Raw genomic sequence first — 57485 nt, 5'->3', positions numbered from 1 at the left:
GCGTCGCCAAGAAGATCGCGGCGCTCCATGCGGCGAACCCGAACGTGCGGTTCGACCTGATCGACACCAGCGTCGTCAACACGATCGGCAACTACCACTCGGCCATGATGGGCCTGATCGAGGGCGCAGCCCTCGCGGTCGTGGTGGTGCTGCTGTTCCTGCGGGACTGGCGGGCGACGCTGATCGCCGCCGTGGCGCTGCCGCTCTCGGTGCTGCCGACCTTCTGGGTGATGAGCGCACTCGGCTTCTCGCTCAACGCCGTGAGCCTGCTGGCGATCACCCTGGTCACCGGCATCCTGGTGGACGACGCGATCGTGGAGATCGAGAACATCGTCCGGCACATGCGGATGGGGAAGTCGCCCTACCGCGCGTCTCTCGAGGCCGCCGACGAGATCGGGCTGGCGGTCATCGCCATCACGGCGACGATCATCGCGATCTTCTCGCCGGTCTCCTTCATGGGCGGCATCGCCGGCCAGTATTTCAAGCAGTTCGGCCTGACCATCGCGGCGGCGGTGTTCATGTCGCTGCTCGTGGCGCGGCTGATCACGCCGCTGCTCGCCGCCTACTTCCTGCGCGACCACGGGCCGGACCACGAGCGGGACGGCTTCGTGATGCGCGGCTACACCCGCCTCGTCGCCTGGTCGGTCCGGCACAAGTTCATCACGCTGGTGCTCGGCATCGCGTGCTTCGCCGCCTCGATCGCCTCCACGGGCCTGCTGCCCGCGGGCTTCCTGCCGGCGGAGGACCAGGCCCGCACCCTGTTCGTGGTCGAGCTGCCGCCGGGCGCCCGGCTCCCGGACACGGTCCGGGTCACCGACCGCATCGAGGAGAAGATCCGCGCGCTGCCCGAGGTGAAGAGCGTGTTCGTGGACGGCGGCCGCCAGCTGCCGGCCAAGAAGGAGGTGCGGCTCGCGAGCCTGACCATCAACCTCACCCCGAAGAACGCCCGCCACAAGACCCAGAAGCAGGTCGACGCCGAGGTCGCGGCGATCCTGCGGGAGGAGCCGGACCTGCGGTTCTGGGCCCTGCGCGAGGGCGGCCAGCGCGATCTCGCGCTGATCATCGCCGGCCCCGACAAGGCCGTGGTGGCGGAGGTCGCCGCCAAGCTCCAGCGCGAGGCCCAGCGGGTCCCCCACCTCGTCAACGTCATGTCGACGGCGCCGCTCGACCGGACCGAGGTGCGGATCCGGCCGAAGCCCGCGGTGGCGGCCGACCTCGGCGTCAGCACGGACACCATCGCCGAGACGGTGCGGGTCGGCACGATCGGCGACATCGGCATGAACCTCGCCAAGTTCAACGCCACCGACCGGCAGGTGCCGATCCGCGTGCAGCTGCCCGAGCGCCTGCGCGGCCGGCTCTCCGATCTCGAGACCCTGAAGGTGCCGGTCAAGGGCGGGGCCGCCGTGCCGCTCGCCACCGTCGCCGATATCAGCCTCGGCCAGGGCCCGACCGGCATCGACCGCTACGACCGCGCCGTGCGCGTCGCCCTCGAGGGCGACATGCAGGGCACCGATGCGCTCGCCGAGCTGATCACCCAGGTGATGAACCTGCCGACGGCCAAGAACCTGCCGCCCGGGGTGACGATCAGCCAGACCGGCGACGCAGAAGTCATGGGCGAGGTGTTCGAGGGCTTCGCGCTCGCCATGGGCGCCGGCCTGATGATGGTCTTCGGCGTGCTGATCCTGCTGTTCGGCAACTTCCTGCAGCCGCTGACCATCCTGTTCTCGCTGCCGCTCTCCATCGGCGGCGCGATCCTGGCCCTGCTGATCTGCCACATGCCGATCTCGATGCCGGTGGTGATCGGCATCCTGATGCTGATGGGCGTCGTGACCAAGAACGCCATCATGCTGGTGGATTTCGCCGTGGAGCAGATCCGCGCCGGCGTCGACCGGAACGTCGCCATCGTGGATGCGGGCCGCAAGCGCGCCCGACCGATCGTGATGACCACCATCGCCATGGCGGCCGGCATGGTGCCGTCGGCGATGGCCTACGGGATCGGCGGCGAGTTCCGCTCGCCCATGGCGGTGGCGGTGATCGGCGGCCTGATCGTCTCGACGGTGCTGTCCCTGGTCTTCGTGCCGGCGATCTTCGTCCTGATGGACGACCTGTCGCGCCTGCTGAAGCGCCTGTTCGGCCGCTTCGTGGGCGAGCGCGACGACCCGGAGGATGCCACGACCTTCGACCCGGCCCATCCGGCCAACGACGGGCATCCGCTGCCGCCGCGAATCGCCGCGGAATAGGACCCACGCGACGCGGTGCATTGCGTCCCGCGCCGCGATGGGCTGTGACTCCCCCCATCGAATCAACGGAGACGCGCTAAACGATGTCGGGTGGTCACGGGGCGATCGAAGGGTCGAACAAGCGCGTGGCGCTGCTGATCTCGGTGCTGGCGCTGTTCCTCGCCTTCAGCGAGACCCTGGGCAAGGCGTCCCAGACGGAGTCGATCGGGGCCAATGTCGAGGCCGCAAACCAATGGGCCTATTTTCAGGCCCGCACCATCCGCTCCACGGTGCTGAAGACCGCCGACGAGGCCCTGGCCCTGCTTCCGCCGGGACCGAACCAGGACGCGATCGCCGCCAAGCGTGCCGAGTGGGCCAAGACCCTGACGCGCTGGGAATCAGAGCCCGCCACCGGCGAGGGGCGCAAGGAGCTGACCGCCAAGGCCCGCGCTTCGGAAGGCCGGCGCGACCTCGCGCTGCTGCGTTACCACCATTACGAATTGGCCTCGGCGGCCTTCCAGATCGGCATCGTGCTGGCATCGGCCGAGGTCATCACCGGCATCACCCTCTTGGTCTTCGCCGGCGGTTTCCTGGGTCTCGCCGGAGCCGCACTCCTCGGCTTCGGCTATCTCGCGCCGCATGCCCTGCCGTTCTTCCACTGAGGAATCGCCCCGCGAGTCAGCGGCGTAACGCCACCCTCGCGTCCGATTGATCGGCCGCGCCCGTCCATGGGCTGGACGCGCGCGCCGGAAGCTGATCGTTTCGGCACATTCCAGGGGGGAATGATGTCAGCTCATTCGGAAGACCAGGGCCGCCTGACGCGGCTCGCCAGCGCGATCTTCCTGCACACCGAGCACGCGATCTACGCGGCGCTCGGTCTTCTGCTCGCCCTCACCGCCATTGTCGCGCTGGTCGATGCCGCGGGGCTCACCTGGGAGGCCATGCGGGCGCTCGGCGGCGCCCAGCAGATCCTGGAGGTGATCGACCGGCTGCTGTTCCTGCTCATGCTGATCGAGATCCTGCACACGGTGCGGGTCTCGATGCGGTCGGGCACCCTGACCTGCGAGCCGTTCCTGATCGTCGGGCTGATCGCCTCGATCCGGCGCGTCCTGGTGATCACGCTGCAATCCTCCGAGATCATGCACGCCAAGGACTGGTCGCCCGAGAAGCAGGCGCTGTTCCAGGCATCGATGATCGAACTCGGCGTGCTGGCGGGGCTGATCCTCACGATGGTCTTCGCGATCTTCCTGCTCCACCGCGCCCGCGACGACGGGCGGCCGGCCGGCGAGGAGAAGCCCGCCGGCGAATCCTGACGCGGCTCACCCGCTCCGGGTCGCTTCGCTCCGTCCGCGATGACGGAGCGAAGGCCGCATGCGCGCTCAGTTCATCCGCAGGATCGCCGCGTTGAGGAGCGTCGCGAAGCCCACCCAGGCGGCGTAGGGCACGAGGAGCCACGCGGCGATCCGGTCGAACCGCCAGGACAGCCGGATGGTCCAGAGCACCATCACGAGCAGCATCGCGACGACAATGAGCCCCGCGCCGATCGCGTGGGCGGTGAAGAAGACGGGCGTCCAGGCGGCGTTGAGCACCAGTTGCACCAGGAAGGCCGCCAGGGCGAGCCACCAGCCCGTGCGGCTCGGTCCGGTGCGCGGCATGGTGCCGAGCAGCCGCCAGAGTGCGATCGCGATCATCGTGTAGAGGATCGTCCACGCGACCGGGAACACCCAATTCGGCGGGTTGAAGACCGGCTTGTTCAGGCCGGCATACCATCCCGGGATCTCGGCCTGGGTCGCCATCGAGCCGACCACCGCGGTGGCCGCCACCGGCAGGATCGCGGCGGCGAGCCGTAGCCAGCGCGACAGAGGCGCCCCCTGGGGGACGTGTATGGCGGCCGTCATGATCGTTCGTCTCCACCGGGCAGGGCTTGCGGGCGTGGCTTGCAGGCGCGGGTTGCGGGCGTGGCTTGCCGGGGCCCACGCGCCGTGGCACGCGGCCGTCTCCATCCGCCGAGAATCGCCAGATGTCACTGCCTAACGCGCCGCAGGGTCCGTCGGATAGCCGCAGCGACGCTGCGCCGGGATTCACGCCCCGAACCCTCGCGGCCCAGGCCATGGGCCGGATCGAGCCCGGGACGCGGGCGGTGGTCATGCCGCTGCACGTCTCGACCACCTTCATCCGCGATCCCGACAACGGCTACAGTTCCGGCTACAGCTACGCGCGGCCCGACAACGCCACGGTGCGCGAGGCCGAATCCGTCCTGGCGATGCTGGAGGGTGCGGAGGCCGGCGCGCTGCTGTTCGGCTCCGGGATGGCAGCGGCGACCGCGGTGTTCGGCGCCCTGGAGCCCGGCGACCACGTGGTCGCCGGCACGGTCATGTACTGGGCGCTGAAGCGCTGGCTGCGCGAGGAGGCGCCCCGGCGCGGCCTGACGCTCACCTTCGTGGACACGGCCGATCTGGATGCCCTGCGCGCCGCGGTCGCGCCCGGCCGGACCCGGCTCGTCTGGATCGAGACCCCCGGCAACCCGCTCTGGACGGTGACCGACATCGCCGCCGCCGCCGAGATCGCCCACGCGGCGGGGGCACGGCTCGCCGTCGATTCCACGGCCGCCTCGCCGGTGCACACGCGTCCCCTGGAACGCGGCGCCGACATCGTGATGCACTCGGCCACGAAGATCCTGAACGGCCATTCGGACGTCGTGGCGGGCGTGCTGGCGGGCGCGCGGGCCGACGCGTTCTGGGATCGGATCCGGGGGATCCGGGCCGGCAGCGGCGGCATCCTCGGGCCCTTCGAGGCCTACCTGCTGATGCGCTCGCTGCGGACCCTGCACCTGCGGGCCGCGGCACAATCGGCGGGTGCCCTGCGGCTCGCCGAGCGCCTGAGCGGGCACCCGCTCGTGACCCACGTCCTCTATCCGGGACTGCCGGACGATCCCGGGCACGCGATCGCCCGCCGTCAGATGCGGGACGGCTTCGGCTTCATGCTGTCGATCCGGGTGGCCGGCGGCGAGGCCGGCGCCATCGCCACGGCGGCGCGGGTGCGGCTCTGGAAGCGGGCGACCTCCCTCGGCGGCGTCGAGAGTCTCATCGAACACCGCGCCTCGGTGGAGGGCCCGGGCAGCCCCTGCCCGCCGGATCTCCTGCGCCTGTCCACGGGCATCGAGGACACGGAGGACCTGTACGGCGATCTCGACCAGGCTCTGCGCAGCGCCCACGGGGGGTGATTGTCGAGGGTGGTTGGTGCCGAACGGGTTCCTGGCGCGTTGTGCCGGCAGTTCCGACGGCGCACGCCGCCACAGATCGCGAGTCCGACGACATGACGACCCGTTTCCGCGCGACGGTCCCCGGCACCCTCGCGCTGCTCACCCTGGCGCTCGCCTCGCTCCCGGCGCGCGCCGACGCCGTCCCGACTCTCGATGTCGAGCGGACCTGCCAGTCGGCGCAGGTCACCAACACGTCCATCAGCGACAAGGCGAATTACGACGGCTGCCTCCGCTCCGAGCGCGAAGCCCGGAAGGAGGCCGAGCGGCACTGGAGCAGCTACACCCCCGCCGCCAAGCGCCAGTGCGAGGATCAGTTCAAGGCAGGCGGCTATCCGTCCTACGTCGAGATGGTGACCTGCCTGGAACTCGCCTCCGGTACCGTGCCGACGCAGAGCGACGAGGGTGGCCGCGCGGTGGGCGGTCCGGGCTCGCCGCGGGACGTGAAGGTGCAGCGCGAAGGCGCCGCCAGCCTCACCAAGGAGCCGCCCGCGAGCCAGCGCACGGATCCCATGAAGGTGCTGGAGAACAAATAGGCCCGCGCGCCGGAGACCGTCCCGGCCGCGGCGGGCGCCGACGAGCCATTCTCCCGGCGCCGAGGCATAGGACCGAGGCGGCGTGCTAAGGGCGGTCATCCCCGCCTTCCCGCACGTCGCCCGGATCCGTGAACGCCCTCGCCATCATCGCCCCGATCTTCGGGATCGTCCTGATCGGCTGGGCGGCAGCCCTCGCGGGCCTTCTCTCCGACAAGGTGAGCGACGGTCTGTCGGAATACGTCTTCGCCGTCGCCGTCCCGGCCCTGATCATCGCCACGCTGACCAAGCCCGGCATGAGCGGGACCGTCACATGGTCCTACTGGGTCGCGTATTTCGGCGGCGCCGCGATCTCGTGGTTCGTCGGCACGCTGATCGCCCGGCGGCGCGCCGGGATCGAGCGGCGGGGCGCCATCCTGCACGGCTTCGCGGCGAGCCAGTCGAACACGGTGTTCGTCGGCGTGCCGATGATCCTCCAGGCCTATGGCGAGGAGGGCGCCTTCCCGCTGTTCATGCTGCTCGCCGTCCACCTGCCGCTGATGATGGGCAGCGCCACCTTCCTGATCGAATCCGATTCCGGCCTGCCGGTCCTGGCGCGGATCCGGGGGCTCGCCCTGGTGCTGCTGCGCAACCCGATCTTCGTGGCGCTCCTGATCGGCATGGCGATGAAGGGGCTCGGTCTCGCGCCGGTGGGCATCGCCCGATCGCTCATCGACGCCTTCGCGGGCACCGCCTCCACCTGTGCGCTGGTGGCGCTCGGAGCCGGCCTGAAGCGCTACCGGGTGCTGTTCGACCTCAAGGGCGCCCTGGTCATCGCTCTCCTGAAGAACCTCCTGCACCCGCTGGCGGTCTGGATCCTGGCCTTCCACGTCTTCGCGATGCCGGCCGCCTATGCGGGCGTCGCGACCCTGTTCGCCGCCATGCCGGTGGGGATCAACGCCTACCTGCTGGCGGCGCGCTACAAGACCGAGACCGGGATGGTGGCGGCCTCCGTGCTGGTCTCGACCCTGCTGGCGCCGCTCACCACTCTGGCGTGGCTGATGCTCCTCGGCCGGGCGTGACGGCGGCGCCCCGGCGTCACCGCGCGCGTTGGACGGGGCGTTTTCCGGGTCTAGGGTAGGCGCAAGCGCGGGTCCGCGAGGCCCGGCGCATCCCTGCAGGCGAGGAATTTCGATGAACGCTCCGATGCGCCCTCCGGGCAGCGCCTCCCCGTCGGCCCCGGCCTCGCCCCGCTTCGTCTGGGACGATCCCTTCCTGCTGGAGGATCAGCTCACCGAGGATGAGCGGGCGATCCGCGACGTCGCCCAGAGCTTCGCGCAGGAGCAGCTCCTGCCCGGGATCGTCGAGGCCTACGCGAACGAGACGACCGATCCGGGCCTGTTCCGGAAGATGGGCGAACTGGGCCTCCTCGGCGTCACCCTGCCGGAGGAGTATGGATGCGCCGGCGCGTCCTACGTCGCCTACGGGCTGGTGGCGCGCGCCGTCGAGGCGGTGGATTCCGGCTACCGCTCCATGATGAGCGTGCAATCCTCCCTCGTAATGTACCCGATCCACGCCTACGGCTCGGAGGAGCAGCGCCAGAAGTTCCTGCCGAAGCTCGCCTCGGGGGAATGGATCGGCTGCTTCGGCCTCACGGAGCCCGATGCCGGCTCGGATCCGGCCGGCATGAAGACCAAGGCCGAGAAGATCGACGGCGGCTACCGGCTCACCGGCGCCAAGATGTGGATCTCGAACGCGCCCTTCGCGGACGTGTTCGTGGTCTGGGCGAAGTCCGACGCGCACGAGGGCGCGATCCGCGGTTTCGTCCTCGAGAAGGGCATGAAGGGCCTCTCGGCTCCGACGCTCAAGGGCAAGCTGTCCCTGCGGGCCTCCACCACCGGCGAGATCGTCATGGAGGGCGTCGAGGTCGGCGAGGACGCGCTGCTGCCGAACGTCTCGGGGCTGAAGGGGCCGTTCGGCTGCCTCAACCGGGCGCGCTACGGCATCTCCTGGGGCGCGATGGGCGCCGCCGAGGATTGCTGGCACCGCGCCCGCACCTACACGCTGGAGCGCAAGCAATTCGGTCGCCCCCTGGCGCAGACCCAGCTCGTCCAGAAGAAGCTCGCCGACATGCAGACCGAGATCGCGCTGGGCCTCCAGGCCTCGCTGCGGGTCGGGCGGCTGATGGACGAGGGCAAGATGGCGCCGGAGATGATCTCGCTGGTCAAGCGCAACAATTGCGGCAAGGCGCTGGACATCGCCCGCACCGCTCGGGACATGCACGGCGGCAACGGCATCATGGGCGAGTACCACGTGATGCGCCATGCCCAGAACCTCGAGACGGTGAACACCTACGAGGGCACCCACGACGTCCACGCCCTGATCCTGGGCCGGGCGCAGACGGGGCTGCAGGCGTTCTTCTGAGCCCCGGGGGACGCGCCTGCCAGCCGATCCCCGCATCCTGAGGTGCAGCGGAACCGCCTCGAAAGCGGAGCCCAGGGATCGCGGCGCCGTGCGGACTCCGCCTTCGAGGCGTTAGCGGCGCTCCGGCGTCTCAGGATGCGGGCGCGGGCGGGATGAGTTCGGCCCGATGGGACGGCGTCACTCCCCGCCCTCCTCCCCGCCCAGCGACCATTCCAGCACCCGGGCGAGGTGATCGTAGGCGCCGTACTTGCTGGCGTATTGCGGATAGGGGCGCGCCGTATAGGCGGCCTCACCGGTCATGAACCGGGCGACCAGACCCCGCAGCCGCTCGGCGTGCTCGGCCACGATCGCCGCGACGGCGCGCTCCTCGCCTCTCGGCGGCTTCACCGGCACCGGCACGAAGGGCTTACGCCCGCCCGAGGCGTGGACGTAGAACAGGTCCGGCGTGACCGTCACGGCCGGCAGATCCGCGAAGGCGCCGTGCATGAGCATCGCGGCCTCCAGGGTGAGCTGCGGCGAGAAGCCGGAGAAGATCTGCTTGGCAGAGGGCGGCGTGCCGGTCTTGTAGTCGACGATGCAGGCAGTGCCGTCCGGGCGCAGCTCGATCCGGTCGGCCCGGGCGCGCAGCGTGAAGGTCTCCCGGCCCATCGGGATCACCCAGCGCCCGGAAACCTCGGGGTGGATCCGGCTCAGCCCGGGCCGGCGCTGCGTCTCCCAGTCGAGATAGGCCGCGGCCATGCGCTCGTAGCGCGGCCACCACTCGGCGTAGAGGTTCGGGTACTCCGCCTCGATCTCCGCGAAGGCGTTCACCGCGAGGTTCAGGAGGCGCTCTGCCGGATCCGGGGGCAGATCCTGCGGATGCCGGCGGGCGAACTCGGCGAAAACCTCGTGCACCAGGGAGCCGCGGGTCGCGACGCTCGGCGCCGCCGCCAGCGGATCGAGAGGGTCGAGCCCGAGCACGTGGCGGGCGAAGATGCTGTAGGGATCGCGCACAAGCGTCTCGATCTCGGTGACGCTGAGGGAGCGCGGAAACAGCGCCGGGTCCGGCTTGGGCGCGGGGCGCTTCAGCCGCGGCTCCGGCGGGGCGGCGTCGAGCCGGGCCGCGAGGCCGTTGAACCGGCGCCCGGCGTCCAGGACCGTCTCCCAGGTTGCGTCGCCCGAGAGCGCGCGCAGGCGCTGGATCAGCCGCGACGGCACGGTCGGCGCGCCTTCGCGCTTCAGGGCCCGGGTGATCACCGCGTCCCGGCAGCCCAGCGCCTGCACGAAATCGTGGGCCATCTGCCCGATCCGCCGCTCGGGCGGGTTGAGGCCGACCCGCTCGCGCATCGGCCGGTTGAGGAACGAATCGGTCAGCGTGCGCACCGGCCAGACGCCCTCGTCGAGCCCGCCGAGCACCACCCGGTCGACAGAGAGCAGGCGCGCCTCCAGCAGGCCGAGGATGCGCAGTCGCGGATGCGGCGCCTCGCCCGAGCAGGCGACGGTGCGTTCCCGGGCAAGCGACGTGAAGAAGGTGGCGTAATCGTCGAACCGACCCGGCATCAGGTCGGGCTCGGCCATCTCCAGATCGTCGAACAGGGCGTCGAGGCAGGACAGGGATCCGTCCGGCTCCTCCTCGGGGGCGTCCTCCGGCCCGGCGATCAGCCGGTCGCAGGCCTCCCGATGGCGTGCAGCCGTCGCCACGAGGTCGCACGCCCCCGTCCCGTCCGGGCCCGGGAAATCCCGGAACACCAGATCCAGCCGGTCGAGCAGGTCCGCGGCCAAGTCCCAGTCGATATCCTTCAGGCGGCGTTTGGCCCGGGGTCGGCGCTCGGGCGGTCCGGCGCGCTCGGCGGCGAGGGCATGGCGCAGGCCGTCGAAACCCGGGGCCGGAACCGGGCCACGCAGCAGCCCGATCTCCAGGGCCGCGGCACCCCGGACCACCTCCGCGCGTGGCAGACCAAGATGGACCATCGGGTGCGAGAGCAGCGCGATCAGCCGGGCCGGGATCGTGTCCGCCTGGCTGCGGGCGAGATCGGCGGCGAGTTCCGCGGCGAGCCGGGCGAGCCGCCCGGCCGGGCTTCCGGCCAGGGACAGGCCGGCGGAATCCTCGGCGACGATGCCCCAGCGCAGGAGTTCGACGGCGACCCGGCCGGCGAGCCCCCGGTCGGGCGTGATGAGGGCCACGGTGGCGCCGGGGGTCTGGAGGGTCTCGCGCAGCGCCAACGCCGCGACCAGCGCCTCCTCGCGCTCGTCGGCGGCCTCGGCCAGCGCCAGTCCTTCGAGGCCGCGCCGGGCGACGGTGTCGCGCTCGGCCGGGTCGAGGGCGGCCCAGGCGTCGGTCGTGTCGGCCGGCCGCAGAGCCTGCGACAGGAGCGCGGCCCGCGCAGCCTGGCCGGCGTCGGGCGCGCCGAGGGCGACGATCTCCGCGCGGTCCAGGTTGAGGTTCTCAGGCCCGAGCAGCCGGTGCAGCACCGCCTGCGGGTGGCCGTGCGCGATGACGCGGGAAAAGCCCTCGCCGGTGTCGATGCCGTCCCAGCCGGCTGCGTCGAGGTCGAGGTCGAGCCCGGGCAGCACCACCGCGCCCCGCGGCAGCTTCGCTACGGCGGCGATGAGGCGGGCGGTGGCGGGGACCGAGCCGAGCGAGCCGGCGACGATCACGGGGTCCGGCGTCGCATTGCGCGACAGACGCCGCTCCTCGGCGAGCACGAGGCCGCGGGCGCGGGCGACGGGATCGGCGAGGCCCCGCTCGGACAGAAGCTTCGGCCAGTTCTCGGCGGCGATCTTCACGAAGTCGAGGGTCAGGCCGAAGTAGCGGGAATATTCGGCCTCGACGGCGGCGCCGATCTCCGACCAGGGCAGGCCCTCGACGGTGAGGGCGTCCATCAGCCGTTCGAGATCACCGGCGAGGCCGACCGCGTCGGCCGGGGAGGACGGCACGAGGAACGGCACCTCGGCGTCCAGCGGCAGCAGGGTCCGGTCGACGGTCTTGGCCCAGGCCTGGACGAGGCGGGCGAGGATCAGCCGGCGCTCCAGCGGAGGCATCGGCGCGCTCAGGGGATCGGCGTTGGCCTCCAGCAGCGGCTCGGCGGCGAGGTCGAGTTCCGCCTCGTCGGCCTCCCCGAGGGGAATCATCCGCGGCAGCAGGGTGGCCCGACCGGGCGCGTCCCGGCCAAGCCTCTCGGCCAGGATCGCGCCGAGCGCCCGGGCGGCGCGGCGGGTCGGCAGGTAGATCGTGACGGCGGCGAGCGCCAGCGGATCGTCCGCGACCGGCCCGACGAGCCGGCCGGAGAGCAGCGCCTCGGCGAGCGTCGGAAGGAACGGGACGCCGCGGGAGATGGTGAAGACGGCGTGTCGGGCGGGCATGGGCGGGCTTCTACGCCCGCCGAGGCGGCTCGGACAGGGGGCGCGGGGTCGAGATGCGGGGATCGGACGGGTCTCCCACGCGCCCTCCCCCCTCTGCGGGCGACCGGATTCACACCTCAGTCTGGCAGCGCGGGCACAGGAGGACGCGCGGGTCCCCTCCCCCACGCGGGAAAGGGGCGCGCGTCGGGCCCGGTCCGGGCCGATGGGCAAGCACCCTAGCCCCCACGGAAGACGGAGCCTGTCGCGCTCGGCCGAGGGTCCTCAGCCCCGCGCCCCCGCGGCGGCGCCGTAGCCGGCGCGGCGGCCGAACACGACGCCGGAGGTCAGCCCCGAGCCGCCGGGATAGCCGTTGAAGAACACGCCGCCCACCATCTCGCCGCAGGCGTAGAGGCCAGGGATCGCACGGCCGTCCTCGCGCTTCACGCCGCCATCGTCGCCGACCTCGACGCCGCCATAGGTGAAGGTGATGCCGCCGGTGACCGGGTAGGCTTTGAACGGCCCGGTCTCGATCGTTTGGGCCCAGTTCGACTTCGGCAGGGCGAGACCCTTCGTGCCGCGCCCGTCCTTGACGGTCGGGTCGAACGGCACGGTCCCGTCCACGGCGGCGTTGAAATCCGCGATGGTCCTCTTCGCGGCTGCGCGGTCGATGCCGTCGAGCCTGTCGAGGAGCCCGTCCAGGGTATCCGCCTCGACGAAATGCGCGTCGTGGAACCGGTACTCGCTGTAGAGCAGGTGATCGACCTTGGCGTCGAAGATCTGCCAGGCCACGTGGCCGGGCTGCTCCATGATCGCGCGGCCGAACTGGGCATAGGTGTAGTTGCGGAAATCCTTGCCCTCGTCGACGAACCGCTCGCCGTTCGCGTTGAGCATCAGCCCCAGGAAGTAGCAGATCTTCCGGTAGTGCTTGCGCTCGCCGTGCGGCAGGTCGAGGTTGCCGTAATCGGGCGTGTGCAGGTCCATCGGCGTGGCGTGGCAGCCGCCGTAGAAGCCGTGGGCCTTCGCGCCGAGGTCCAGGGCCATCTGGAGCCCGTCGCCCTGGTTGTGCGGCGTGCCGCGCACCCGGGCCTTGTCCCAGCCCTCGCCGATGAAGCGCGTCCGCAGGGCGGCGTTCGACTCGAAGCCGCCGCAGGCGAGCACCACGGCCTTGGCGCGGAAGGCTCCCTGCGGCGTCTCCACGCCGACGACGCGTCCGTCCTCGACGGTCAGCCCGGTGGCCGGGCAGCCGTAGCGGATCGTACCGCCGGCCTCGGTGAAGGCCTCGAACTCGGTCCGGGCGAGGCCGAAGCCCTCGTCGTGGGTGGCGAGCGTCAGGCCGCCCCAGAACACGAAGCGCCCCTCCTTCTCGAAGGATTGCCGAGAGTAGATCGGCTCGAACTTCACGCCCTGCGTCGCCAGCCAGCGCAGGGCCGCGCCGCTCTCGTCGATCAGGATGCGCTGCTCGCGCGACAGCGGCCGCCCGTCGTTGAAGCCGAGCAAGTCCTTCTCGAACGTCTGCGCCGTATAGGCGCCGAAATCGGTGCGCGGCAGGCGCGGATCCTCGGGGTCGGCCAGCAGCGGGATCAGGTCGTCGTTGCCCGCGTAGACGAAGCGCATGGCGCCGGCCGTGTAGGCGGTGTTGCCGCCGGCCAGATCCCGCTCGGCCTTCTCGATTATCAGCACCGAGGCGCCGCGCTCCAGGGCGGCGAGCCCGGCGCTCATGGCGGCGTTTCCCGACCCGACCACCACCACGTCCCACTGCGCGTCGCCCGGGCGCTGCATGCCAACCTCCTCTTCGCCGTTCGGCCTCGCGTTATTGTATACGAGTGCATGCAATATGCCGCAAGCGTTTCGGCGGCGTCGGTTTCGGGCTATGGCCAAGCCGAGGAGAGCCGGGAATGAAGGCGAGCGAATCGGAGCGCTCCAGCGGCGCCGGCGCCTATGAGCGGCTGCTGCGGGCGATCGAGGAGGGCGAACTCGCGCCCGGCAGCCGCCTGCGCGAGGCGGAGCTGGCCGAGCGGTTTCAGATCAGCCGCACGCCGGTGCGCGAGGCGCTGGGCCGGCTGGAGGCGCAGGGCCTCGTCGCCCACGAACCGCACCGGGGCGCCAGCGTGGCGCAGCTCGATTACGGGCAGGTGAGCGAACTCTACGATCTGCGCGAGGTGCTGGAGGGGACGGCCGCCCGCCTCGCGGCGATCCATGCGAGCGCGGTCGAGACCGAGATCCTGGAGGAGATGGTCGCCCGGGACCGGACGCTGCTGGGGGACGCGCCGGCGCTCGCGCGGACCAACCGCCTGTTCCACCGGCAGATCCACGGAGCGGCGCGCAACCGCTTCCTGCAGAGCACGCTGGAGACGATGCGCCTGTCCCTGGTGCTGCTGCCGGGCGCCACCACGCTGGCGGCCCCCGACCGCGCCGCGGAGTCGCTCACCGAACATGCCGCCATCGTGGCGGCGATCCGGGCGCACGATGCAGACGGCGCAGAAGCGGCGGCCCGGGCGCATATCCGGGCCGCGTTCAAGGCCCGGATCCGGATCTGGCAGGAGAGCTGAGCGGCGATCGCCCTCAGGCGTGGGCGGGTACGCGCCCCAGTCTCGGCCGGCCCCGGAACAGCGCGAGCGTCGCGACGATGCCGCAGGCGGCCGCCGCCATGAGCCAGTAGCTCGGCGCCGCCCGGTCGCCGGTCTTCTCGATCAGGAAGGTGGAGACCATCGGCGTGGCCGTGCCGAACAGCGCGGTGGCGAGGCTGTAGGCCAGCGAGAAGCCGCTGGCGCGGACATGGGCCGGCACCACCTCGGAGAGGGAGACCACCATCGCGCCGTTGTAGACGCCGAAGAAGAACGAGAACCACAGCTCGACGGCGAGCATCTTGCCGAAAGTCGGATCGGCCACGAGCCAGTGCAGCGCCGGGTAGGTCGTCAGCAGCGACAGGGTCGAGATCGTCAGCAGCACCGGCTTGCGCCCGATCGCGTCCGACAGGGCTCCGCCCACCGGGAGCCAGATGAAGTTGGTGATCGCCACGAACAGCGTCACGATCAGGCTGTCGGTCTCGGTGAGCTTGAGGACGTTCCTGCCGAAGGTCGGGGTGTAGACGGTGATCATGTAGAAGGTCACCGTGGTCATCGTGGTCAGCATCATGCCGAGCAGCACGATCCGCCAGTTGGCGGCCACCGTGGTGAGGATCTCGCGGGTGGTCGGGTGGCGGGTCCGCTTGGCGAATTCCTGCGTCTCCTGGAGCGAGCGCCGGATGAAGAAGATGAACGGCACGATCAGGCAGCCGATCAGGAACGGGATGCGCCAGCCGAAATCGCCGATCTGCTGCTTGGTCAGGAAGGCGTTCAGCCCGTAGCCGATCAAGGCGGCGAACATGATCGCCACCTGCTGGCTCGCCGACTGGAACGAGGTGTAGAAGCCGCGCCGCCCGGGCGTGGCGATCTCGAACAGGTAGATCGAGACGCCGCCGATCTCGACGCCCGCCGAGAAGCCCTGGAGCAGGCGCCCGGCGAGCACGATCAGCGGGGCCGCGACGCCGATCGTGTCGTAGCTCGGGCAGAAGGCGATGAGCACCGTGCCGCTCGCCATGATCGCGAGCGTGATGATCAGGCCCTTCCGGCGGCCGATCCGGTCGATATAGGCGCCCAGCACGATCGCCCCGAGCGGCCGCATCAGCGCCCCGAGCCAGAACGTGCCGAAGGTCAGGAGCAGCTCGGTGGTCTCGTTGCCCGCCGGGAAGAACGCCCGCGCGATATAGGTGGCGTAGAAGCCGAACAGGAAGAAGTCGAACATCTCCAGGAAGTTGCCGCTGGTCGAGCGGAGGATCGCTCCGATCCTGGACTTGAGGGTGGCCTCGACGGCCCCGGGATCACCGGCCATGACGACGTCCTTTCCGGGTGCCCGTCAGGCACCGATCCACTTCATGGCGATGATGGTGCCGGTCACGGTCAGCGCGCCGCCGATCCGGGTGGCGATCTGCGCGAAGGGCATCAGCGCCATGCGGTTGGCCGCCGTGAGGATCGCCACGTCGCCGGTGCCGCCCTGGCCGCTGTGGCAGGCGTTCACGATGGCGGTCTCGATCGGGTACATCCCGAGCCAGCGCCCGACGACGAAGCCCACGGTCATCAGCGTCGCCACGGTCGACACGATGGTGATCAGGTTCACCAGCGTGAAGGCGGCCATCAACTCGTGCCAGGGCGTCATCGCCACGCCGATGGCGAAGAGCAGCGGGTAGGTCATCGAGACCTGCACGAACTTGTAGACCACGAAGCCGCCCGCCTGGAGATGGGGCGACACCGCGCTGGCGAGCTTGGCGAACACGGCCAGGAACAGCATCGCCACAGGGGCCGGCAGGCCGACGAGGTGGTGGGCCATGACGCCGAGCAGGTAGAGGGTGATCGCCGTCAGCCCGGCCGCGCCGATCGTGGCGGGGTCGATCTGACCGCGTGCGGCCTCGGACTTGGCCTGCGCATCGCTGGATTTCATCTCGTCCGAATCGGGCTGGAGCCGCCCCTCGCCGGTGAGGTGCGGGTAGCGCTTGCCGACGGAATTGAGCGTGCCCGACAGGATGATCGCCGTGAGCGAGCCCAGCATCACCGGCGGCAGAACCTGAGCGAAGACGACGCCCTGCTGCACGCCCAGGATCGCCGCGTAGCCGATGGAGAGCGGGATCGCCCCCTCGCCGACACCGCCGGCCATGATCGGCACGACGATGAAGAAGAACGTCTTGTAGGGGCCGAGGCCGAGGAGCGTGCCGACCAGCGTGCCGACCAGGGCCGCCGCCACCGAGCCGAGGGCGAGCGGCGCGAAGATCTTGAGGAAGCCCTTGATCAGGACCTCGCGGTCCATCCCGAGGATGGAGCCGACGATGATCGTGGCGATGTAGATGTAGAGGAAGTTGGTGAACTTGGTGAAATCGGTGATCGCCTTCACCATCTGCGGCGGCACCAGGGCGTAGTAGACCAGCGCCGAGGGGATGAAGGTCGCGAAGATCGCGCCGGCCCCGATGTTCTTCAGGATCGGGATCCGCTTGCCGATCTCCGCGCAGGTGAAGCCGCCCATCACCAGGACGGCGATCATGGTCGGCCCGTCAGGCTTGATCTCGCCCTCCTGGACCAGAACGGTGAGGAGGATCGCCAGCACGACGAAGATCGGCAGCGGTATGATGCCGATCTTGAGGTCGATGAGGCGCCACCACACGTCCGGCCAGAACCGGGTCGCGCGCCCGTCTCGGGTACGGCCTTTCGACGGTGATGGGATCGGGCTCGTCGAAGCGGTGCTGGTCATGGCGTCCCCCCGGATATCTCGCCGCCTGCGGGCCGTTTCGCCTTTCGCCGCGCCGTCGCGGCCGCGTGATGGGACGCGGTCCGTCGAGTCCCGCACGGTCGGCGGAGATAAAGTGACATTCGGCGTATCAGCGTCGAGAATGGGCGGCAACGCGACCCGCGGAACAAAGGGCGCCACCTGTCCCGTAAGCCGGGATTAAAGACCACTCTCCATCGTTGTGCGCATGACAATGGCCCGGCTGGGTGCCGGGCTTCGAAGTCGGCGGGCACGGCGGCAAGCGGCGGGACAGCGCGCCGCCACCGGCTTTGCCGATCAGAAGTCGCGCTGGACGCGGAAGCGGACCTGCGAGACCGAATCCTGCGTCACGGTGCGCGGGACGAACGTGCCGGCGTTGATGCCGGCGACGTTGGCGTAGGCGGTGGGGCTCTTGTCCAAGTCGATCACGCGGCCGCTTTTCACGCCGACCTGGGTGTAGAAGCCCTCGACGCCGATATCGAGATCGCGGACCGGTGACCAGATGAGGCTGGCGCCCGCCACGACCTGGTAGGTGTCGCGCAGGGCCTCGCTGAGCGCGTAGAACCGTGTCCCCGGCAACCCGACGGCGCTGGCGCCGAACCTGTTGGCGCCTCTCGGATTCGCCAGTCCGAAGATCGCGCCCTGCCCCAGCCGGGCGCTCCGATCGAAATCCTGCTCGCCGTACGATCCGAAAAAGGCCGAGCGCCATTCCGGCGTCCAGTAATGCAGAAACGACGCGACCGCCGAGAAGGCCCGCGACTCCCGCAGCTGGCCGGTGAACGGATCGATCGTCGCATCCGAAAAATACTGATTGAATTTCTGTCCATGATATCCGGCGCTGGTTTGCGTATAGCTCCCGGCGAAGGCCGAATATCCGGCATAGATCTGCGCGCCATTGCTGTAGGCACTTTGCAGGTAGAGGGCGTCACCCAGCGCGATGAACGGGGTGTTGATCTTCAGGCCGCCCTGGACCGCCCAGCCATACGCGGTGCTGGTGTGCGGGATGCTGAGGTTGGAGCCGGTGCCGATACCCGCGCCGTTCTGCACGTTGCCGACATTCAGCTCGTGGACGGCGGCCGAGACCTGAGCCGAGCCCCAGGCCTGGTCGAGGCGCAGGGCGCCGACGATGTCGGGCACGCGCGAGCGCTCAATCGCGTCGACGAAGCTGTACCGCGAGGGTAAACCGTCGGTGTAGCCGATGAACACCGGCGCGGGTGCGCTGGTTTGCGCGAAGTTCGCGAGCGTCGCATTGTTCTGGAGACCCGCCGGATTGTTGGTCGGCGAGAAGATCGGGCTGCGACGGTAGACCGGATCTTCCGCCGAGACCGTGGCGGACAGGCCGTTGCCGAACGTCGCCGTGTAGGCGAGCAGGTTCGTCGAGGCGACGTCGGAGCCAGCGGTGGCACCGTAGATCTCGAAATCGTGGGCGTAGAAGTCGAAGAACGAGGATGCACGCCCGGCGGTCAGCCCTGCGAACTGGATGAACGCCTTGTCGGCATTCACGTGCTGCTGGTCGCGGCCGAACTGGTCGATGCCCAAGCCCGGAAAAGCGTTGCCGATGCGCTGCTGGGTCCCGGACGTGATGTAGCCCGTCCGCGCGATGGCATCGAGGCGCGCGAAGGCGCGGAGCGTGCCGTAGGCGGTCTGGGTGCGGGCATCGAGGTTGATGCGCATCTGGCCCTGAAATCCGGCCGTGTCGCCGAGGTTCGTGCCGAACTGCCGCCCGTAGCTGGTTCTGTAGCCGCCCTCGAAACGGGCGCGCCCCGAGAGCCGCAGGCAGGTGTCGGTGCCGGGGATGAAGAAGAAGCCGGGGCCGTATGCGCCGCAGACGCGGACATACGCGACGGGCACCGCCGTCCTGGCCGGCAGGTCGGCGGCCTCTGCGACACCCACCGTCGTGATCGCCGCCACGGCCCCGAGCAATACCGATTCCAAATAGTTCATTGAGACCCCCCGATCCCTCAATATTTACGACACAACGAAAGAGTAATTATCTCCCCCTTGGGAAACACAGAGTCCGATCCGGGTCTCCGTTCACTGATTTCGTCCCAAGCCGAGAAGATACGCCGACAACACTGTGCGCATGAACATATCAGAGCAACATAAAACCTGACGCCGCAGAAACGCTTATGTTTTTGTTGTAGATCGGCAACATTTCTTCTTTCAATACAGAAGCCGTATTGGATTTTTGCTTTGTTCATTCCGCAAAATAATCGAGTGTCTTCTTCCCGATGGAGGCCATCTCATCGATCAAAGACACCGCAGAGGCTCGCGAAATCCCTCCGCCCGAGGCGGCTGCAAACGCCAGTTCCGGACACTCCGCGTCGCCGGAGCAGCCGCGACGGACCGGGCCGAAGGCCGCTACGGACCCGCAGCGCGGCGTGATTCCGGGGCGCCGATTCGGCGTGCGAGCGGCCCTCGTCCGGGCCGTCGATCAGGATTGAGAAGGGATCGCGGGCCCTGACCCGGCCCAGGGCACGGCCGGTTCATCCCGACACAGGGTCCCGGCTTCGCTCGCGGACGGGGCGGCGAGAGAGGGGATCGTGCGCCGATGGCGCGGCTCTCTCGACCCGGAATCCGCGGTCCCGCGAATTGCCGAAGCAGGCGGACCCGCGCTCCGCGTCGGCGTGGAGAGGCGTGCGGCCCGGACCCGAACAGGCGGCGGGACGGCCCGACGCCTCGGTTCGACGCATACGGGAAGGGGGAAGCGAGATGGCGCCTGCGTGCGCCGGGACGGGCGCCGGAGGGCGGCCGAATTGCTTCGGCGCCGTTCTCGACAGGCGCGATTGTGGAGCTCGATCAGGCCGCGTGGCGACGCGCCGCTTCGCGCGTCCAAAAGGGCGACCACAACGAAAAAGGCCCGGCCGAAGCCGAGCCTTGAGGTTCCTGAAGCACGGGGACCGGTGCCGAGACCGAAGCCCCGGCGCCGGTAAAGCGGCTTAGAAGTCGCGCTGGACGCGGAAGCGGAAGGTGGAGACGCTGTCCGCCGTCGTGGTCCGCGGCACGAAGGTGCCGTTGTTGATGCCGGCGACGTTGGCGTAAGCGGTCGGGCTCTTGTCGCGGTCGATCACGCGGCCGTTCTTGACGCCGATCTGGGTGTAGAAGCCCTCGACACCGATATCGAGGTCCTTCACCGGCGACCAGATGATGCTGCCGCCCGCCACGAACTGGTAGGTGTCGCGCAGCGCCTCGCTGAGCTGGAAGAACCGGGTGCCCGGCACGCCGACGCCGTTCACGCCGAACGAGTTGCCACCGGTGTTGTTCGCCAGCGCGAAGGCCGCGCCCTGGGCGAGACGAGCGCCGCTGCCGTAGCTCATCTCACCGTACGACCCGAAGAAGGCCGAGCGCCACTCCGGCGACCAATAGTGGAGGTACGAGGCCGTCGCGGTGAAGCTCGTCGACTGCTCCAGCTGACCCGTGAACGGGTTGAGCGTCGCGTCGTTCATGTACTGCGCGAACTTCTGGCCCTGGATGGTGGCCGGGTTCTGCGAGTAGCAGCCGCTGAAGGCGCAGTAGCCGGTGTACATCTGGGCACCGGAGCCGTAGGCGCCCTGCAGGTAGAGGGCGTCGCCCGGCGCGATGAACGGCGTGTTGATCTTCAGGCCGCCCTGCACCGCCCAGCCGTACGAGTTGCTGGCGTGCGGGATGCTGATGTTCGAGCCGGTGCCGGTGCCGGCGCCGTTCGCCACGTTGCCGACGTTCAGCTCGTGGACGGCGGCCGAGACCTGAGCCGAGCCCCAGGCCTGGTCGAGGCGCAGGGCGCCGACGAAGTCGGGCATGCGCGAGCGCTGGATCACGTCGACGAAGCTGTACCGGGTCGGCACGCCGTTGGTGTAGCCGATGAACACCTCGGCCGGGGAGGACGTCTGTGCGAAGTTCGCGAGGTTGCCGTTGACCGTCACGCCAGCCGGATTGATGGTCTGCGAGAAGATCACGCTGCGGCGGAAGACCGGATCTTCGGCCGAGATCGTGGCGGACAGGCCGTTGCCGAACGTCGCCGTGTAGGCGAGCAGGTTGGTCGAGGCGATGTCGGAGCCGAGCGTGGCGCCGGCGAACTCGAAGTCGTGGGCGTAGAAGTCGAAGAACGACGAGGCGCGACCGGCGGTCATGCCGGCGAACTGGATGAAGGCCTTGTCGACGTTCACGAACTGCTGGGCGCGGCCGAACTGGTCGATGCCGAGGCCCGGGAAGGCCTGGCCGATGCGCTGCTGGGTGCCGGAGGTGCCGACGCCGGAGTAGCCGGTGCGGGAGCCGGCATCGAGGCGGACGAAGGCGCGCAGCGTGCCGTAGGCGGTCTGGGTGCGGGCATCCATGTTGATGCGCAAGCGGCCCTGGTAGCCCGACGTGTCGCCGTTGCTGCCCTGGCGCGAGTAGCTGGTCATGTAGCCGCCCTCGAACCGGGCGCGGCCCGAGATGCGCAGGCAGGTGTCGGTGCCAGGAATGTAGAAGAAGCCGGCGCCGTAGGCGCCGCAGACGCGGACGTACTCGATCGGAACCGCCTTCTTGACCGGGAGGTCGGCGGCATGAGCTGCGCCTACCGCCGCGAACGCAGCAGCAGACCCGAGCAATGAGCTCTTCAAGAGCTTCATAGACATCTCCAAAGCTTCGAGACCCAATGATGCGGACGTGCCCGGTTGTCCGGGTCTAGCCGCACGTTCTGTAGGTTTGGCCCGCGTCTTAGGTGGCAGGCTCCTGCGGGCTCTCGCTTGGCGATGCCCCCGTGCACGATCACCATGTGCGAACGGGTTTCGGCGAGCAACGAGGATTCGTGAGCGCCTTGGCAGTTCCAGAGTGATGTTGCGGCCCCGCAACATTCCCCGGGTGATTTAGTCGGCAACGGGTCGTGCAATGTGCACGAATGCTGTCCTGACAGGCTTATGTGCCGCGTCGACAGGCAGGACGCCGCCCGACTCGGATCCCGGGCCGGGCGGCGCATCAGCGTCTCGCGATTCGCCGGCGACGGGGCGCCGGCGGATCTCCCTCACATGGGCGGCGTCAGGCCGTCCTTGCCGACGGCGACCCGCCGGGCGGTGACGCGGCCGTCATCCCCGCGCGCAACGATCACGAAGACCTTAGCGCCGGGTGCGACGGCCGACGCGGTGGCAGGCTCGAAGCTGACGACCGGCGCCTGCGGCGGCACGAGGATCTGCAGGGACTGGCCCTGGCCGTAATCAACCGTGAGGGTCCGCTCCGCGCTGCCGCTGCTCGCCTTGACCGTCCCGTTGGTCATCGCGCTCTTCACGCGGGGCGCGTCCGGCGCGGTCGCATGCACGTCCGCCTTCACGGTGCCGTTCGTCATGGCGCTCTTCACCGGCGCCCCGGCCGCCGTGCGGTCGGGAATCATGTCCCAGTCGTAATGCCCCTCGCCGGTGCCGCGCATCGCCTCGGGGAACAGGACGACCTCGAGGGCCACCGGGGGCTCGCCCTTGGTGGCCGTGCCGATGAAGACGCCGTCCTTGATCGCGTCCAGGCTCGACGGGACGACCCAGGAGACCTTCGCGTCGGGGGCGAGCGCCACGGATTCCGACGCGCCGTCCAGGGTCTTCACGGTGAAGCCATCGCCGGAGACCGCTTCGACGGTGCCGCGCAGGCGCTCGATCTTCGGGGCCGCCTGCGCGCCGGTGACGACGGCCAGCAGGCTCGCCAGGACGAGCGTCGGTAACTTTGTCATGTCGGGTCCTTTTCCTGCCGCCGGGATCGATGCGACCGGCGGGACGTGGGGCGGCGTGGGGCGAGGTCAGCCCCGGGGGGCCTGTGACATCGCACCCCGGATATCGCGCCCGGGCCCGGGGCGGTTACGTGTCCCCGACCTGCCCGAGCCGCCCCAGGAACGGGGCGGCCGCGGCCTCCGCGGCCGCCTCGATGGCCCGGTACCGACGGACCACATCGGTTCCGAAGTCCGAGAGGCGGGCGCCCCCTCCGGCCCGCCCGCCAGTCTGCGCCTCGACCACGGGCCGGCCGAAACCGGTGTTCATCGCCTCGACCAGCATCCACGCCCGCCGGTACGACATCCCGAGCGCGCGGCCGGCCGCCGCGATGGAGCCGTGCTCGGCGATCATCTCCAGAAGCCGCACCTTGCCGGGACCGAGGCGGTGCCCCGGCCCGAGATCGATGCGAATGCTCAGGCGCGGCCCTTCGCCTGCGGCGGAGGCTCGCCCCGGGACCCTATCGGCCGCCGCACTCAGGCGGGCAGCACCAGAAGGGCGAGACCGGCCGCGGCAAGGCCGGCGCCGAGGGTCGGCGCCGCCCGCGTCGCCCCGATCCGGGCCGCCGCGACGCCGAGGCCGATCCCGGCCGCGTGCAGGAGCGCGGTGGCCGCCAGGAAGCCGAGTCCGAAGGTCAGGCCTGTGGCGGTCTCCGGCATCTCGGTCCCGTGGGCGTAGCCGTGGAACACTGCGAAGACGCCGACCAAGCCGGCCAAGAGGGCGACCGGCGCGCGCAGGCCGATGATGGCGGCAAGGCCGAACACGACGATGGAGAGCGCGATCCCGACCTCGACATGGGGCAGCCCGAAACCGGCCATGCCCAGGCCGGCCCCCACGCTCATCAGCGCCAGGAAGGACAGGGGCAGCGCCCAGAGTGCGCGTCCGCCGCGCAGGCTGGCGAGGAGTCCGACCGCCACCATCGCGAGCACATGGTCGGCGCCCATCAGCGGGTGGAGGAAGCCTGCCTCCGCGCCCGTCGCGGCTCCGTGGCCCGGATGGGCGAGCGCCGCCTGGGGCAGCAGGATGAGCGCGGCCGGCAGGAGCGCCAGGGACGCGGCGGGTCGGGAGGAGAGCAGACGCTTCATCGGAAATCCTTCGCTGGATCTGCGAAGATGTAGCGCCGTTCCACCGCTGCTGCGAGGGGCCGGCGGCCATCGCCGCGGGGCGCCTCCCCGGATCAGGCCGCCCCGGGTCGGCGCGTCAGAACGACATCGCCTCGTGGACCGCAGCCGGCTCGAACGGCTCCGTGAAGGCGACCCCGACGCCGTGCGCGAAGTGGCGCATCACCGTCGCAGCCTTATGCCCCACCTGGATGGTCGCGCCGATCTCGAGTTCGTGGTCGACGAGCAGCGCCACCCCGGAGGCTGAAACGTTGAGCACATGCCCCAGGAAGGCCTGGCCGGAGGCCGTGGTGACCTGGACGATCTTCTGCTTCGGCACGATCCGCTTGTGGGCTCGGATCGGCTCCGGCTGCAGGTCCTGGGCGCGCGCCAGCGTCACGAACTGTCGGGCGAGGTCGGCGAGGATCGCGCGGCCACCCCGGACGCAGGCGACGAATTCCTGACCGGCCACTTGGGCGATGCGCGCTTCCAGAGTCCCGACATGGCGGATGCTGCAGGTCAGATCCTCGCCGATCGCCAACAGCGAGGAGGAGCGGAAGCGGATCCCCTCCGTCGAGACGTCGGCGGTCACGGCGTAGAAGTCGCGACGGCGCTGGTTCCAGCACAACGCAGGCAACATGACGACGTGCCGCCGGACCATCACACCTGCATCATCAATAGGAATACACAGGCTGTCTTTTGCGGCCCAAAATTTTTCCGGGTTGTTCAGGCGATCTATAAAATTGGATTTATCTCGGGCCCTGTACAATCCCTCTCGAGCCGGACCTTCGCATCGCGGACGCGGTCGGCGCCGGGCCTGCGGGGGGCGCCGATCGGATGCGGCGCCGGCCCGATCCGGGAGGCCCGGGCCAGATTGCCACGGAAAACCGAATACAAGATGCAGATTGGCCGCATGGCATGGATGCTGCCTGGGATTGTGCATGCCAGGAGGCTGCGCGACAGTGTCGCCCGTCTCCCGGATCGGCTGCGGCCGATCCGTGCCGCCCTCTCCGCCTGCATCCGGACTGGTCTCATGTTGCGTCTCGCCGCCTGCCTCCTTGCCGGTTTTACCCTCGCCGGGCCCGCCGCCGCGCAGACCCTGCGCTACGGCATGATGGAGGATCCGGACGCTCTCGACCCGACGCTCGCCCGTACCTTCGCGAGCCGGATGGTCTTCGCCGCCCTGTGCGACAAGCTCGTGGATATCGGGCCGGACCTGAAGCCGGTGCCGCAGCTCGCCACCTCCTGGGAGCTGTCGCCGGACGAGAAGGCGCTGACCCTGCACCTGCGTCCGGGCGTGCTGTTCCATGACGGCGAGAAGCTCGACGCGGCCGCGGCCAAGTACTCCATCGAGCGGCATAGGACGATGCCGGGCTCGCAGCGCCGCTCGGAGATCGCGCCGATCGACTCGGTGGACGTGGTCGACGACCTCACCGTCCGCATCAACCTGAAGCAGCCCTTCGCGCCGCTGCTGGCGCAGTTCACCGACCGGGCCGGCATGATGGTCTCGCCGAAGGCCGCCGAGCGGCTCGGCGACAAGTTCGCCTCCGCGCCGGTTTGCGCCGGGCCGTACAAGTTCGTCGAGCGGGTGCCGCAGGACCGGATCGTGGTCGAACGCTTCCCCGACTACTGGAACAAGGACGCGATCCACATCCAGCGGATCGAGTTCCGGCCGATCCCCGACGCCACGGTGCGCCTGACCAACCTGCGCGCCGGACAGCTCGACCTTCTGGAGCGGCTCGCCCCCACCGACGTTCCGCAGGTGAAGCGCGACGCCAAGCTGAAGCTCGAGTCCACCACCGAACTCGGCTTCCAGGAGATCCTGTTCAATCCCAACAAGGCCGGCTCGCCGGTGGCCGACCCGAAGGTTCGCGCCGCCTTCGAGGCCGCCATCGACCGCAACGCCATCAATCAGGTCGTCTACAACGGCGAGTTCCTGGCCGGGAATCAGTGGGTCAACCCGAAGAACCCGAACTACGTCGCCGAATACCCGATCCCGAAGCGGGACGTGGCCAAGGCCAAGGCCCTGCTCGCCGAGGCCGGCAAGCCGAACCCGCAGATCACGCTCACCGTCTACGCCAACAGCGAGTCGCCCCAGGTGGGCCAAGTGATCCAGGCGATGACCAAGGAAGCCGGGTTCGACGTGAAGATCCAGGCCGTGGACTTCACCACGGCGCTCGATGCCGCCGACAAGGGCAATTACGAGGCGCAGCTCTATTCCTGGAGCGGCCGGTCCGACCCGGACGGGAACACCTACAGCTTCCTCGCCTGCAAGGCGGCGCTGAACTATCCCAAATACTGCAGCCCGGAGGCCGACGCGGCCCTCCAGGCCGAACGCGGCACCATCGATCCGGCCAAGCGCAAGGCCGCTTGGAAGGCCCTGGCCGATCAGGTGCTGAAGGACCGGCCCGGCATCTACATTCTGCACCGCAAGCTGCTCTGGGCCTACAGCCAGAAGATCACCGGCTTCGTACCCTACCCGGACGGGCTCGTGCGCTTCACCGGCCTGAAGCTCAACTGACGCTGCGCGCCTGATGCTTCGCTTCCTGGCGCGCCGCCTCGCCCTGGCGGTCCCGACCCTGATCCTGGCCTCGATGATCATCTTCGCCCTGCAGCAATTGCTGCCGGGGGACGTCGCCACCGCGCTGACCGGCGAGGAGCGCGACCCGCAGGTGATCGCCTTCATCCGCGAGAAGTACCACCTCGATGAGCCCCTGCCGGTACGCTACGCCTACTGGGCCGGCGGCGTGCTGCGGGGCGATCTCGGCGAGTCGATCCGGCTGCAGAAGCCGGTCTCCGAGCTGATCGTCGAGAAGTTGCCGGTCACCCTCGAACTCGCCTGTCTCGCCATGCTGGTGGCGCTGGCCATCGGCGTACCGATGGGCGTGCTCTCGGCGGTGAAGCGCGGGCAGGCCGCCGATACGATCGCCAACGGGATCGCCCTGTGGGGCCTCTCGGTGCCGAACTTCTGGCTCGGGATCCTGCTGATCCTTCTGTTCTCGGTGGAACTCGGCTGGCTGCCGGCCTCGGGCTACGTTTCGCCGTTCGAGAGCCTGTCGGACAACCTCGCCGCCATGGTGATGCCGGCCTTCGTGCTCGGCAACGCCATCGCGGCGGTGATGATGCGCCACACCCGCGCGGCGATGCTGGGCGTGCTCGGCTCCGACTACGTCCGCACGGCCCGCGCCAAGGGCGTCTCGCCCCTGCGGGTCACCCTGCGGCACGCGCTGCCGAACGCCGCGATCCCGATCATCACCCTGGGGGCGCTGGAATTCGGGCAGCTCCTGTCGGGGGCGGTGCTCACCGAGCAGGTGTTTTCCGTGCCAGGCTTCGGCAAGCTGATGGTCGATGCGGTGTTCAACCGGGATTTCGCCACGGTGCAGGGCGTCGTGATCTGCACGGCCGCCACCTACATCGCCCTCAACCTCGCCGCCGACCTGCTCTCGGCCGCCGTGAACCCGAAGCTCAGGCGGGCATGAGCGCAAGGATTGCCCGCGCCTCGCTCTCGCAGTCTTCAGAGCTGCGACTTCGGGAGTTACAATTGAGTGCACAGAGTGAAGCGCGGGTCCCCTCTCCCGAGCGGGAGAGGGAGCGCGTCGCATCTCGCACTGGCCGGCCTGAAACCATCATGGGCTGCGCTGAAAAGCAGTGTGCGCGGATCGTACGCATCGCTGCCAACCCCGCGAGCCCCCGATGAGCACCGGCACCCCCATCGCCGAAGCCACCGGCCTCGCGGCCCCCGCGGGCACGCCGGCCCTCATCCAGGAACCCGGCACCCTCGCGGCCTTCTGGCGGCGCCTGCGGGCGCGCCCGAGCGCCGTCGCGGGCCTCATCATCGTTGGCCTGCTGATCCTCATGGCGGTCTTCGCCCCCTGGATCGCCCCCTACGATCCCACCGCCACCGACTGGGGCAACGTCCGCGGCGCGCCGAGCCTCGCGCACCCGTTCGGCGGCGACGAGGTCGGCCGCGACGTCCTCTCGCGGATCATCTTCGGCGCCCGCGCCTCCCTCGGCGCCGGCCTCGTGTCGGTGGCGCTGGCGGTGTCCCTCGGCCTGCCGCTGGGACTGCTCGCCGGCTACGCGGGCGGCTGGATCGACGGGGCGATCTCGCGCCTTACCGACGCGCTCCTGGCAATTCCCTTCCTGATCCTGGCGATCGCGCTCGCGGCCTTCCTGGGCCCCAGCCTCGTCAACGCGATGATCGCCATCGGCCTCTCGGCGACCTCGACCTTCATCCGGTTGACCCGGGCGCAGGTGCGCGCCGTGGCGGCGGAGGAGTTCGTGGAGGCGGCCCGGGCCATGGGCAACCCGCCCTGGCGGATCGCCCGGGTCCACATCCTGCCCAACATCGTGCCGGCGATCCTCGTCCAGGCGACGCTCACCATCGCGGCCGCCATCATCGCGGAGGCGAGCCTGTCGTTCCTGGGCCTCGGCCAGCAGCCTCCGGAACCCTCCTGGGGGGCGATGCTCAACACCGCCAAGAACTTCATGGACGAGGCGCCCTGGATGGCGATCTGGCCCGGCCTTTCGATCTTCCTCGCCGTCCTCGCCTTCAACCTGTTCGGCGACGGCCTGCGGGACGCCCTCGACCCGAGGCAGCGCACATGACAGCGCCCATGACCAAGCCTCTCCTCGACGTCCGCGACCTCGCGGTCGCCTTCGACACCGACGGCGGCGCGGTCCACGCCGTCAACGGCGTCTCCTACACCCTGCACGAGGGCGAGACCCTGGGGATCGTCGGCGAGTCGGGTTCCGGCAAGAGCGTGCACGTGCTCGCCATGCTGGGCCTGATCCCGCGCCCGCCCGGCCGCATCACCGGCGGGCAGGTGCTGTTCGAGGGGCGCGATCTCCTCGCCCTGAAGGAGCGGGAACTCCGAAAGGTTCGGGGCGGCGCGATCGGGTTCGTGTTCCAGGACCCGATGAGTTCGCTCAACCCCGGCATGACCGTAGCGGCGCAGATCATCGAGCCCCTGCGCATCCATCTGGGCCTCGACGCCCGCGCCGCCCGCGTCCGGGCGAAGGAACTGCTCGACCTCGTCCGCATCCCGAACGCGGGAGCGCGCCTCGACCAGTACCCGCACGAGTTCTCCGGCGGCCAGCGCCAGCGGGTGATGATCGCCATCGGCCTGAGCTGTCGCCCGAAGCTGCTGATCGCCGACGAGGCGACCACCGCCCTCGACGTGACCGTCCAGGCCGAGATCGTGGGCCTGGTGCAGGAGCTGAAGCGCGAGCTCGGCATGGCGATCATCTGGATCACACACGACCTCGGCGTGGTGGCCGGCATCAGCGACACCGTTCAGGTGATGTATGCCGGCCGGATCCTGGAGCGCGGCCCGGTGGACGACATCTTTTCGGATCCCCGCAACGCCTACACGCTGGGGCTTCTGCGCTCCCTGCCGGACCTCTCCGGCGGCCGGGCTGGGCGCCGTCGCCTGCACCAGATCGAGGGGGCGCCCCCGGACATGCGCCACCTGCCGCCGGGCGATCCCTTCGCGCCGCGCAACGCCTACGCGACGCCCCGGTGCCGGACCGAGATGCCGCCCCTGGCGCAGGCGCCCGGCGCCGCCCCCGGCCACCTCGTCGCCGCCTGGTACGACCTGCCGCAGCTTCTGAGCCGGGAGGCCGCGCGATGAGCCCGCAGGACTATCCGGTCGTCTCGGTGCGGGACCTGTCCAAGCACTATCCCCTGCGCTCGTGGTGGGGCGGCAAGGCCTCGGTGTTCCGCGCCGTCGAGGGGGTGAGCTTCGACATCCGTCCCGGCGAGACCCTGGGGCTCGTCGGCGAATCCGGCTCCGGCAAGTCCACGATCGGCCGGGCCGTGACGATGCTCAACCCGCCGACATCCGGCACGATCGCCTTCGAGGGCACCGACCTCGCCAAGCTCTCGGCGGGGGCGATGCGCAGAATGCGCGCCCGGATGCAGACCGTGTTCCAGGACCCCTACGCGGCCCTCAACCCGCGCATGACCGCTGGGGATTATGTCGCCGAAGCGTTCAAGCTGCACCGGCGGGACATGCGGGGCCCGGAGCGGCGTGAGGCCGTCGCGGCGCTGTTCCAGCGGGTCGGGCTCGATCCGCGGTTCTTGGGGCGCTACCCGCACCAGTTCTCGGGCGGCCAGCGCCAGCGCATCTGCATCGCCCGGGCGATCGCCCTGAAGCCCAGCTTCATCGTCGCCGACGAGCCGATCGCGGCGCTCGACGTCTCGATCCAGGCGCAGGTGGTGAACCTGCTCCAGGACCTGCAGGACGAGATGGGGCTGTCCTACCTGTTCATCTCCCACGACCTCCGGATGGTCCGCTACCTCTGCCACCGGGTCGCGGTGCTCTGGCGCGGGCGGATCGTCGAGATGGCCGAGGCCGACGCCCTCTACGAGGATCCGCGCCATCCCTACACGCGCCGCCTGCTCGCGGCCGTGCCGGTGCCGCACCCGGCCGAGGAGCGCGCCCGGCTCGCCGCGCGGGACCTCGCCGGCCACGACCAGCCGCCGGACGGGTCGCTCATTGAAGTGGCGCCGGGGCATTGGGTGGCGATGCCCGAGGGTCAGGGCGCGTGACAAGCGCACTTTCTCTTTCCCACCCTCCTCCCTCATCCTGAGGTGCGAGCACAGCGAGCCTCGAAGGAGGGCTCCAGCGAGCCGCACGATCCCTGGAGCCCTCCTTCGAGGCCTCCGCTGCGCTCCGGCAACTCAGGCCGATTTTTGGATCAAGCAGCGTCGTCTCGTCGAGACGATCCATACAGCAGGACATCCCGTGAGAGACTTCTCCGCCCCCGGCCGCTCCCCGGTCTATGCCGCCAACGCCGCCGTCGCGACCTCGCACCCGCTCTCGACTCTCGCCGCCATCGAGGTGCTGCGCGCGGGCGGCAACGCCGTGGATGCCGGCATCGCGGCGGTCGCCGTGCAATGCGTGGTCGACCCGCTGATGACCGGCATCGGCGGCGACTGCTTCGCCCTCTACGCCCCCGCCGGCGCCACCAAGCCCCTCGCCCTGGACGGTTCGGGCCGCGCCCCGGCGGCCGCCACGCCCGACTGGTACGCCGAGCACGGCGTCGCCATCACGCCGACTTCGCCGCACGCCGTCACGGTGCCGGGTGCCGTCGCAGCCTGGGACCTGCTCGTCCGCGAGCACGGCACCCGCTCGCTGGGTGAGCTCCTCCAGCCGGCGATCCGTTACGCGGAGGACGGGTTCGTGATCCAGCAACGGGTCGGCTGGGACTGGCAGCGGGGCGCGGAGCGCGTCGCCGCCGATCCGCACGCCGCCGAGACCTACCTGCCCGGCGGGCAGGTGCCGGCCATCGGCAGCGTCCTGCGCCTGCCGAAGCTCGCGGCGACGCTCCGGCGCATCGCCCAGGAGGGCGCGCGCGGCTTCTACACGGGGCCGGTGGCCGAAGACATGGTGAGCCGGCTCAACGCGCTCGGCGGCCTGCACACCCTGGACGACTTCGCCGCTGCCCGGCCCGACATGGTGACACCCGTCTCAACCCGCTACCGGGGCTACGACGTCTACGAGTGCCCGCCCGCAGGCCAAGGCCTGGCGGCGCTGATGATGCTCAACGTGCTCACGCATTACGACGTCGGCGCCCTCTCGGACCTCGACCGGCTGCATCTCTTCGCCGAGACCTGCAAGCAGGGCTATCATCACCGCGACGTCCTGTTCGGCGACGCCGCCCTCGCCCAGGTGCCGATCGAGCACCTCCTCTCCGACGCCTGGAAGGCCGCCGCCCACGGGGCGATCGACATGGGCCGGGCCCGCGAGCCGGAGATCTATCCCGAGATCAGGCAGGAGATCGCCGAGGGCCGCGCCCACAAGGACACGGTCTATCTTTGCGTGGTCGATCGGGACGGCAACGCCCTGTCGCTGATCAACTCGATCTTCCAGGGCTTCGGCTCCGGCATCCTGGCACCCGAGAGCGGCGTCCTGCTGCACAATCGCGGCCTGTCGTTCCGCACGGAGGGCGGCCACCCGAACAGCGTCGGGCCCGGCAAGCGGCCGATGCACACGATCATCCCCGGCATGCTGATGAAGGACGGGCAGGCGGTCGCGCCGTTCGGCGTCATGGGCGGCCACTATCAGGCCATGGGCCATGTCGAGCTGCTCTCCGGCCTCATCGACCGCGGCCTCGACGTGCAGGAGGCGCTCGATGCCCCGCGCAGCTTCGCCTATGGCGGCAGCCTGGAGGTCGAGGGCGGGATCTCCGACGCGGTGATGGCGGGGCTGATCGAGCGCGGCCACCCGGCGATCCGCGCGCCGCTGCCGCTCGGCGGCGGCCAGATCATCTGGATCGACCGCAAGGCCGGCACGCTGGCGGCCGGCTCGGACCCGCGCAAGGACGGGGCGGCGCTGGGGTATTGAGGGGCGTGGCCGGTGGGATGCTCAAGGCCTTGCCACCCACCGCCCTCATCCTGAGGTGCCCGCGTCAGCGGGCCTCGAAGGAGGGCTCCAGCAATCGCAACGGTATCCGGAGGCCTCCTTCGAGGCTTCCGCTACGCTCCGGCACCTCAGGATGAGGTGATCGGATTGGACGCCCCGGGGACCGGAACGACAGTCGTTCGGATCCCCGGAGGTTCGGATTAGTCGATATCCTCGACCGCCTCGCCACCGCCGTAGACCCGCTGGGCGAGCGAGGCCTCCATGAACGGGTCGAGATCGCCGTCGAGCACCTCGTCCGGATCGGTGGACTGGGTGCCGGTGCGCAGGTCCTTCACCAGCTGGTACGGCTGCAGCACGTAGGACCGGATCTGGTGACCCCAGCCGATATCGGTCTTGGACGCGGCCTCGGCGTTGGCCTTCTCTTCGCGCTTCTTCAGCTCCGCCTCGTAGAGGCGGGCGCGCAGCATGTTCCAGGCGGTCGCCCGGTTCTTGTGCTGCGAGCGCTCCTGCTGGCACGCCACCACGATCCCGGTCGGATTGTGGGTGATACGTACCGCCGAGTCGGTGGTGTTGACGTGCTGGCCACCGGCGCCCGACGACCGGTAGGTGTCGATCCGGCAGTCGGATTCCTTGATCTCGATCTCGATCCGGTCGTCGATCACCGGATAGACCCAGACGCTGGCGAAGCTGGTGTGCCGCCGGGCGCTGGAATCGTAGGGCGAGATCCGCACCAGACGGTGCACGCCGGACTCGGTCTTGAGCCAGCCATAGGCGTTGTGGCCCTTGATCAGGAGCGTGGCGCCCTTGATCCCGGCCTCTTCGCCGTCGGTCATCTCGACGACCTCGACCTTGTACTTCCGACGCTCGGCCCAGCGGGCATACATGCGCTGGAGCATGTTGGCCCAGTCCTGGCTCTCGGTGCCGCCGGCCCCGGCATGGACCTCGAGATAGGTGTCGAACCCGTCGGCCTCGCCGGACAGCAGGGTCTCGACCTGCCGGCTCGCGGCCTCCTTCTCGACGGCCAGGATCGCCGCCTCGCCCTCGCGGATCGAGGATTCGTCACCCTCCATCTCGCCGAGCTCGATCAGCGTGGCGCCGTCCTCGAGATCGCGCTCGAGCTTCTTGATCGCCGTGACGGCCTCGTCGAGCTGCTGGCGCTCGCGCATGACCTTCTGGGCGGCCTCGGCATCGTTCCAGAGGTCGGGGTTCTCGGAAGCCGCGTTCAGCTCCGCGAGGCGTTTATCGACTGTATCCCAGTCAAAGATGCCTCCTCAGCAGCCCTATAGACTGCTTGGCGGCATCCGAGGCTTGCTCGATCTCGGCGCGCATCTGGTTTTTCGGGAATGGGGTTTGGGGAAAGAATGGAGGTCCGTCGGGTCGGGGTGATAGCCCCCGGGACCCGGCCTGTAAACGCTTCCGCGTCGCGTCGCATGCCGCCCGTGCGGCGCCCGACCGCAGGGAAGGAGGCGAGCCGGCAAGCCTCGGGCGCGTTGTCGGGCACGAACGACAGGGCCCAGGAGGCAAGCGGATGGCGGACGACGATCACGCGGCGACGTGGGCGGACTTCAACGAGGCCGTCAACATGACGCCCGCGGCGCTGAAGAAGCACCTCGACAGCGAGGCCAGCAAGGAGGTCGGCCAGAAGAAGGGCGGCGGCGAGTCCACCGGCCACGCGATGGGCCGGCGCATCCTGGCGATCAAGGATACGAAGAAGGCCGACCTGACGGACGACGATTACGCCGCCATGCGCAAGGTGGTGGGCTACGTCCACCGCCACCTCAAGCAGGGCGGAGAGGCCCGGAAGGACCCCGACTCACCGTGGCGGTTGTCGCTGATGAATTGGGGCCACGATCCGCACAAGGATTGAGGCTCCGGAACGCCCGGCGGCTCAGTAGCGCGGCGGCACGATGTAGGACGGAGCGATCACGTACTCCTTCGGCCGCTTGCGCGCGCCGAACCGGCCCTCAGTGATCTGGTCGTTGTAATAGTCGAAGCCCGTATAGCCGAAACCACCGCCGTTCATCACCTCGGCGACCGGGACCGCGGGCTGCGCGAGATCGGGACGGCCCGGCGGCACCACCACCTGGCAGCACCCCTCGGTCTCGAGAACGGTGGGCCCGTTCGGCGCGGTGAACACGAAGGCGCGGGGCTGGTACGGCGCGGGCGGGTAGGCGGCGTCGGAGGCCGAGGCGCCCTGCCCCGCCAGGAGGGCGAGCAGTCCGGCGGCGATCAGGGTCTTGGTGCTCACGCGATGCTCCGTCAGGGGGCCGGCCGGGCCGGCATCTGGCCTACAGTCTAGCTGATCGCGGGCGGCTTGTCCGGCCCATCCGAATCGACCGGTTACCGAAATGCCGGCGCAGATCAGCCGCGGGCGCGCAGGACAACCTGCGGGCTCGCCGGCACGGGGCGGCAATCCGTCGTGAAGGCGTTGACCGGCAACGGCTTCGAGTCGCACGCATACACGTCCGCCGGGCCGGGCGCGGGGATCGGATCCCGGGCGATGATCGGGTTCGGCGCACAGGCCGAGGCCGCGGCGGCGAGCAGCAGGGCGGCGATCAGGTTCAGGCGGCGCATGCGACACTCGGGACGCGGGAGGACCCCCGCACCTGACCCTGGCCATCGCGATCCGTCCTGACAAGCGCCGGCGCGGGGCGTCGGCGCCTTTGGCGGAGCCTGTCGCCCCGCGGCAACAATCCGCGCGGGGTCGGCTAGCCGGCCCGGACCATCGGCACGACGTTGTGCAGGGTCTTGTCGGTGCCGTCGAAGAACCGGCGGATGTTGCGCGCGGCCTGCCGGATGCGCTGCTCGTTCTCGACCAGCGCGATGCGGACATACTCGTCGCCGAATTCGCCGAATCCGATGCCGGGCGCCACCGCGACATCCGACTTCTCCAGCAGCAGCTTGGAGAATTCGAGGCTGCCCATCTCCCGGTAGCGCTCCGGGATCGGAACCCACGCGAACATCGAGGAGGCGGGCGACGGGATGGTCCAGCCGGCCTTGCCGAAGGATTCCACCAGCGCGTCGCGGCGCTTCCTGTAGATGCTGCGCATCTCGTGGATGCAGTCGTCCGGCCCGTTGAGGGCGGCGGTCGCGGCGACCTGGATCGGCGTGAAGGCGCCGTAATCGAGGTAGGACTTCACCCGGGTGAGCGCCGCGAGCAGGCGCTCGTTGCCCACCGCGAAGCCCATGCGCCAGCCGGCCATCGAGTAGGTCTTCGACAGCGAGGTGAACTCCACCGTGCAGTCGATGGCGCCGGGCACCTGCAGGACCGAGGGCGGCGGGTTGTCGTCGAAATAGACCTCCGCGTAGGCGAGGTCCGACAGCAGGATCAGCTCGTGCTGCTTCGCGAAGGCCACGAGATCCCGGTAGAAGTCGAGGCTCGCCACGTAGGCGGTCGGGTTCGACGGGTAGCAGACGACCAGGGCGACCGGCTTCGGGATCGAGTGGCGCATGGCCCGCTCGAGGGCCGGGAACATCGCCGGGGTCGGCTCGGCCGGCACGGAGCGGATGACGCCGCCGGCCATCAGGAAGCCGAAGGCGTGGATCGGGTAGCTCGGGTTCGGCACCAGTACGACGTCGCCCGGGGCGGTGATCGCCTGAGCCATGTTGGCGAAGCCCTCCTTGGAGCCCAGCGTCGCCACCACCTGCGTGTCGGGGTTGAGGGTCACGCCAAACCGGCGCTGGTAGTAACCGGCCTGGGCCTTGCGCAGGCCCGCGATGCCCTTCGAGGCCGAGTAGCGGTCGGTGCGGGGCCGCCCGGCCGTCTCGCACAGCTTGGCGATCACGTGCTTGGGGGCGTCGAGGTCGGGATTGCCCATCCCGAGATCGATGATGTCGGCGCCCTGCGCGCGGGCGGCGGCCTTGATCCGGTTGACCTGCTCGAAGACGTAGGGCGGCAGTCGCTTGATGCGGTGGAAGTCGGTCATGGGCGTGTCCATCGGCGCGTCCCGAATCTGGCGTCTTTCGTCTGGGCCGGTCGCGCGAACCCCATGCTCTAGCAGAGTTGCGGGCCGCCGCCGACCCACAAATCGGTGCTCAAATCGGTGCTATTGCGGCGGCGCCGGGGCCGGCTTGATGGTGGCCGCGGCGCCCTGCCCGGCGCTCGCCGCCGCCCGGCCGCGGACCTCGTTGCGGCCGCGGGCGCTCTCCAGCTCCGCCTCCAGGGCCTTCTGGCCGGTGACCGACTTGGCCCGGACCGGGCGCTTCGGCGCGTCGACGCCCACCGGCATGAAGTCGGGCTGCGCCTTGCTGCGGGATTCCGCGACGAAATCCGGCGCGGCGACGGTCCGCGGCCCGTAGCCTGCATCGGAGGCCAGCGAGCGGACGACGTCGCCCGAGCAGGCCCCGAGCAGGCTGACCAGCAGCCCGAGGCCGGCCGTGCGGATCAGCGGCAGGCTGCGGGACATGCGGGCGACAGGGTTCAAAATGGCACGATCCATCGTCACATGGGTTTGAAAAGAACGGCCGGATGTTTCGGCGACGTCCGCAACCGGGGTGGCGAAAGCTCTGGCTCGCTCCTTATTTTGTCGGAAACGAGGCCCGCGCGATCGGGTCGACAGACGAAACACAGGGAGGCACGTTTGACGAGTCCGCAGGCGCCGGATCGGACCGCCCCTCCGAAGTCGGTCTCGAACGGCGCGATGCCGGACGGCATGGCTGCTCCGATGCCGGATTTCGAGGCGCTGTCCCGCAATGCCGGACAGTTCGTCGAGGCGATGGGGCGCAATATCGCCCGCGCCCTCGGGCCCGAGGGACAGGGAGGCGCCCCCGGAAGCGAGATGAACGAGGCCGCCAGGGTCCTCGGACAGGTGGCCGAGACCTGGCTCGCCGACCCGAAGCGGAGCGCCGAGGCCCAGGCCCGCCTGTCGCAGGCCTTCCTGTCGCTCTGGGGCTCGACCTACCTGCGCCTGCAGGGCCAGCCCGCCGACCCGGTGGTTCTTCCAGAGCCCCGGGACGCGCGCTTCGCCCATGCCGAGTGGTCGACCAACCCGTATTTCGACTTCATCAAGCAGGCCTACCTGCTCGCCGCCCGCTGGGCCGAAAGCCTCGTGGACGAGGCGGAGGGGCTCGATGCGCACACGCGCCACAAGGCGCAATTCTACCTGCGCCAGCTCACCAGCATGCTCTCGCCGTCGAACTTCCTGCCGACCAACCCGGAGCTGATCCGCCATACCCTCCAGGAGAACGGCGCCAACCTCGTCCGCGGCCTGAAGATGTACGAGGAGGATCTACAGGCGGGCGGCGGACATCTGCGCGTGCGCCAGACCGACCCGAGCGGGTTCGAGGTCGGGCGCAACATGGCGGTCACCCCCGGCGAGGTGGTGTTCCGCAACGATCTGATCGAGCTGATCCAGTACGCGCCCGCCACCGAGACCGTGCTGCGGCGCCCGTTCCTGATGGTTCCGCCCTGGATCAACAAGTTCTACATCCTCGACCTCAATCCCCAGAAGAGCTTCCTGAAGTGGATGGTCGACCAGGGCCTGACGGTCTTCTGCATCTCGTGGGTGAATCCGGATTCCCGGCATGCCGACAAGGACTTCGAGTCCTACATGCGCGAGGGGATCGAGGCGGCCATCGACGCGATCGGGGTCGCCACCGGGGAGACCGAGGTCACGGCGGCCGGCTACTGCGTCGGCGGGACGCTGCTCGCCGTGACGCTGGCCATGCAGGCCGCCACCGGAAACCGGCGGATCAAGAGCGCGACGCTGCTCACCACGCAGGTCGACTTCACCCATGCCGGCGACCTGAAGGTCTTCGCCGACGAGGAGCAGATCCGGCAGGTCGAGGCCCGGATGGCCGAGCAGGGCTACCTGGAGGGCGCCCGGATGGCGAACGCCTTCAACATGCTCCGGCCGAACGACCTGATCTGGCCCTACATCGTCAACAACTACATCAAGGGCAAATCGCCCTCGGCTTTCGACCTGCTGTACTGGAATTCCGACGCCACGCGGATGCCAGCGGCCAATCATTCCTTCTATCTGCGCAACTGCTACCTCGACAACACGCTGGCGCAGGGACGGATGGTGCTCGGCAACGTCCGCCTCGACCTCAAGAAGGTGCAGGTCCCGATCTTCAACCTCGCAACCCGGGAGGATCACATCGCGCCGGCCCTCTCGGTCTTCGAGGGCTCGAAGGTGTTCGGCGGCAAGGTCGATTTCGTGCTGGCGGGATCGGGCCATATCGCCGGCGTGATCAACCCCCCGTCCAAGCCGAAATACGGCTACTGGACCGGCGGCCCGGTCAAGGGGACGCTGGAGGACTGGATCAGCGCCGCGGTCGAGACCAAGGGTTCGTGGTGGCCGTATTGGTTCCAGTGGATCGAGGCACAGGCGCCGGAGCGGGTGCCGGCCCGGAAACCCGGCGGGGATGCGCTCCAATCCCTCGGCCCGGCGCCGGGGACCTACGTGCGCATGCGGGCCTGAGGCGCGCCATCCGCGGCGAACCGGAGCGGGGCACCGCCCGTCGCGGATCGCCCGGGGGAGCCGGGCGCCCCGCGCAGGCGCATCACCATTTCCGCACGAGGGGCGCGGGAGCGGGGGCGGGCGGCGCGCCGAACACGTAGCGGAAGCCCACCGAGACGATGTCGGCGCTGGAATCCACCACCCCCGCGAAGGCGATGTTGCCGACGTTGTAGTCGCGGCCGAGGCCCGCCAGGACCCGCGACCGGTCCAGGAAGAAGTGCGAATAGGCGAGGTTCAGCGTCAGCTGCCGGCTCCAGCGGTAGCTGGCGCCCACCGAGGCGATGTAGCGGTCCCCGTCCGGCAGCCGCACCGAACGGTTGCGGAAGTCGATCGGCGATGTCTCGTAGGCGAAGCCCGTGCGCAGCGTCAGGTTCGGCGAGGCGTCGTACTCGGCGCCGATCGCGTAGGTGAACCCGTCCTTGTAGTTGAGCGGCAGGGTGTTCACCGGCAGGCCGAGGGTCTTCGACACGATCCCGATGGTCCCGAGCCTCGACCAGTTGTCCCACTCGAAGCCGAGGTTCACCCGCGCCACCGGCGAGACCGCCTGGGTCAGGCCGACGCTCAGCTTGTCGGGGGTGTTCAGCCTCGCCCGGACCTGGCCGGCGAGCGGGGCCAGGGCGAGCAGCGGCACGCCGATCGAGCCGTCGATGTCGTGGTGCACCGAGGAGCGGTAGCCGATGCCCAGCACGGTCCCGTCGCGGGGCGTCAGCGTGGCGCCCGCGGTGAAGCCCACCCCCCAGGATTCCCCCTTGAGGAAGGAGCTCGGATAGGCGGTCGGCAGGAGGCCCGGGACCGGCAGCGCCTGCCGCAGGGTCAGGCGGAAATACTCGATGTTCGGCCCGGCCGCGATCGACAGCCATTCGTTGACCTTGAAGCCGATCACCGGGTTGATCGCCAGGGAGAAGATCCGCGACGAGCGTCCGTAGACCTCCCCGGCCCAGACCTGGTTGGGCTTGGTCACGAGCCCGAAGGGCGCGCCGGTCGAGAGGCCGAGCCACAGGCGGTCGTTCAGCTGGTACGAGGTCGCGCCCGCCGGCACGAGGGCGCCCTGACCGAGCTCGCCCGAGCCGCCCAGCCGCGCGAAGCCCGGATTGGTGCCCGGCGCCGGGCGGATCTCCGAGGACAGGCCGATATAGGTGAAGTTCTGCTCCGCGACGAAGCCCGGGTTCATCGTGATGGTCGCGGGGTTCCAGAACATCGACGACACGCCGCCCGATCCCGAGGCCGCGCCCGCAAACGCCAGCCCCTGCGCCTGCGTGCTCTGCTCCCGCAGACCGAACGCCCCAGCCTGAACCTGCCCGGCACCGAGGATCATTGCCGTCGCCGCCAGCATTGCAGCGCGCACCGTTCCGCCCATCTCGTCCCCCAAGCGTTGTCGTTCTGGCGGGCGCCGAGGATTGTTAGAGCTTCATCAGGTGGCACCCTTTCGGGCATGGTGCCGGTTGCGGGGACTGAACCGCAATGACCAGGACGGCCTCAGGAGGCGAAAAGGAGATCCGTAGAGACATCGGGATGCATTGTCTCACTGCGGCCGACGTCCGGCGAAGACCTGTTTTCGATAATTACGCACCCAACTTTTCCTCTTGCGCCGCGCCCTGAACAATAGATCCACTATCATCAGACCATGAACTTTTTGCAGGCCTGTTGCTTGGCTGCGACACCCGGCGGGGCGCTGCGTGCGGACCGCCGGCCTTGCACCCGGGTCGAGGCCCGGCCATGGTCCCGGCGTCCGGCGCAGACCGGCACAGGGAAGGATGAGGAGTGCGGCCATGAAGCTTTTCCGGCACGGCCCGAGCGGCGACGAGAAGCCCGGCCTCGTGGATGCGAAAGGCGGCCTGCGCGACCTGTCGGGCATCGTGCGGGACATCGCCGGGCCGGCGCTGTCGCCCGATTCGCTGGCGCGCCTGCGCGCCCTCGATCCCGAGACCCTGCCGAAGCTGCCGCCGGACGTGCGCCTCGGCCCCTGCGTGGGCGGCACCCGCAACGTCGTGGCCATCGGCCTGAACTTCGCCGACCACGCCGCCGAGACCGGCTCGCCGATCCCGGCCGAGCCGATCATCTTCAACAAGGCGCCGTCCAGCCTGTGCGGGCCGAACGACACGGTGATCATCCCCAAGGGGTCGCACAGCACCGACTGGGAGGTCGAACTCGCCGTGGTGATCGGGCGGCGCGCCAGCTACGTCCACGCCAACGAGGCGCTGAGCTACGTGGCGGGGGCCTGCATCTGCAACGACGTCTCCGAGCGCGAATGGCAGATGAACCGCGGTCCGACCTGGACCAAGGGCAAGAGCGCACCGACCTTCGGGCCGCTGGGCCCCTGGCTGGTGACGCTGGACGAGATTCCCGACCTGAAGAACCTCGCCATGAGCCTCGACGTGAACGGCGAGCGCCGTCAGACCGGCTCCACCGCCACGATGATCTTCGACGTTCCCCAGCTCGTCGCCTACACGTCGCACTTCATGCTGCTGGAGCCGGGCGACGTGATCACCACCGGCACCCCGCCGGGCGTCGGGCTCGGCATGAAGCCGCCGCGCTACCTCAAGGCCGGGGACGAGATGGTCCTGCGGATCGACCGGCTCGGCGAGCAGCGTCAGCAGGTCATCGCCTTCGACGACTGGACCGCCAAGGTCTCCGCCGGCGAGCCGACGGACTGACTGGCCGCGCCGCCGCCCGCATCCGGGCGGCGGTGCCGGTTCCAGGAACAGACACCGGTATCGGTGATCGTCCCGCGCTTCGGCCGGACAAGACTGCGACATCGGATTGTCCGCAGGCCCGCGCGCAGGGTCGGAACCCGAGCCGCCGACGCGCAAGGTGATCGAGATCCGGGCCGACACCGTCAAGCAGGCGGTGCGGGACGAGCCCGACCGGATCCGGCGGATCGCGGCGCAGCCCAATCGCCTCGCGCGCCTGGTCGGGGCCGGCGGCCGGATCCTTGGGGCCTCCGATCAGACTGGATCGCTGACCGGGCGGGCGTCCTGCCAACCGGACGGTCTCACGAGCGGCGTCGAGCGGGACCGGCACGGGCACGGCCCTCCCCCGGATACCGGGCCGCGAGACGTCGCGCGGCCTCGGTTGGCACGGCCTCGAAGTCCAGACCGATCCGTCCGCGGGGAGTTCGGGCGCCCGGCCCGCTTGATTTCTGTCCGCCGATCCGGCTCAAACACCGGATGAGCGCGACTTCCCTTCCCGGTTCCCCGCAGCCCGACCTCGGCGACATCCGCCACGACTGGAGCGTGGCGGAGATCCGCGCGATCCACGACCTGCCGCTGATGGACCTCGTGTTCCGGGCGGCGCAGGTCCACCGCCGGCACAATGACCCGGCCGACATCCAGCGGGCGTCGCTCCTGTCCATCAAGACCGGCGGCTGCCCGGAGGATTGCGCCTATTGCCCGCAATCGGCCCACCACAAGGGCGCAGGCGTCGCCCGCGAGCGGCTGATGCCGGTGGAGACCGTGCTGGCCGAGGCCGCCGCCGCCAAGGCCGCGGGGGCCCAGCGCTTCTGCATGGGCGCCGCGTGGCGCCAGCCCAAGGACGGGCCCGAGTTCGACGCGGTTCTCGCCATGGTGCGTGGCGTGCGCGGCCTCGGCATGGAAGCCTGCGTGACGCTCGGCATGCTCACGCCCTCCCAGGCCGGACGGCTCGCCGAGGCCGGGCTGACCTCCTACAACCACAACCTCGACACCGGCCCGGATTTCTACGAGGACATCATCTCCACCCGGACCTACGACGAACGCCTGCAGACCCTCGCGAATGTCCGCGAGGCCGGGATCGGCGTGTGCTGCGGCGGCATCGTCGGGATGGGCGAGGGCGTCACCGACCGCGCCGCGATGCTCCAGGTGCTGTCCAACCACGCCCCCCATCCCGAGAGCGTGCCGATCAACGCCCTGGTGGCGGTGCCCGGTACTCCGCTGGAGGACCAGCCGGCGGTCGATCCGTTCGATCTCGTGCGCATGTGCGCCACGGCGCGGATCGTGATGCCGCGATCCCGGGTCCGTCTCAGCGCCGGCCGCAAGAGCCTCACCCGTGAGGCGCAGGTGCTGTGCTTCCTCGCGGGTGCCAACTCGATCTTCTACGGCGAGCGGCTGCTGACCACCGCCAATAACGGGCAGGACGACGACGCGGCCCTGCTGGCCGATCTCGGCATCCGGGTTGGCGAGCCGGTTCGGGCCGCGGCGGAATAGGCCCACGGACGCCTTTCCGCTCGGACCTTGCCGCGCGCGCTGATGGGGTGGTGACGGCCGCCGCCCACGGCCGCTCGCGTCAGCCCTCCGGCAGGACGATCCGGAAGCGCGCGCCGCTCAGCCCCTCGGCCTCGGAGGCATCGAGGGTGAGCGTGCCGCCGTTGATCCCGATCAGCTCGGCGGCGATCGGCAGGCCGAGCCCCGTGCCGCCGGAGCGCATGGAGCCCTGAAACGGCGCGAACAGGTTCTCCCGGGCGCGCGCCGGCAGTCCGGGGCCGTTGTCGGCGACCAGGATCGTGATCCGGCCCGGCGCCCCGCGGGAGGCCACGACGCGGACCGCAGCCTCCGGCACGGCGGCCCCGTCGAGCGCCTGCACGGCGTTGCGGACGAGGTTGGCCAGCGCCCGCGCCAGTTGCTCCGGATCGGCCTGCACGCTCAGGTCGGCCGCCGCGACCTGCACGGAGACCGGATGCGCCGCCAGCGCGGCGAGATCCGGAAGCTCCGCGAAGATGGGCGCCAGCGGCGTGCTGGCCAGGAGCGGCGTCCGCTCGGAGACGCGCCCGTAAGCGAGCGTCGCCTCGCAGAAGCGGATCGCCCGGGCCAGCGTCCCCACGAGGCGCGGGGCCACACGCTGAACGGTCGGATCCTCGGTACCCTCCAGGCGATCGCCGAGAAGCTGCGCGCCGGTCAGCAGGTTGCGCAGCTCGTGGCTGATCTTGCTGACGGCGAGCCCGAGTTCGGCGAGCCGCCGCTTCTGGCGGAGCTGGTCGGCGAGGCTGCGCTGCATCCGCCCGAGCGCCCGCTCGGCCTGGCCGATCTCGTCGCTGCGGCGGGACGGGGCGATGATCCGCCCCGCATCCTCCGGATCGTCCGCGAAGACCGTGATGCTCGTGGCGAGCCGCCGGACCGGCCGCACGATGAGCACCTGCAGCACCACGAAGACGAGGCCAGCCGCGGCGGCCGCGATGATCAGCGAGGAGACCAGCAGGCGCAGGGCATAGTCGATCATGGCGGTGCGCAGCGGCGCCTCGTCGAGGAGGATCTCGACCCGGTCGAAGCCGATTCCCCCCTCCCCGATCACGCGGATCGGCTCGCGGACCGGCGCCACAAGGGTGCGCCACGCCCCCCGGATCGCCGACAGCGCTGTGACGTCGCGCAGATCGACGATGTCGGCGACCTGCTCGGGCATGGGCTCGATGGCGAGCAGGCGCTGGGCGCCACCGCCGCGAACCGCGATCGCCCGAGCATTCACCCCGGCCAGGAGCCGGCTCTCCAGCGCCTCGGAGACCGGCTCCCCGGTCCGGCCGTCGAGGACCAGGGCGGCGACCTGCGCGGCCGCCAGGCGGTCCGACATCCACTCGACCCGGTAATTGGCCACCGCCGGCACATAGGTCAGCACCTCGGCCACCACCACGAACGCGACGGTGACGAGGAACAGCCGCCCCGACAGGCCGAGGCGGGCCGTGCGCCGCTCCGGCAGATCGCGGCTCGGGGCGGACGCCGGCATCGCCGGTGCCGCGGCCTCATCGGACTCGACGGACACGCCGGTCACGCTCCGCGCGGGCATCGCGGATTCGGATCGGCGGAGGGCGGATTGAGAAAGCTCGAGCCGGGTCCGGCCTTCGCGGGATACATGTTCGCAAGCCACAGATTCGCAGGCGGCAATACAGGCTCTCGGCAGTGAGCACTATACGATATCCACCCGCAGGCGGTTGCATGTGCCCTCAGACACGGAAAAACACAGCCGGCGGAGGATTGCGTATCCCGGGCGTCGCTCTCAGCCGCGTCTGGCGCGCCGGCTCAGCAGCACGCTGACCAGGGCGAAGACGGCCAGCATCGCGAGGCCCGCCACCATCTTGGGCGTGACGAGGGCCCGCAGGCTCAGGGCGTCGTCACAGCCGCCCGCCCCCGCCGCCAGGCAGGCCGCCTTGGCGGCTTCGTGGGCGGCGACGACGTCCTCGATGCCCGCTCCCGTGGTGGCGTACACGACGGCGCCGGGCAGCAGCCCCAGGAAGGTCGCGAGGACGAAGACCCGCATCTTCACCCCGAAGGCGGCGGGGGCGAGGTTGGTCACCCAGAACGGGAACAGGGGGAGGAGGCGCAGGACCGCGATATAGCCGAAGGCATCGCGCCGGAAGCCTTCGGCCAGCCCGGCGAGGCGCGTGCCGCCGATCCGCCGGAGCAGGTCGGCCCCCGGCCCCCGGCCGATGGCGAACACGAGGGCGGCCCCCGTGGTGGCCGCGCAGACCGCAGTGAGCGCGCCCGGCACGATGCCGAACAGGAAGCCGCAGACCATCGTCAGGATCAGCGTGGCCGGCACCGACACGACCACGGCCCCGACATAGAGGCAGTAGGCCGCGACCAAGGCGCGGAGATAGCCGGCCTCGACGAAGCCGCGCAGCCAGATCCGCGAGGCGAGGAGTCGGTCGAGGCTCAGGAGCTGGGCGGCGCCGGAGACCACGACGATCGCCGACACCGTCAGGAGCAGCACCAGCGGGAGCCAGCGCCGCAGCCGCTTCCAGCGTCCGTCACGCCGCTCTTCGCCGACGGGCGCGTTCCCGGTCTCGATCACCCGGGCTTGCGCATCCGCAGGATCTTGAAGAACCCGCCCGGGAAGGTCGGCTTCAATCCCAGGACCTCGACGCCGTTGCGCCGGGCCCAGGCCTCGATCCGCGTCGCCTTGAAGTCCGACGACCAGCCGATCTTGGTGCAGAGCGGGGCCACGATCTCCTCGACCCGGGCGACCGGGCCGTCGCTCTGGCCGAAATGGTTGGCGAGCACGATGCCGCCGCCCGGCCGCACCACCCGCAGGAACTCGGACATCGCGGCCTCGGGATCCGGCACCAGGGTGATGAGGAACTGTGCCACCACCGCGTCGAAGCTCGCATCGGCGTAGCCCAGGTGGCAGACATCCATCACCTGCAGCCCCTTCACGTGGGACAGGTTCCGGCGCCGGACCTTGGCACGGGCGCGCTTGAGCATGTCCTCGGAGAGGTCGACGCCGCAGACGAAGCTCGATGTCGGATAGTAGCCCAGCGCCAGCCCGGTTCCGACGCCGGCCTCCAGGATCCGCGGCCCATGCTCGGCCGCCGCCTCGACGGCGGCGCGGGCCGCGGGCTCGGTGAGCTTGTCGTAGACCACGTCATAGACGGGGGCCCAGCGGGCATAGGCCTTGCGCATCAGGGCCGTGCTCGGCCCGGCCATCTGCGGCTCGCTCAGCATCGTTCGAAGGTTCCAGAGGTTGAGATCAGGCGGCCTCGCGGGGCCGGGCCGACAACGCGTCGACACGCCGGATGGTGCCGCCGCCCAGGACCCGGGCCCGGGGCCCGTCATCCGCGTAGATCGCGCAGGCCTGGCCCGGCGACACGCCGTCCTCGGGCTCGGTGAGAACGATCTCGGCCGTGCCGTCCGGCCCGACCGTGAGTGTCGCCGGGCGCGGCGGCCGGGTCGAGCGCACGCGCACCGCCACCGGCAGGTCGCGCACGGCCTCGGCCGGGCCCTCGCCGAGCCAGTTCAGGTCCGAGAGGCGGATCCGGGTCGTGGCCAGGGCTGTGCGCGGTCCGACCACCACCCGGGCCGCATCCGGCTCCAGGCGCACCACGTAGAGCGGTTCCGGCCCGGACAGGCCGAGGCCCTTCCGCTGCCCCACCGTGTAGTGGACGATGCCGTCGTGCCGGCCGAGGACGTGGCCGGCGAGGTCGACGATCTCGCCGGGCCGCGCCGCATCGGGGCGCAGGCGGGCGATCACGTCGCTGTAGCGGCCCTGCGGCACGAAGCAGATGTCCTGGCTGTCCGGCTTCTCGGCGAGCGACAGGCCGAGATCCTTCGCGAGCGCGCGGGTCTCGGTCTTCTCCATCTCGCCCAGGGGAAAGCGCAGGAATGCCAGCTGCTCCGCCGTGGTGGCGTAGAGGAAGTAGCTCTGGTCCCGGGCCGGATCGAGGGCGCGGTGGAGCGCCCGGCCGCCGCCCGGCAGCGCCCGGCTCGCCACGTAATGACCGGTGGCCAGCGCGTCGGCGTTCAGGTCCCGGGCGAGGCCCAGCAGATCGCGGAACTTCACCGTGCGGTTGCACTCGACGCAGGGGATCGGCGTCTCGCCCGCAAGGTAGCTCTCGGCGAACTTTTCGATGACCGCGTCGCGGAAGCGGTCCTCGTAGTCGAGGACGTAATGCGGGATGCCGAGATGCTCCGCCGCAGCCCGTGCATCGTTGATGTCCTGGCCGGCGCAGCAGGCGCCCTTGCGGTGGCTCGCCGCGCCGTGGTCGTAGAGTTGGAGCGTCACGCCGACCACGTCGAAGCCCTGCCGCTTCAGCAGGCCAGCGACCACGGAGGAATCGACGCCGCCCGACATGGCGACGACGACGCGCGTCTCGTGGGGGGCTTTGGGAAGATCGAGGGCGTTCATCGCGAGGGTCCGCAGCCGCCGGCCCGGAAGCTTCCTGGCTGCACGGGCCGTCTATAGCGGGACTTCGCCCGGCTTTCCAGGGCGGCCAGCGCCGACACCCGGCAGATCCTGCCGATCGGGCGGCAGGTTCGATCAGGGCCGCGCCGCGCGCCGCGGAAGAGCACTATATTTTTCAGTCTCTTAGCGGGCCACCCCGGTGGCGCGCGGCTTGCTGCGGGCGGCCCAGAGGAGTCCGGTATGGCGAGCGGTGCGGCGGATCGTTTGGATGTCACCACCTGGATTCCGTCCGCGCGGAGTGCGTCTGCCCCGCGGTCAGGCTGGGAGGCGGCGGGCGTGGCCGCCCGGGCCGGGGATTCGACGCAGGATCGCTTCGGCGCCGCCCTGACCGCCGCCCAGGCCCGCGACGACGCGGCGGAGACGCGCGCCCGCACGGTCGACCTGCGCGACCTCGCCGCGTCGGCCCGCACCCGACAGGCCGATCAGCGCGATCAGGCCCAGGCCGCCCGGGCGGCCGGCGACCGTGCGCAGGATTCGGCGCGGCAGGCCGAGGCCCGCGCCGCGGACCGGACGGCCGACCGCGCCCGACAGGCGGAGGCGGCGGCTCCGGCGGGGCGTACCGGCAAGGCCGACGCACCGCGCGCCGCCGCAGACGCACGCCCGGAAGCGCGGATGCCGGCCGCGGCGCGCGACGCACAGACGGGCCAGGCGAAACCCGCCGCACGACAGGGCTCCGAGGCTGCCACGACCTCATCGGATCGCGCCTCCGCCACAGGCGACACGGCGGCTCCCGAGGCGGCGCAGGCCGAGACGACGGTGCAGGCTGAGACGACGGCGCCGCAGACGGCGCCGCAGACGGCCGAGCCCGCCGCCACGCCCGCCGGTTCGGACCCTGCCGCCTCGCTGCTGGCCCTCATCGCCGCGCTGACCGAAGGCGGCGCGGCGACCGGAACGGTCAAGACCGAGGCGCCCGCGGGCACCGGCGCGGCGACCGCGCAGGACGGCGGGACAGCGCTCCTCGGAACGGGCGCGGCCGTGGGCGCTCCCGGCAGCGGCGGGCCGGTCGGCAGCCCCGCGGGTGATGCCGTATCGGGCATCGCCGGCATCCCCTCCGGGGCGAAGGCGGCAGGCGCCGGCAACGAGCCGGGCTCGGTGGGGAAGAGCACCGTCCCGGTGGAGGGCCCGGCGGCCGGCGGCTCTGCGGTCGCGACATCGGACAAGGACGGCCAGGATTTCCTGACTGCCCTGGCCGATATGGGACAGGGCGCAGGTCCGCTCCCAGGCACGCCCCCGGCCCCGCAGGGCGGCCAGACGCCGCCGGTCCCGTCGAGCCCGGCCGTCGGCACGACGAAGGCCGCAGAGGGCACCGCTGCGCCGAACCAGACCGCCGCGCCGGTCCAGACCGATCCGCCCATCCCCCTTGGCCAGGTGCCGATGACCATCGGCCTGCGCTCCCTGCGCGGATCGAACGAGTTCCAGATCCGGCTCGATCCGGCCGAACTCGGGCGCATCGACGTCAAGCTGGAGATCGACAAGGCGCATGGCAGGGTCATGACCCACCTCGTGGTCGACCGGCCCGAGACCCTGGCCCTGCTCCAGCGCGACGCCGGCCAGCTGCAACAGGCGCTGTCCCAGGCCGGATTCGACCCCTCAGGCGGCGGAATCAACCTGTCGCTGCGGGGCGACGGGAGCGCCCAGGGCGGCAGCGGCGGCCAGCAGGGGGATTCCCCCCGCAGCAACGGGGTGAACTGGTCCCAGGATCAGGCCGAGGCCTCCCAGGACATCGCCCCGATCCGCCTTCTGCGCGGCTACGGCGGCGTCGACATGAGAATCTAGGCGGCGCGCGCAAGCGCCCGCATCGCGAACCGACACAGACACAGCGCGCATCCAGGCCCGCGCCAGGGCGCAGCACCGGAGAGATCAGCATGACGAGCGGCATATCCAGCCTCACCAGCACGACGGCGACGAAGAGCGCGTCGTCGAGCAGCAGCAGCGGCAACTCCACCGAGATCGCCAGCAACTTCACGCAGTTCCTGACTCTGCTGACCACGCAGCTCAAGAATCAGAACCCCCTCGATCCGATGGACACCAATCAGTTCACCCAGCAGCTGGTCCAGTTCGCCGGCGTCGAGCAGCAGCTCAAATCGAACGACCGCCTCGACAGCATCCTGAGCGCGTCGCAATCGGCGAGTTCGGCCTCGGCCACGAGCTACATCGGCAAGACCGTGACGGCGGATGGAAGCGCGTCGCAGCTGTCCAAGGGCTCGGCCTCCTGGACGCTGACGCCCGCCCGGGCCGCCTCCAAGGCGGTGATCTCGATCCTCGATTCCCAGAACAACGTCGTGGCCACGCAGAGCACGACGCTGACCGCCGGAAGCCAGGCCTACACGTGGAACGGCAAGACCTCCGCGGGCCTGACCGCGCCGGATGGGAACTATTCGATCAAGGTCTCGGCCACCGACGCCACCGGCGCCACCGTGGCGGTCGACACGAGCCTCACCGGCACCGTCGACGAGGTCGATCTCAGCGGGACGACACCGGTGCTGATCATCGGCTCCCAGAAAGTGCCGCTGTCCAGCGTGCAGACCATCGGGTTGTCCACAAGTGGCACTTAACGAATCACATCCGAGTGACTCGCTTCAACATCTCTTAAGCGGGCGCAAGTACCTTCAATGCTCGACAGGTCAGTCGAGTGTAGAGCGTATCATGACCGAACCGAGCCGCCCGAGAGTGAAGTACGTGATCGGGCCCGACGGCAGCCCCCTGACGATCGCGGATCTTCCGCCCCCGAGCACCCGTCGCTGGGTGATCCGGCGCAAGGCCGAGGTCGTGGCCGCGGTGCGCGGCGGCCTTCTCAGCCTGGAGGAGGCGTGCAAGCGCTACACGCTGACCACCGAGGAATTCCTCAGCTGGCAGTTCTCCATCGACCAGCACGGTCTCGCCGGCCTGCGGACGACGCGGATCCAGCATTACCGCCACTGATTATCCGACGCCTCTGTCGGGCGCCATCGTTCCGGGATGCTGCAGACGCCCCCGGAACCCCAACACGACCGAGGGTGCCGAAACCCGGCGCGTCGGCGGCTCTGGATGACGGGCTCCGCTTCGCAATCCTGGACTGACGCGATGGCCTCACTCCCGCAGCGACCACGTCGACGGCGCCGGTGGGGTGGATCGCCCGAATCCGAGAACCCACGAAGCCGCGTCCGGATTCCGGGCGCGGCTTCGTGCTGTTCCGGCGCCCGCCTTTGGGCCTCGGTTGCGCGGCATTAACGCCTCGCTAACCACGACCTGGGCAATTTCTGCCGAGCGGGCCGCCGGGGTCCGCCAGCGTTAGAGTGCAGCGAATCCTCCCGTGAAGCCGGTCCTCGATCTCGTCACGAAGTTCGGACCGGCCCGAATCGCCGCCATGGCGGCGGTGACGCTGACTCTCATCGGCTTCTTCGCGTTCATCATCCTGCGGGTCTCGCGCCCCGATATGGGCGTGCTGTTCTCCGACCTGTCGATGCAGGATTCGGCCTCCGTGGTCCGCGAGCTGGACAGCCGCGGAATCCGCTACGAGACCCGGGGCGATGCCGGGCAGACGATCCTGGCTCCCCGCCCCGACCTCGCCAAGCTGCGCATGGATCTGGCCGGCAAGGGGCTGCCGACCCAGGCCGGGGTCGGCTACGAGATCTTCGACAAGGGCGATGCGTTCTCGTCCACCAACTTCGTGCAGAACGTGAATCACCTGCGCGCCCTGGAGGGCGAGCTGGCCCGCTCGATCCGGGCGATCGGCCGGGTCCAGGCGGCCCGGGTCCACCTCGTCCTGCCGGAGCGCCGCCTGTTCGAGCGCGACCGGGAGAGCCCGAGCGCCGCCATCGTGCTGAAGCTGATGGGCGACCTCGACGCCGGGCAGGTTCGGGCGATCCGCCATCTCGTGGCCTCCGCGGTCGAAGGCCTCAAGCCCGACCGGGTCTCGATCGTCGACGAGCGCGGCCGGCTGCTGGCGGACGGCGCCCGGGACGCGGGGACCGACGTCGCCAGCGGCTTCGAGGACCGGCAGGCCGCCCTCGAACGGCGCCTGCGCGGCCAGATCGAGGACGTGGTCGCCGGGATCGTCGGCACCGGCCGGGCCCGCGTCCAGGTCAACGCCGAACTCGACCTCAACCGGATCGAAAGCCGCTCCGAGACCTTCGATCCCGAGAGCCGCGTCGTGCGCTCCGCCCAGACCCGCACCGAATCGGCGGTCACCGGCAATGCCGAGGGGCAGGTCAGCGTCGGCAACGAGCTGCCCGGCGCCAATGGCGGCGACAAGGCGCCCACGCCGAAGGACGCGACGAACAAGAACGAGGAGACCACGAACTACGAGATCTCCCGCGTGACGAAGACCGAGATCGCCGAGGGCGGACGGATCAAGCGCCTGTCGGTCGCCGTCGTCCTCGACGGGGTGTACGCCACCGCGCCCGACGGAAAGCAGACCTACAGCCCGCGCACGCCCGCCGAGATCGAGCGGATCACCGCCCTGGTCCGCGGCGCGGTCGGCTTCGACAAGGCCCGCGGCGACCAGATCGAGGTGGTGAACCTGCGCTTCGCGGAGGCGCCGAGCGTGCCGCAATTCATCGAGCCCACGCTCATCCAGTCGCTGCTCGCCCCCACCAAGGAGGACGTGCTGCGGATGGCCGAACTCGCCGTCCTGGCGCTGCTCACCCTCATCGTCCTCCTCACAGTGGTCCGCCCCCTGGTGCGCCAGGTGCTCGCGCCGGTGCCTGAGGCGCCGGCTCTGGCCGCGGCCGGCATGGGCTTTCCCGGCGACGCCGTGGTTGCGGGTCCGAGCGGGACCGTGACGGTCATCGACCGCGACAATCCGACCGCGCGGCTGATGGAGTTCGCCAAGATCAACGGCCAGGTCCAGGCCGAGACGGTCCAGCGCGTGGTCGACATGGTCCGGGCGAGCCCGTCCGAGACCGTCGAGGTGCTGCGCACCTGGATCCAGGAAGAGTGAAGCGTAGGGCGTCGAGGGCAACACGATGGCGGCAGGTGCGGGACAGGGTTTGGCGAACACGCTGGCGACGGCGGGCGGCGATTCGTTCGCGGCGATGCCCGGTCCGCAGCGCGCCGCCGCGCTCCTGCTGATGCTCGGTGAGGAGGAAGGCGCGCCGATCTGGCAGGCGCTCGAAGAGGAGGAGATCAAGAAGGTCAGCGCCGCGATGGTCCAGCTCGGCACGCTGGAGGCGACGACCGTCGAGAAGCTGATCATCGAGTTCGTGACGAAGCTCGGCAACAGCGGCGGCATCTCGTCGAATTTCGAGCGGACCGAGGCGCTGCTCCTCAAGATCTTCCCGAGCGATCAGGTCTCGCTGATCATGGCGGAGATCAAGGGCGCGTCGGGCAAGCGCGTCTGGGCCTCGATCGCCCAGGTCGACCCGGAGATCCTCGCCTCGTTCCTGCGCAACGAGTACCCGCAGACCGTGGCGGTGGTGCTGTCGCGGGTGCGGGCCGACTACGCCGCCAAGGTGCTCACCATCCTGCCCGAGGATTTCGCCATCGACTGCCTCAACCGGATGCTGCGCATGGAGACGGTGCAGAAGGAGGCGCTGCGCCACATCGAGGAGACCCTGCGGGTCGAGTTCGTCTCCACCATCGCCCAGACCCAGCGCCGCGACGCCCACGAGATGATGGCCGATGTGTTCAACGCCTTCGACCGGCAGACGGAAGGCCGCTTCCTCGCCGCCCTGGACCAGGCCAACCGCGGCTCGGCCAAGCGCATCCGCGAGCTGATGTTCACCTTCGAGGACCTGCTGAAGCTCGATCCCGGCAGCGTCCAGACGCTGATGCGCTCGGTCGACAACGACACCCTGTGCCGCGCCCTGAAGGGCGGCAACGAGAGGACCCGGGCCTTCTTCATGCAGCAGATGTCGACCCGGGCTGCCAAGAACCTCACCGACGAGATGGCCGCCCTCGGGCCGGTCCGGCTCAAGGAGGTCGACGAGGCCCAGGCGAAGATGACCGAGATCGCCAAGGACCTCGCCGAGAAGGGCGAGATCATGATCGCCAAGAATAGCGCCGAGGAGGAGCTGGTCTATTGAGCGCCCAATCCGCCCGGAGCGCCAAGCCGTTCCTGTTCGAGACCGATTTCCGCAGCGCCCGCCCGAGCGCCGAGGCCCAGCGCGCCGCCGAGGCCGCGCTCCGCGCCGAGGCCGAGGCGCATGCCCGCGGCCTGCAGGAGGGACGCGCCCAGGCCGAGGCGCAGGTCCAGGGGCGGCTCGCCGACGCCATGACCCGCCTCGCGCTCGCCGCCGCGGGCCTGATCGCCCAGGCCGACGCCCGCGACACCGAGCGCGAGGCGCAAGCGGTCGAGGTGGCCATGCTGATCGCCCGCAAGGTGGCGGGCGACGCCCTCGATGCCGCCCCGCTCGCCGGCATCGGCGAGGCGGCCCGGACGGCGCTCCAGCATCTGCGCGGCGTGCCGCACTTGGTGGTGCGGGTGCACGACAGCCTCGTCGAGGAGGTCGAGACCCTGGTGAAGCGCCTCGCCCGCGAGCGCGGCTACGAGGGCCGCCTCGTCGTCCTCGGCGACCCCGACATGGCGGCGGGCGACGCCCGCATCGAGTGGGCGGACGGCGGCATCGTCCGCGAGCGCGCCCGCATCGAGGCGGCGGTGCTGGACGCCCTCGGCCTGCCGACGAGCCTGTGAGGAGATCCTGATGTCCGACGATTTCAGCCTGCCCCAGCTCGGCGAGCACGACACCGACTACGCGGCGGGCTCGATCCGCGACGCGCCCACCACCCCGAAGACCGCCGCCGACCTGGAGCAGCTCTTCGACGTGCCCGTCATGGTCTCGGCGGTCCTGGGCTCGGCCCGGATGCCGATCGGCGACCTGCTGCGGCTGGCGCCCGGGGCGGTGCTCGAACTCGACCGGAAGGTCGGCGAGGCGATCGACGTGTTCGTCAACAACCGGCTGGTCGCCCGCGGCGAGGTCGTCCTCGTGGAGGATCGGCTCGGTGTGACGATGACCGAGATCGTCAAGGGTGAATGACCCGGGCGACCGAGAATGTGGCCCGGGCGCCGGCGACGGCCGCAGGCCAGTTCGGCGCGTAACCCGCGCCAGGATGTTTGAGAGGGACGAACCATGCGGCTCCTGATGATCGGGCGGCTCAATGGCGAGCTGATCACCGCCTCGAAGATTTGCATGCAGCGCGGCGCGTCGGTGACGCAGGCCGATGCCGTGCCGCAGGGCCTCAACGTCCTGCGCGCCCGGGGCGCCGACCTGATCATGATCGATGTCGGGCTGCCGATCCGCGAGCTCGTCACCGCCCTGGAGGCGGAGCGGATCCGCACGCCCGTGGTCGCCTGCGGCGTGTCGGCGGACGCGTCGGCCGCCGTGGCGGCGATCCGGGCCGGCGCCAAGGAGTACATCCCCCTCCCCCCCGACCCGGAGATGATCGCCGCGGTGCTGGAGGCGGTCGCCACGGATCGCGCGGCCTTCGTCTGGCGCGACCCGTCCATGGAGCGGGTGGTCAAGCTCGCCGAGCAGGTCGCGCGCTCCGAAGCCTCGGTGCTGATCACCGGCGAGAGCGGCACCGGCAAGGAGGTGCTGGCCCGCCACGTCCACCAGAAGTCCAACCGGGCGGGCAAGCCCTTCGTGTCGGTGAACTGCGCGGCGATCCCCGAGGCGCTGCTCGAATCCGAGCTGTTCGGCCACGAGAAGGGGGCGTTCACGGGGGCGGTCGCCCGACGGATCGGCCGGTTCGAGGAGGCCAATGGCGGCACGCTGCTCCTCGACGAGATCTCCGAGATGGACGTGCGCCTGCAGGCGAAGCTGCTGCGGGCCCTCCAGGAGCGGGTGATCGACAGGGTCGGCGGCACGGCGCCGGTGCGGGTCGACATCCGCGTGCTCGCCACCTCGAACCGCAACCTCGCCGAGGAAGTCCGGAAGGGCACGTTCCGCGAGGATCTGCTCTACCGGCTCAACGTCGTCGCCCTGCGGCTGCCGCCCCTGCGGGAGCGTCCGGCCGACATCATCGAACTCGCCACCCACTTCGCCCGGAAATACGCCGCGGTGAACGGGATGCCGGTCCGCCCGCTCTCTCCGGAAGCCCGGACCCTGGTGCTGAAGAACCCGTGGCGCGGCAACGTCCGCGAGCTGGAGAATACCCTTCACCGGGCGGTGCTGCTCGCCTCGGGCGACACGATCGGCCCGGAGGCGATTCTCTCGCCCGACGGCGAGACTTTCGCGGCCGAGGGACCGGCCGCGCGCGCCGCGCAGGTCGCCGAGGCCGCCACCCGCGGGCTGGTGGGGCGGACCGTGGCGCAGGTCGAGTGCGACCTGATCCTCGACACCCTGGATCATTGCCTCGGCAACCGGACTCACGCCGCCCGGATCCTCGGCATCTCCATCCGGACCCTGCGCAACAAGCTCAACGAATACGTCTCGGCAGGGCTCGAAGTGGCCGAGCCCGGGAGCGTCCGGACGAGTGTCGCCTGCGGCTGACGCGCCAGGGGTCGCGGGACCGATCCCCGCTCAGGCGCGCTGCCGCTCGGCGGAAATCCGGCCCGGAATCGATGCGGATGGCGGTGTCTCGACGCGGTGGTGAACGGTCCTAGCGCCGCCCGCTCTGCGCCGCCTTGTGGGCCTCGGTCTGGGCCGCGAAGGCCGCGTCGAGCTTGCGCAGCGACTCGTAGCGGGCCACGTCGCCCTCCACGTCGCGGATCGTCTCCTCGACCAGGTGGCGCTGGAGGGCCACCCGCGGATCGTCGGCGGGCAGCGCCTCCCGCTCCTGCAACCGGAGCACGGCCTGCCGCACCACCGTGTAGACCGCCTCGCGCTCCTCACGGGTCATCGACGGCTGGATCGCCTTCGCGACGAGATCGGAGAAATCCGACATGGCGTGTTAGCGTTCGCTCATTCTGGGACGCCCGAAAGGCCGGGCCGCCTCCCTCTACAGACCGCGCCGCCCCGGATCCAGATCCGGGAGCCGCGACCGCGGCTACATCCTCTGGTCGCGGATGCCTGCGAGCAGGAGCGCGGACGAACTCCAGATCACCAGGAAGCAGAAGAACGCCACCAGCAGGGTATGGCCCCGCTCTGGATAGAGGCTGTCGGTGGGAAGGACCGGAGGCACGAAGGTGGCCAGGAAGATGTGCTGCTTGCTGGCAGAGACGCGGGCCCGGTCGAGGAGGGTGTGGGCTGATTCCTCGAGCTTCTCGGCGATGGTCCGTTCGACCAGCAGGCCCTCGTACTGGAGCAGCGCCTCGGTCAGGTTCTGCCCGCCCGCGCCGGCGGTGGCGCTGGTCATCTCGTCCTGGAGCGTCTTCATCTGCTGGTCGATGGCCGCGATGTTGGCCACCAGCGTCTGGATCGAGCGCGACCGCTCGTCCAGATTGGAGCCGCGCAGGACCTGCAGGTCGTTCTCGGCCTTCAGCTTGTCCTTCCGCAGGGACGTCAGGGCCGTCAGCGTTCCCTCCGCTGACTTGATCGGATCGATCACGCCCCACTGATTGCGGAAGGCCTGCAGCGCGAGATGCGCCTTGCGCAGGCGGTCCTGCGCGACCTTGGCGTCGGCCTCGGCCTGGGCGACCATGTCGGACTGCGCCCGCTTCGAGATGTCGTTGATCAGAGCCTCGGAGCGCAACACCACCGCGCGGGCGATGGTCAGGGCGTCCTCGGGCGTGAAGGCGCGCACGGACAGGCGGATCACGCCTGAGATCGAGTCGATATGCGCCTCGACGTGCTTGCGCCAGTATTTGGTGAGATCCTCGATCGGATCGGTCGGATCGAAGCGCGCCCAGAAGTCCGCCTCGGACCGCGAAAACATCTTGGAAATGCCGATGCTCTTCTCGAGAGCCTCGACCAGGGTCTGACTGTTGATGTAGTCGCGGACGATGAAGCTGTCCTGGCTGTTATGCTTCTGGATCAGGTTCGTGTACTGGCCGAGCGAGATGTTCTCCATCGGCTCGACATTGCCGCGCACCGCGAACTGGGCCTCCGCGACGTACTGGTTGGACGCGAAGGCGAACAGGTAAAGACCGACCACCAGGGTGGGCAAAAGCACGAAGAAGCCGATCCGGCGGATGATCCGTGCGCCGTAGCTCGACGTGTCCTCCTGACGCGGGCGCAGACCGGGCAGACGGGTCCAGTCCAGGCGCTCACGGACCGAGGCGACGAGCGCTCGTGCGGTGCGCTTCTCCGGCACCGGCCGGATCGTCTCCGCGCTCCGCCGCAACTCGGTCATCGTCGGTGCGGCGAACGTCACGATCTCGCCT

At 70.1% G+C, this 57485-nt stretch carries 49 protein-coding genes (2 of these 49 running past the window's edge); 26 read left to right on the top strand and 23 right to left on the bottom strand.

Annotated elements, in window-relative coordinates; all coding sequences use genetic code 11:
- From P9K36_RS28515 to P9K36_RS28505, 3 genes are all read left to right on the top strand, one after another.
- Positions 1-2240, top strand: the 3' portion of a protein-coding gene (locus P9K36_RS28515; protein ID WP_043385575.1) for an efflux RND transporter permease subunit. The gene continues 898 nt to the left of window position 1, outside the view; 2240 of the gene's 3138 nt are visible here — the last part of the coding sequence; the start codon falls outside the window, past its left edge; it ends in the stop codon at positions 2238-2240.
- Between the two features lie 83 nt (positions 2241-2323).
- Positions 2324-2881, top strand: coding sequence for a DUF4337 domain-containing protein (locus P9K36_RS28510; RefSeq protein ID WP_043385577.1), 558 nt, complete (start codon positions 2324-2326; stop codon positions 2879-2881).
- Positions 2882-3004: 123 nt separating this feature from the next.
- Positions 3005-3532 (top strand): phosphate-starvation-inducible PsiE family protein, encoded by a 528-nt coding sequence (locus P9K36_RS28505; RefSeq protein ID WP_043353367.1) that lies wholly within the window; start codon positions 3005-3007, stop codon positions 3530-3532.
- A 66-nt stretch (positions 3533-3598) separates the two neighbouring features.
- On the opposite strand, the gene P9K36_RS28500 is transcribed toward P9K36_RS28505, so the two are convergent.
- Positions 3599-4117 (bottom strand): TspO/MBR family protein, encoded by a 519-nt coding sequence (locus P9K36_RS28500; protein WP_043760199.1) that lies wholly within the window; start codon positions 4115-4117, stop codon positions 3599-3601.
- Between the two features lie 122 nt (positions 4118-4239).
- Here P9K36_RS28500 and P9K36_RS28495 point away from each other — a divergent pair, with 122 nt between their 5' ends.
- From P9K36_RS28495 to P9K36_RS28480, 4 genes are all read left to right on the top strand, one after another.
- Positions 4240-5442, top strand: coding sequence for an aminotransferase class V-fold PLP-dependent enzyme (locus tag P9K36_RS28495; RefSeq protein WP_111473433.1), 1203 nt, complete (start codon positions 4240-4242; stop codon positions 5440-5442).
- A 92-nt stretch (positions 5443-5534) separates the two neighbouring features.
- Complete coding sequence (locus tag P9K36_RS28490) at positions 5535-6014, top strand: hypothetical protein (protein WP_052083772.1); 480 nt, start codon at positions 5535-5537, stop codon at positions 6012-6014.
- A gap of 128 nt (positions 6015-6142) precedes the next feature.
- A complete protein-coding gene (locus P9K36_RS28485) occupies positions 6143-7072 on the top strand; it encodes an AEC family transporter (protein ID WP_043760196.1) in 930 nt (309 codons plus the stop codon).
- Positions 7073-7184: 112 nt separating this feature from the next.
- The gene (locus P9K36_RS28480; protein WP_043760194.1) at positions 7185-8414 is read left to right on the top strand and encodes an acyl-CoA dehydrogenase; all 1230 of its coding nucleotides are present in this window, start codon (positions 7185-7187) and stop codon (positions 8412-8414) included.
- Between the two features lie 177 nt (positions 8415-8591).
- On the opposite strand, the gene addB is transcribed toward P9K36_RS28480, so the two are convergent.
- Both addB and tcuA read right to left on the bottom strand, forming a co-directional pair.
- Positions 8592-11756: a double-strand break repair protein AddB gene (gene addB, locus P9K36_RS28475; RefSeq protein ID WP_043760192.1), complete on the bottom strand. Its 3165-nt coding sequence runs from the start codon at positions 11754-11756 to the stop codon at positions 8592-8594.
- Between the two features lie 261 nt (positions 11757-12017).
- Positions 12018-13514 (bottom strand): FAD-dependent tricarballylate dehydrogenase TcuA, encoded by a 1497-nt coding sequence (gene tcuA / locus P9K36_RS28470; RefSeq protein ID WP_043760189.1) that lies wholly within the window; start codon positions 13512-13514, stop codon positions 12018-12020.
- A 116-nt stretch (positions 13515-13630) separates the two neighbouring features.
- Here tcuA and P9K36_RS28465 point away from each other — a divergent pair, with 116 nt between their 5' ends.
- Positions 13631-14284: a GntR family transcriptional regulator gene (locus tag P9K36_RS28465; RefSeq protein ID WP_043357372.1), complete on the top strand. Its 654-nt coding sequence runs from the start codon at positions 13631-13633 to the stop codon at positions 14282-14284.
- A gap of 13 nt (positions 14285-14297) precedes the next feature.
- Here the strand turns inward: P9K36_RS28465 and P9K36_RS28460 are convergent, their stop codons facing one another.
- The 8 genes from P9K36_RS28460 to P9K36_RS28425 form a co-directional block, all read right to left on the bottom strand.
- Positions 14298-15605 (bottom strand): MFS transporter, encoded by a 1308-nt coding sequence (locus P9K36_RS28460; RefSeq protein WP_043760188.1) that lies wholly within the window; start codon positions 15603-15605, stop codon positions 14298-14300.
- Positions 15606-15629: 24 nt separating this feature from the next.
- Positions 15630-17012 (bottom strand): 2-hydroxycarboxylate transporter family protein, encoded by a 1383-nt coding sequence (locus tag P9K36_RS28455; RefSeq protein ID WP_043760186.1) that lies wholly within the window; start codon positions 17010-17012, stop codon positions 15630-15632.
- A 312-nt stretch (positions 17013-17324) separates the two neighbouring features.
- Positions 17325-18971: a porin gene (locus tag P9K36_RS28450; protein WP_043760185.1), complete on the bottom strand. Its 1647-nt coding sequence runs from the start codon at positions 18969-18971 to the stop codon at positions 17325-17327.
- A 995-nt stretch (positions 18972-19966) separates the two neighbouring features.
- The gene (locus P9K36_RS28445; protein ID WP_043385593.1) at positions 19967-21616 is read right to left on the bottom strand and encodes a porin; all 1650 of its coding nucleotides are present in this window, start codon (positions 21614-21616) and stop codon (positions 19967-19969) included.
- A gap of 392 nt (positions 21617-22008) precedes the next feature.
- Complete coding sequence (locus P9K36_RS28440) at positions 22009-22698, bottom strand: hypothetical protein (protein WP_043385596.1); 690 nt, start codon at positions 22696-22698, stop codon at positions 22009-22011.
- A gap of 124 nt (positions 22699-22822) precedes the next feature.
- Positions 22823-23101, bottom strand: coding sequence for a LysR family transcriptional regulator (locus P9K36_RS28435; protein WP_244447716.1), 279 nt, complete (start codon positions 23099-23101; stop codon positions 22823-22825).
- 107 nt (positions 23102-23208) lie between these two features.
- Positions 23209-23817 (bottom strand): HupE/UreJ family protein, encoded by a 609-nt coding sequence (locus tag P9K36_RS28430; RefSeq protein WP_052083771.1) that lies wholly within the window; start codon positions 23815-23817, stop codon positions 23209-23211.
- 115 nt (positions 23818-23932) lie between these two features.
- Positions 23933-24472 carry a PilZ domain-containing protein gene (locus P9K36_RS28425; protein WP_078947135.1) on the bottom strand — a complete coding sequence of 180 codons (540 nt, stop codon included), beginning with the start codon at positions 24470-24472 and terminating at the stop codon, positions 23933-23935.
- A 393-nt stretch (positions 24473-24865) separates the two neighbouring features.
- Between P9K36_RS28425 and P9K36_RS28420 the strand changes: the two genes are divergently transcribed.
- The 6 genes from P9K36_RS28420 (at position 24866) to ggt (ending at position 32183) form a co-directional block, all read left to right on the top strand.
- The gene (locus P9K36_RS28420) at positions 24866-26353 is read left to right on the top strand and encodes an ABC transporter substrate-binding protein (RefSeq protein WP_111473434.1); all 1488 of its coding nucleotides are present in this window, start codon (positions 24866-24868) and stop codon (positions 26351-26353) included.
- A gap of 13 nt (positions 26354-26366) precedes the next feature.
- Positions 26367-27311, top strand: coding sequence for an ABC transporter permease (locus tag P9K36_RS28415; protein WP_043760182.1), 945 nt, complete (start codon positions 26367-26369; stop codon positions 27309-27311).
- Positions 27312-27525: 214 nt separating this feature from the next.
- Positions 27526-28440: an ABC transporter permease gene (locus P9K36_RS28410; protein WP_043760181.1), complete on the top strand. Its 915-nt coding sequence runs from the start codon at positions 27526-27528 to the stop codon at positions 28438-28440.
- On the top strand, positions 28437-29465 hold the full coding sequence (locus P9K36_RS28405; protein ID WP_043385608.1) for an ABC transporter ATP-binding protein: 1029 nt from the start codon (positions 28437-28439) through the stop codon (positions 29463-29465). Before P9K36_RS28410 ends, P9K36_RS28405 begins: the two co-directional genes overlap by 4 nt.
- Positions 29462-30385: an ATP-binding cassette domain-containing protein gene (locus tag P9K36_RS28400; RefSeq protein ID WP_043760180.1), complete on the top strand. Its 924-nt coding sequence runs from the start codon at positions 29462-29464 to the stop codon at positions 30383-30385. Before P9K36_RS28405 ends, P9K36_RS28400 begins: the two co-directional genes overlap by 4 nt.
- Before the next feature lie 196 nt (positions 30386-30581).
- The gene (gene ggt, locus P9K36_RS28395; RefSeq protein WP_043357403.1) at positions 30582-32183 is read left to right on the top strand and encodes a gamma-glutamyltransferase; all 1602 of its coding nucleotides are present in this window, start codon (positions 30582-30584) and stop codon (positions 32181-32183) included.
- A gap of 218 nt (positions 32184-32401) precedes the next feature.
- Here ggt and prfB read toward each other — a convergent pair.
- A protein-coding gene (gene prfB, locus P9K36_RS28390) for a peptide chain release factor 2 (RefSeq protein ID WP_100794053.1) occupies positions 32402-33530 on the bottom strand; the annotation gives its coding sequence in 2 pieces (ribosomal slippage) (positions 32402-33460 and positions 33462-33530; 1128 coding nt in all).
- A 199-nt stretch (positions 33531-33729) separates the two neighbouring features.
- Here prfB and P9K36_RS28385 point away from each other — a divergent pair.
- Positions 33730-34068, top strand: coding sequence for a DUF3140 domain-containing protein (locus P9K36_RS28385; RefSeq protein WP_043385613.1), 339 nt, complete (start codon positions 33730-33732; stop codon positions 34066-34068).
- Positions 34069-34089: 21 nt separating this feature from the next.
- On the opposite strand, the gene P9K36_RS28380 is transcribed toward P9K36_RS28385, so the two are convergent.
- The 4 genes from P9K36_RS28380 to P9K36_RS28365 form a co-directional block, all read right to left on the bottom strand.
- Positions 34090-34449 (bottom strand): hypothetical protein, encoded by a 360-nt coding sequence (locus P9K36_RS28380; RefSeq protein ID WP_043357408.1) that lies wholly within the window; start codon positions 34447-34449, stop codon positions 34090-34092.
- A gap of 113 nt (positions 34450-34562) precedes the next feature.
- The gene (locus tag P9K36_RS28375; protein ID WP_020090818.1) at positions 34563-34775 is read right to left on the bottom strand and encodes a hypothetical protein; all 213 of its coding nucleotides are present in this window, start codon (positions 34773-34775) and stop codon (positions 34563-34565) included.
- 134 nt (positions 34776-34909) lie between these two features.
- Positions 34910-36127: an LL-diaminopimelate aminotransferase gene (locus P9K36_RS28370; protein ID WP_043357422.1), complete on the bottom strand. Its 1218-nt coding sequence runs from the start codon at positions 36125-36127 to the stop codon at positions 34910-34912.
- A gap of 120 nt (positions 36128-36247) precedes the next feature.
- Complete coding sequence (locus tag P9K36_RS28365; protein ID WP_043760179.1) at positions 36248-36607, bottom strand: hypothetical protein; 360 nt, start codon at positions 36605-36607, stop codon at positions 36248-36250.
- Positions 36608-36841: 234 nt separating this feature from the next.
- On the opposite strand from P9K36_RS28365, the gene phaC reads away from it, so the two are divergent.
- On the top strand, positions 36842-38623 hold the full coding sequence (gene phaC, locus P9K36_RS28360) for a class I poly(R)-hydroxyalkanoic acid synthase (protein ID WP_043761696.1): 1782 nt from the start codon (positions 36842-36844) through the stop codon (positions 38621-38623).
- A gap of 82 nt (positions 38624-38705) precedes the next feature.
- Here phaC and P9K36_RS28355 read toward each other — a convergent pair whose 3' ends face one another.
- Positions 38706-40019: an OmpP1/FadL family transporter gene (locus tag P9K36_RS28355; protein ID WP_043760178.1), complete on the bottom strand. Its 1314-nt coding sequence runs from the start codon at positions 40017-40019 to the stop codon at positions 38706-38708.
- 412 nt (positions 40020-40431) lie between these two features.
- Between P9K36_RS28355 and P9K36_RS28350 the strand changes: the two genes are divergently transcribed.
- Positions 40432-41316: a fumarylacetoacetate hydrolase family protein gene (locus tag P9K36_RS28350; RefSeq protein WP_043357420.1), complete on the top strand. Its 885-nt coding sequence runs from the start codon at positions 40432-40434 to the stop codon at positions 41314-41316.
- 513 nt (positions 41317-41829) lie between these two features.
- Positions 41830-42843 carry a biotin synthase BioB gene (gene bioB / locus P9K36_RS28345; RefSeq protein WP_043386070.1) on the top strand — a complete coding sequence of 338 codons (1014 nt, stop codon included), beginning with the start codon at positions 41830-41832 and terminating at the stop codon, positions 42841-42843.
- 79 nt (positions 42844-42922) lie between these two features.
- On the opposite strand, the gene P9K36_RS28340 is transcribed toward bioB, so the two are convergent.
- The 4 genes from P9K36_RS28340 to mnmA form a co-directional block, all read right to left on the bottom strand.
- Positions 42923-44350 carry a HAMP domain-containing sensor histidine kinase gene (locus P9K36_RS28340; RefSeq protein ID WP_236962055.1) on the bottom strand — a complete coding sequence of 476 codons (1428 nt, stop codon included), beginning with the start codon at positions 44348-44350 and terminating at the stop codon, positions 42923-42925.
- A gap of 270 nt (positions 44351-44620) precedes the next feature.
- A complete protein-coding gene (locus tag P9K36_RS28335; RefSeq protein WP_043357430.1) occupies positions 44621-45415 on the bottom strand; it encodes a VTT domain-containing protein in 795 nt (264 codons plus the stop codon).
- A complete protein-coding gene (locus tag P9K36_RS28330; RefSeq protein WP_043357432.1) occupies positions 45412-46065 on the bottom strand; it encodes a class I SAM-dependent methyltransferase in 654 nt (217 codons plus the stop codon). Before P9K36_RS28330 ends, P9K36_RS28335 begins: the two co-directional genes overlap by 4 nt.
- 25 nt (positions 46066-46090) lie before the next feature.
- Positions 46091-47245 (bottom strand): tRNA 2-thiouridine(34) synthase MnmA, encoded by a 1155-nt coding sequence (mnmA, locus tag P9K36_RS28325; RefSeq protein ID WP_043760175.1) that lies wholly within the window; start codon positions 47243-47245, stop codon positions 46091-46093.
- Between the two features lie 333 nt (positions 47246-47578).
- Between mnmA and P9K36_RS28320 the strand changes: the two genes are divergently transcribed.
- The 8 genes from P9K36_RS28320 to P9K36_RS28285 all read left to right on the top strand — a co-directional run bounded on the left by P9K36_RS28320 (position 47579) and on the right by P9K36_RS28285 (position 55713).
- Positions 47579-49078: a flagellar hook-length control protein FliK gene (locus P9K36_RS28320; RefSeq protein WP_236961784.1), complete on the top strand. Its 1500-nt coding sequence runs from the start codon at positions 47579-47581 to the stop codon at positions 49076-49078.
- Between the two features lie 89 nt (positions 49079-49167).
- The gene (locus tag P9K36_RS28315; RefSeq protein WP_043386058.1) at positions 49168-49857 is read left to right on the top strand and encodes a flagellar hook capping FlgD N-terminal domain-containing protein; all 690 of its coding nucleotides are present in this window, start codon (positions 49168-49170) and stop codon (positions 49855-49857) included.
- Positions 49858-49948: 91 nt separating this feature from the next.
- Positions 49949-50224 (top strand): DUF1153 domain-containing protein, encoded by a 276-nt coding sequence (locus P9K36_RS28310; RefSeq protein ID WP_007569077.1) that lies wholly within the window; start codon positions 49949-49951, stop codon positions 50222-50224.
- A gap of 370 nt (positions 50225-50594) precedes the next feature.
- Positions 50595-52223, top strand: coding sequence for a flagellar basal-body MS-ring/collar protein FliF (fliF, locus tag P9K36_RS28305; RefSeq protein WP_043760172.1), 1629 nt, complete (start codon positions 50595-50597; stop codon positions 52221-52223).
- Between the two features lie 25 nt (positions 52224-52248).
- Positions 52249-53307: a flagellar motor switch protein FliG gene (locus P9K36_RS28300; RefSeq protein ID WP_043347401.1), complete on the top strand. Its 1059-nt coding sequence runs from the start codon at positions 52249-52251 to the stop codon at positions 53305-53307.
- Entirely contained in the window at positions 53304-53915 is a 612-nt protein-coding gene (locus P9K36_RS28295; protein ID WP_043347399.1) for a FliH/SctL family protein, read from the top strand. The genes P9K36_RS28300 and P9K36_RS28295 overlap by 4 nt, the downstream gene beginning before the upstream one ends.
- Before the next feature lie 10 nt (positions 53916-53925).
- Positions 53926-54258 carry a flagellar motor switch protein FliN gene (gene fliN / locus P9K36_RS28290; RefSeq protein ID WP_012321962.1) on the top strand — a complete coding sequence of 111 codons (333 nt, stop codon included), beginning with the start codon at positions 53926-53928 and terminating at the stop codon, positions 54256-54258.
- A 93-nt stretch (positions 54259-54351) separates the two neighbouring features.
- Positions 54352-55713: a sigma-54 dependent transcriptional regulator gene (locus tag P9K36_RS28285; protein WP_043386056.1), complete on the top strand. Its 1362-nt coding sequence runs from the start codon at positions 54352-54354 to the stop codon at positions 55711-55713.
- Positions 55714-55822: 109 nt separating this feature from the next.
- On the opposite strand, the gene P9K36_RS28280 is transcribed toward P9K36_RS28285, so the two are convergent.
- Positions 55823-56107: a hypothetical protein gene (locus tag P9K36_RS28280; protein ID WP_043347393.1), complete on the bottom strand. Its 285-nt coding sequence runs from the start codon at positions 56105-56107 to the stop codon at positions 55823-55825.
- Between the two features lie 102 nt (positions 56108-56209).
- Positions 56210-57485 carry the 3' portion of a capsule biosynthesis protein gene (locus P9K36_RS28275; protein ID WP_043386053.1) on the bottom strand. 35 nt of this gene lie beyond the right edge of the window, so only the last 1276 of its 1311 coding nucleotides appear in the window; its start codon lies beyond the right edge, outside the window; it ends in the stop codon at positions 56210-56212.

The sequence above is a fragment of the Methylobacterium sp. 391_Methyba4 genome (assembly GCF_029691625.1).
GTDB classification, from domain to species: domain Bacteria; phylum Pseudomonadota; class Alphaproteobacteria; order Rhizobiales; family Beijerinckiaceae; genus Methylobacterium; species Methylobacterium fujisawaense.
This window is presented reverse-complemented; position numbering and strand designations above follow the sequence as displayed.

Coding starts and splice junctions, on each gene's coding strand:
- P9K36_RS28445 (WP_043385593.1), bottom strand. CDS start 21,616: ATGAAGCTCTTGAAGAGCTCATTGCTCGGGTCTGCTGCTGCGTTCGCG.
- P9K36_RS28365 (WP_043760179.1), bottom strand. CDS start 36,607: ATGTCCCGCAGCCTGCCGCTGATCCGCACGGCCGGCCTCGGGCTGCTG.
- P9K36_RS28420 (WP_111473434.1), top strand. CDS start 24,866: ATGTTGCGTCTCGCCGCCTGCCTCCTTGCCGGTTTTACCCTCGCCGGG.
- P9K36_RS28460 (WP_043760188.1), bottom strand. CDS start 15,605: ATGGCCGGTGATCCCGGGGCCGTCGAGGCCACCCTCAAGTCCAGGATC.
- P9K36_RS28500 (WP_043760199.1), bottom strand. CDS start 4,117: ATGACGGCCGCCATACACGTCCCCCAGGGGGCGCCTCTGTCGCGCTGG.
- bioB (WP_043386070.1), top strand. CDS start 41,830: ATGAGCGCGACTTCCCTTCCCGGTTCCCCGCAGCCCGACCTCGGCGAC.
- P9K36_RS28455 (WP_043760186.1), bottom strand. CDS start 17,012: ATGACCAGCACCGCTTCGACGAGCCCGATCCCATCACCGTCGAAAGGC.
- P9K36_RS28300 (WP_043347401.1), top strand. CDS start 52,249: ATGGCGGCAGGTGCGGGACAGGGTTTGGCGAACACGCTGGCGACGGCG.
- P9K36_RS28415 (WP_043760182.1), top strand. CDS start 26,367: ATGCTTCGCTTCCTGGCGCGCCGCCTCGCCCTGGCGGTCCCGACCCTG.
- P9K36_RS28370 (WP_043357422.1), bottom strand. CDS start 36,127: ATGACCGACTTCCACCGCATCAAGCGACTGCCGCCCTACGTCTTCGAG.
- P9K36_RS28495 (WP_111473433.1), top strand. CDS start 4,240: ATGTCACTGCCTAACGCGCCGCAGGGTCCGTCGGATAGCCGCAGCGAC.
- P9K36_RS28355 (WP_043760178.1), bottom strand. CDS start 40,019: ATGGGCGGAACGGTGCGCGCTGCAATGCTGGCGGCGACGGCAATGATC.
- fliN (WP_012321962.1), top strand. CDS start 53,926: ATGTCCGACGATTTCAGCCTGCCCCAGCTCGGCGAGCACGACACCGAC.
- P9K36_RS28340 (WP_236962055.1), bottom strand. CDS start 44,350: ATGCCGGCGTCCGCCCCGAGCCGCGATCTGCCGGAGCGGCGCACGGCC.
- P9K36_RS28405 (WP_043385608.1), top strand. CDS start 28,437: ATGACAGCGCCCATGACCAAGCCTCTCCTCGACGTCCGCGACCTCGCG.
- P9K36_RS28430 (WP_052083771.1), bottom strand. CDS start 23,817: ATGAAGCGTCTGCTCTCCTCCCGACCCGCCGCGTCCCTGGCGCTCCTG.
- P9K36_RS28490 (WP_052083772.1), top strand. CDS start 5,535: ATGACGACCCGTTTCCGCGCGACGGTCCCCGGCACCCTCGCGCTGCTC.
- P9K36_RS28375 (WP_020090818.1), bottom strand. CDS start 34,775: ATGCGCCGCCTGAACCTGATCGCCGCCCTGCTGCTCGCCGCCGCGGCC.
- P9K36_RS28350 (WP_043357420.1), top strand. CDS start 40,432: ATGAAGCTTTTCCGGCACGGCCCGAGCGGCGACGAGAAGCCCGGCCTC.
- P9K36_RS28400 (WP_043760180.1), top strand. CDS start 29,462: ATGAGCCCGCAGGACTATCCGGTCGTCTCGGTGCGGGACCTGTCCAAG.
- P9K36_RS28280 (WP_043347393.1), bottom strand. CDS start 56,107: ATGTCGGATTTCTCCGATCTCGTCGCGAAGGCGATCCAGCCGTCGATG.
- mnmA (WP_043760175.1), bottom strand. CDS start 47,245: ATGAACGCCCTCGATCTTCCCAAAGCCCCCCACGAGACGCGCGTCGTC.
- P9K36_RS28315 (WP_043386058.1), top strand. CDS start 49,168: ATGACGAGCGGCATATCCAGCCTCACCAGCACGACGGCGACGAAGAGC.
- addB (WP_043760192.1), bottom strand. CDS start 11,756: ATGCCCGCCCGACACGCCGTCTTCACCATCTCCCGCGGCGTCCCGTTC.
- phaC (WP_043761696.1), top strand. CDS start 36,842: ATGCCGGACGGCATGGCTGCTCCGATGCCGGATTTCGAGGCGCTGTCC.
- P9K36_RS28425 (WP_078947135.1), bottom strand. CDS start 24,472: ATGTTGCCTGCGTTGTGCTGGAACCAGCGCCGTCGCGACTTCTACGCC.
- P9K36_RS28330 (WP_043357432.1), bottom strand. CDS start 46,065: ATGCTGAGCGAGCCGCAGATGGCCGGGCCGAGCACGGCCCTGATGCGC.
- P9K36_RS28505 (WP_043353367.1), top strand. CDS start 3,005: ATGTCAGCTCATTCGGAAGACCAGGGCCGCCTGACGCGGCTCGCCAGC.
- P9K36_RS28450 (WP_043760185.1), bottom strand. CDS start 18,971: ATGAACTATTTGGAATCGGTATTGCTCGGGGCCGTGGCGGCGATCACG.
- P9K36_RS28385 (WP_043385613.1), top strand. CDS start 33,730: ATGGCGGACGACGATCACGCGGCGACGTGGGCGGACTTCAACGAGGCC.
- P9K36_RS28465 (WP_043357372.1), top strand. CDS start 13,631: ATGAAGGCGAGCGAATCGGAGCGCTCCAGCGGCGCCGGCGCCTATGAG.
- P9K36_RS28480 (WP_043760194.1), top strand. CDS start 7,185: ATGAACGCTCCGATGCGCCCTCCGGGCAGCGCCTCCCCGTCGGCCCCG.
- P9K36_RS28440 (WP_043385596.1), bottom strand. CDS start 22,698: ATGACAAAGTTACCGACGCTCGTCCTGGCGAGCCTGCTGGCCGTCGTC.
- P9K36_RS28310 (WP_007569077.1), top strand. CDS start 49,949: ATGACCGAACCGAGCCGCCCGAGAGTGAAGTACGTGATCGGGCCCGAC.
- P9K36_RS28410 (WP_043760181.1), top strand. CDS start 27,526: ATGAGCACCGGCACCCCCATCGCCGAAGCCACCGGCCTCGCGGCCCCC.
- P9K36_RS28285 (WP_043386056.1), top strand. CDS start 54,352: ATGCGGCTCCTGATGATCGGGCGGCTCAATGGCGAGCTGATCACCGCC.
- P9K36_RS28510 (WP_043385577.1), top strand. CDS start 2,324: ATGTCGGGTGGTCACGGGGCGATCGAAGGGTCGAACAAGCGCGTGGCG.
- tcuA (WP_043760189.1), bottom strand. CDS start 13,514: ATGCAGCGCCCGGGCGACGCGCAGTGGGACGTGGTGGTGGTCGGGTCG.